Here is a 55485-nt window from a genome sequence, read left to right as displayed (position 1 = left end):
GTTGCCGGTGTCGGTCGGACGACCGCTGCTGGCGTTCCTCGATCACCTCGACGCCACGCCGCTGGGTGAGCTGGAGGCCGCCTATGTCGCGACGTTCGACCATCGCAAGAAGTTCAGCCCTTACCTGACGTACTTCGCCTACGGTGACACGCGAAAGCGCGGGATGGCGTTGCTGCGCTTCAAGCACGCGTACCAAGCAGCCGGCATGGTGCTGGACGACAGCGAGCTGCCCGACCACCTGGCGGTCGTACTGGAGTTCGCGGCGACCGGCGATCCGGCCACCGGTGAACGGCTGTTGCGGGAGCACCGGGCCGGGCTGGAGCTGATGCGGCTCGGACTGCGCGAGGCCGGATCGCCGTGGGCGCACGTACTCGACTCGGTTTCGGCGACGCTCCCACCGCTCGGACGGCTGGACCACGAGAAGGTCGCCCGGCTCGCGGCCGAAGGCCCGCCGGAGGAAGAGGTCGGTCTCGCACCCTTCCCAGCAGCGTCCCAACCGCCGTACGGAGGTCAGCGATGAGCGTGCTGCTGTGGATCGTGGTTCCGTACGTCGCGATCGCGGTGTTCGCGGTCGGGCACTTCTGGCGTTACCGTTACGACAAGTTCGGCTGGACGACGCGTTCGTCCCAGCTGTACGAGAACCGCCTGCTGCGGCTCGGCAGTCCACTGTTCCACTTCGGCATCCTGATCGTCGCGGTCGGACACGTCGGTGGTGTGCTGATTCCGAAGTCGTGGACCGAGGCGCTGGGCGTGAGCGAATCCGCGTACCACGTCGTCGCCGTCGCGCTCGGAACGGTGGCCGGCGTCTGCACGCTCGCAGGTGCGGCGATTCTCGTCTACCGGCGGCGCACGGTCGGGCCGGTGTTCTCCGCGACCACGCGCAACGACAAGGTGATGTACGTCCTGCTGGTCGGCACGATCGTGCTGGGCCTCGGCACGACCGTGCTCGGCAACCTCACCGGGCATCCGCACGACTACCGCGAAACCGTGTCGCCGTGGTTCCGGTCGATCTTCTACCTGCGGCCGGCGCCCGAGCTGATGACGGAGGCACCAATCGGGTTCCGGCTGCACGCGCTGGCGGCGTGGGCGTTGTTCGCGTTCTGGCCGTTCAGCCGCCTGGTGCACGTGTTCTCGGCGCCACTGGGTTACCTCGTCCGGCCGTACGTCGTCTATCGCAGTCGCGACACCGAGCTCGGCGCGCGCAGGCCGCGGCGTGGCTGGGAACGCGTGCGCTGACCGCTCACCTCAGCTCGACCGCCCGGAGGACGCCGGCGTCTCCAACCGTCCAGCCAGCCGAACACCTCGTCCTGCATCTCGCGAACAAAGACATGCCCGAGGCCAGGCCAAAGCTTCGTCTCCAACCGACCGCCGGCGCCCTGCGACCCCCACACCGCACGCAACTTGTCGTACGCCGCCCGCACGCCGGCCACCGGAAACAACGTGTCCGCCTCCCCGTTGAACACCAGCATCGGCTTCGGCGCCGCGATGCTCGCGACATCCGGAATGTCGAGATACCGATAGAGCCCCGGATGCAGCATGAAGTAGGCGCTCTGCCCCCGCAGCGTGTTGTTCCCCGGCACCATCATCTCCTTCAGCGCCGTCATCCAGCACACAGCGACAGCCGACCGCACCCGGTCGGACAACGCAGCCACCTGCCAAGCACGGTAGGCCCCCATCGAGAACCCCACAGCCGCCACCCTCCGGCTGTCGACGACAGGCAGCCCCGCCAGCAGCTCAGCCGCCCGAACATCATCCCGCGCCATCAGCCCGGCCAGCGACGAGCCCACGTTGAGGAAATTACTGGCCAGCGCCTGCTGCCCTTCGTAGTCGAGACCGGACCGATCTCCCCACCCGATCGCGTCGACAGCCAGCACCACATATCCACGCGCCGCCAGCTCGTTACCGCTGAACGTAGCCAGGTCCCGGCTGCTCGTCGTCGATCTCCACGTCGAACGGACTACGGTCGACCGGCTGCCACAGCAGCTCCTCGACCTTCGCTCTCGCCTGCCCGCGCCAGCGCCGGAAGTCGCGTTCCGGCGACGTCCCCCAGGCCAGCGGAAACGTCAGCTCGTCCTTCAGCTGTTCGAAGAAGACCGGCAGGTTGCCCTCGACGACAGCCGGCGACTCGAACGATCCGGCCTCCGCATCCACAGCGATGGGCTCCTCCGGCGCGAGCGCAGCGGCCTCGGATCGAAGCCCTGGCAGACCCGGCTGGAGGAGCAGCGCGGCCGGGAGCGCGGCGAACTGACGTCGCTTCATGCCCCGAGCGTAGTCTCCCGGCGGCGCACATCGGAGCGTTCGGACAGGCCCGGCCGCAGTCGGACGCCCAAGCCCGGCTCGCGATTCGGCGCGATGTGGCCGTCGGCGATCTCGGGCAGTCCTTCGACCAGCGCGCCGTACCACGTGCGGAGAAAGGCGCGCACCGTCTCCTGAATGAGCCCGTTCGGCTGGCTCGAGACCAGCGCCACACACGCGGCGAACGAGATCGGCCCCGTGCAGTCGTGCGGCGCGATCGGCACGCCGAAGGTGTCGGCCAGGCTCGCGACCTTCCGCGCCTCGGTCAGTCCGCCCGACCACTGCGCGTCGACCGTCACGACGTCGACCGCGCCGGCCCGCAGGAGCGGTAGGAATCCCCTACGTCCACAGCAGGTCTCGCCGGTCGCGATCTGCACATCGACAGCAGCCGCGAGCGCGCCCAGCGAGTCCACCGCGTCCGGCCGGATCGGATCCTCGACCCAGTACGGCTGATACGGCACGAGCGCCGCACAGATCCGTTCCGCCGCCCGCCGGTACCACAGCCCGTGCAGCTCGATCATCACCTCCAGGTCCAGGCCCACCTCCGACCGGATGGCGTCGACGACCGCCAGACCCTGGTCGAGCCCGGCCCGCGTGATGTCCGTGCCGCCGGTCTGCTCGGCCGCCAGGTCGAACGGCCAGACCTTCATCCCGCGTACGCCTTCGCCGGCCAGCTCGCGAGCCAGCTCGGCCGGCCGGTGCAGGAACGCGTCGAGATCCTCGTAACGACCGTCGGCCGCCACGCCCCAGTTGGCCGACTCCTGCCGCGAGGTCGTGCTCACATAGCCCGGCCCGGCGCACGTGTTGTAGACCGGGATCCGGTCGCGCACGGCACCGCCCAGCAGGTCGACGACCGGCAGCCCGGCACGCTTCCCGAGCAGGTCCCACAGCGCGAAGTCGACCGCACCGATGGATCGTGTCTCGACGCCACCGCCCTGGAAACCAACGTACGGAGCCAGCGTCCGGGCCGCCCACTCCGGCGTCGGGTCGGTGGCGCCGAGCAGCACGGGCGCAATGGTCTCGTGTACGTACGCCTCGACGGCACCCGAAGTGAAGAACGCCTCGCCAAGGCCGGTCAGGCCCTCGTCGGTGTGCAGGCAGAGGATGAGGAGGTTCGGCTGGATCGCCGGCCTCAGGGTTTCGATCGCGATGATCCGCACGGGCGTTCGCTCCTTCACGGGAGGCAATAGGTGCTTGCCAATTTAGCCAAATCACCACGGACTTCCCGTTGAGATGGCGGCCGCCTCGCTCGCTGTCGTCCTTGTGCTGGTGGTGTTCGTGCTGGGGCAGCGCTACATCCTCGAGGCCATCACGCTCACCGGCATCACGCGCTGAGGGCCCTACGCTGCTTGTCGGTCAGGCGGCCGGCGAGGTCCGGATGGCGTTCGAGCGCTGCCATTGCTTCGCCGGCTCTCTGTTCTGACCAGCCGAGCGCCGCCGCCAGGTCCGGGATGCCGAGCGGCCGTCTGGCGTACGCGAGCGCGGCCATTGCCGTCAGGGCGTCCTCTGCTGCTTCGTTGCCGAGAGCACTGCCCCGCATCTGCCCGCCAAGCCAGCCGAAGAACTCACCCAATTGGCCGAGCCGCCGGCCCGCGGGAGTGCTCGGGCCGAAGAGCTCGACTCCACGGCTCGCAGCGGCTGCGACCTGCTCGTGCACTCCGGTGTCGGTACGCCATGCTCGCAGCCACACCTCGTCGTCGACCAGGTAGCGCTCGCGGCGACTGCCGCCTGGGCCTGGCCGGCGGGCCACCAGATCCATGGTCTCGAGGTAGCCGATCGCCTTCGAGACCGATGCCGGGCTGACCCGGAGCTGCTGTACGAGCTCCGCGGCGGTCCTGCCTCCTGCATCGGCGACCAGGAGGCCGGCGAAGACCCGCGCGGGCATCCGTGGCATGCCCGCGCGTGCCAGCAGACCGGCGAACTCCTCGACGTACCCACGCACCTGCTCGTCTGCCTCGCCGCCGGCCGCGGGTTCGGGCTGCGGTGACGGCCTCCGGCGAGCGCGCCGGCCGGTGATCTGCTGCGCGCGGTCGGCGAGGTAGCCCTTCGGCCCGAGGTTGCGAGCGACCTCCCGGCTGATCGTGGACGTCGGGCGCGAGAGCCGTCTGGCGATCTCGGCGTACCCGAGTCCGCCGGCCAGCCAATCCGCGATCCGGCGGCGGTCGTCGTGTGTCAGCCTGCCCCCGGGCATCGTGCGTTCACCACCATCTCATTGCAACGGCTGTTCTTTTCTGATTGCGTTCAACGGCATTACGGTTGCAACGATACAGCGGATTCTGTTGACGGTGCTGGAAACGCAACGTAGGAATGCCGCTATGACACACATCATCGCCATCTCCGCGATCACTGACGGGCAAGGGTTCGACAGCGCGCTGAAGCAGGCCTATGCCCGGCTGCCCAAGGACGCCCGGTGGACGCTCGCGGTCGCCAGCACCGACGGCACGAGAGCCCTGAACGTGATCGTCCACGAGTCGGTCGAAAGTGTCTCTTCGTTCCTGGAGGAGCACGTCGGCCCGTACGCCACGACGGACTACTACGAGGCCGACACCGCCAACGCCGTCGGGTTCCCGAAGTAGCCATGGACACGACGAAGCTTCGGGCGCGGGTGGCCGAGCTCCTCGCGGAGTACCACATCCCCAGCGCGTCGATCGGAATCCTGCGGGCCGGCGAGGTCACCGACTTCGCCGTCGGTGTCAAGGACGTCCTGACACAGCAGCCGGCGACCCCGGACACGATCTACCAGTGCGGCTCGATGACCAAGACCTGGACCGCGCTGGCGCTCATGCAGTTCGTCGACGAGGGATCGGTCTCCCTCGACGAGCCGGTGCGGAGCTATCTACCTGGCTTCGCGGTCGCCGATCCGTATGTCAGCGCGCACGTCACGCCGCGGCACCTGCTGAACCACACCAACGGCATCGAGGAGGCGTTCGGCGACCCCGGCGAGGGCGCCGATGTGTACGAGCGCATGGTCGGCACCATCGCCGGCGCGCCGCAGGTGTCTCCGTTGGGCCACACCCACGGCTACAGCGCGGCGCTCGGCTACGCGATCCTCGCGCGCATCATGGAAGTCGTCGACGGCAGGCGCTGGGACGACCTGATGCGTTCCCGCCTGCTCGAGCCCTTGGAGTTGACCAGCACGTCGACCTGGCACGAGCAGGCCGACCCCTCCCGCGCGGCGACGGGGCACCTGATCCGTTCGCTCGCCGAAGGCCCGTTCGTCTCGCCGGTCGACCATCTGCCGCGGTTATTCGGGCCCGGCGGCAACCTCTCGTCGACCGCGCGCGAGGTGCTCACGATGGCATCGGTGTTCCTCGACGAGGGCACGGCCCTGAACGGCCGTCGGCTGATCTCGGCTGGGGCCGTTCACGAGATGCTGGGTTCGCGCGTTCCCGTGCCCGATCCGTACCTGTTCGGCCCGGAATGGGCGCTCGGCCTGATCGTCTGCGACTGGGCGGGCGAGACGGTCTACGCGCACGACGGCAGCACGATCGGGCAGAACGCCCGGCTCCGCATCCTGCCGTCCTCCGGCCTTGCCATCACCATGCTGACCAACGGCGGCCCGCGCGAGTCGTTCTACCGTCTCGTCTTCAACGAGATCCTCGGCTCGCTCGGCGCCGTGACCATCCCGGACCTCCCACCGCCCGACCCGACGCTGCGCCTCGACCACTCGGCGTACGTCGGCGTCTACGCCCGCCCCGACGTCCGCTACGAAGTGACGGAGGCCGCCACCACCGGCCGGCTCCAGCTCACGCTCGTCATCGACGCCAAGCAGGCGAGCATCCTCGGCCGGCCCGACCGCCTCACCTACGACCTGCTCCCGATCAGCCCGACCCACTTCCTGATGCCGTCGACCGATCCGCTCGAAGACACCCAAACCGTCGCACTCTACGACTTCGTGGACGGCAGGGCGCAGTACCTCCACACCAACTGCCGAGTCGCCCCGCGACTGCCCGCCTGAGATCGGCGAATAGAACAGGCGCGGTTCGGGAAGACGTCACACCTACTGCCCTTGGCGAAAGGGCGTCAACGACGGCTGCCCCCCGGCAACGGACACTCTTGGCGCGTTCGTCGCTGTGGCTGAACGAGGTCGGGCGAATGACTGCGACAGAAGTGAAAAGCGAGCAAAGGCTGTCGTTCCCGACAATGACCGCGATGGTCGTCGGATCCATGGTCGGTGCCGGTGTGTTCTCGCTGCCGCGCAACTTCGCCCAGGCGACTGGCGTGTTCGGCGCGATCGTCGCCTGGGTCGTCGCCGGGTTCGGGATGTTGATGCTGGCGCTGGTGTTTCAGATGCTGGCGGTCCGCAAGCCGGCCCTTGACGCCGGTGTCTACGCCTACGCCAAGGCCGGGTTCGGCGAGTTCCCCGGGTTCTTCTCCGCGTTCGGCTACTGGGCCAGCGCCTGTGTCGGCAACGTCAGCTACTGGGTGCTGATCAAGTCGACGCTCGGCGCGGTGATCCCGCAGTTCGGCGAGGGCAACACGCTGGTCGCCGTCGCGATCTCGATCGTCGGCGTCTGGGCGTTCCACTACCTCATCCAGCGCGGTGTGAAGGAGGCCGCCGCGATCAACCGGATCGTGACCGTCGCCAAGCTGGTGCCGATCCTCGTCTTCGTCGTCGTGGTCGCGATCGCGCTGCAGGCCGACGTGTTCAGCGCGAACTTCTGGGGCGGCGAGGACACGACCTTCGGCGGTGTGTACGAACAGGTCCGGGCCACCATGCTGGTAACGGTTTTCGTCTTCCTCGGTGTCGAGGGCGCGAGCGTCTACTCCCGTTACGCCAAGAAACGCGAGGACGTCGGCCGTGCGACCGTGCTCGGCTTCCTCAGCGTGCTAGCCCTCTTCTCCTCGGTGACGCTGCTGTCGTACGGCTCGCTGGCCCGCGACGACATGAGCGGCCTGCGGCAACCGTCGATGATGGGCGTCCTCGAGTCCGTCGTGGGGCCGTGGGGAAGCGTCTTCATCGGGCTCGGCCTGATCGTCTCGGTGCTGGGCGCCTATCTGGCCTGGACCCTGATGGCCGCCGAGGTGCTCTTCGTCGCCGCCAAGGACGACGACATGCCGCGTTTCCTCAAGCGCGAGAACCGCCAGGGCGTGCCGATCGCCGCGTTGATCCTGAGCAGCGCACTGATCACCGCCGTGCTCGTCGTCACGTTGTTCTCCAACGACGCGTTCACGTTCGCGCTCAAGCTGTGCAGCTCGCTCTCGCTCATTCCCTATCTCCTCGCGGCCGCCTACGCCCTACGCCTGGGCGCGTCCGGCGAGACCTACGACGACGCCCCGGCAGGCCGGCGCAAGGAACTGGTGTTCGCCACGCTCGCCACCATCTACACCGCGTTCCTGCTCTTCGCGGCCGGCATCGAGTTCCTCCTGCTGTCGTTCATCATCTACGCACCGGGAACGATCCTGTTCATCATCGGACGCAGGGAACGGGGCCGGAAGGTGTTCTCGCCCGGGGAGCTGGTGCTCTTCGTCCTCGCCGTCGTCCTCGCGGTGCTCGGAATCGCCGGCCTTGCCACGCGCCGGATCGTCATCTGACAGACAGAGCTAGGAGGCATGTGAGTCATGACCAACCACCCCGCGAGCGCGTACGGCGTGCACTCGGAGGTCGGCAAGCTGCGCAAGGTGCTCGTCTGCGCGCCCGGCCTGGCGCACATGCGCCTGACGCCGACCAACTGCGACGACTTGCTGTTCGACGACGTGTTGTGGGTGCAGAACGCGAGGCGCGACCACTTCGACTTCATCAACAAACTGCGCGACCGCGGAGTCGATGTCGTCGAGCTGCACAACGCTCTCGCCGAGACGCTCGCGATCCCGGAAGCCAAAGCCTGGTTGCTGGATCGCAAGATCGTGCCGAACGAGGTGGGTGTGGGCCTGGTCGACGACACCAGGGCGTTCCTCGAAGGCCTGGAGGACCGCAGGCTCGCGGAGTTCCTGATCGGCGGGCTCTCGACGTTCGACCTGCCACCGGACTTTCGTTCCGGCTACGTCGCGCTCGCGCGCGAGTCGCTCGGCGTGCCGGAATACCTCATACCGCCGCTGCCGAACACGCTCTACACGCGCGACACGACGTGCTGGATCTACGGCGGCGTCACGCTCAACCCGCTGTACTGGCCGGCCCGGCACGACGAAACCCTGCTGATGAAGGCGATCTACGGCTTCCACCCGGAGTTCGTCGGCGCGAACGTGTGGTGGGGCGACCCTGAACAGGACTGGGGCCTGGCGACGCTCGAGGGCGGTGACGTGATGCCGGCAGGCAACGGTGTCGTGCTCGTCGGGATGAGCGAGCGCAGCTCGCGGCAGGCGATCACGCAACTGGCGGCGGCGTTGTTCGCCAAGGGCGGGGCGGAACGCGTCATCGTGGCGGGCATGCCGAAGCTGCGTTCGGCCATGCACCTCGACACCGTCTTCACCTTCGCCGACCGCGACTGCGTAACGGTGTTCCCGAACATCGTCGACGGCATCCACACGTTCTCGCTGCGTCCGGGCGACCAGGAACCGATCGAAGTCACGCAGGAGAAGCGTACGTTCCTCGAAGTCGTCGCGGAATCCCTCAATCTGAAGGCGCTTCGGATCGTCGAGACCGGCGGCGACGCCTACACCGCCGAGCGCTCGCAGTGGGACAGCGGCAACAACGTGGTCGCGGTGGAGCCGGGCGTGGTCTTCGCGTACGACCGCAACACCCACACCAACTCCCTGCTGCGCAAGGCGGGCGTCGAGGTCATCACGATCGTCGGCGCCGAGCTCGGGCGCGGCCGGGGTGGCGGGCACTGCATGACGTGCCCGCTCGTCCGCGATCCGATCGACTACTAATCGACGTAACAGAGGCTCGGCTGCCATGCGACTCACGACTCCTCACCTGGTGATCGGCGCGGTGCTCCTCGCGTTGCTGGCGGGAACGGCGGGCGGGCTGATCGGCTCGATGGTGGATTCCGGCTCCTCGTCGCCGGCGACGTCGGGCTCGTCGCAGACCGTCGCCGCGTGCGACGTGTCGAAGGTCGCCGCGTCGGTGTTTCCGTCGCTGGTGACCATCTCGGTGCGGGGTGCGTCGGGGGTGGCGGGCAGCGGCTCCGGATCGGTGCTCGACAAGGACGGCAACATCCTCACCAACGACCACGTGATCGAGGCAGCGGCCACCGGCGGCACGATCACGGTCGACTTCGCGCGCGGCGCCGCCCAGGTACGCGCCGACATCGTGGGCCGCGACCCCGCGACCGACCTGGCGGTGATCCGCGCCCGTGGTGGCAGCGGCTCGTACCGGCCGATCTCGCTCGGCGACTCGGCCGCGTTGAACGTCGGCCAGCCGGTGGTGGCTGCGGGGTCGCCGCTCGGCTTGAACGGCACGATCACGTCCGGCATCGTGAGCGCGCTCGGCCGCTACATCAACGTGGGGAAAGGCGATCAGCCGGCCACCCTGATCAACGCCGTCCAGACCGACGCGGCGGTCAACCCCGGCAACAGCGGCGGGCCGCTGACCGACTGCGCGGGCCACCAGATCGGCGTCAACACCGCCGGCGCACAACTGCCCGACGCCGAGGGCGGCAGCATCGGGCTGAACTTCGCGATCCCGATCTCGTTCGCGCACTCCGTGGCCGAGGAACTGATCCGCTCCGGCCGGGCCACGCATCCGGTGATCGGCGTCCTCAGCGTCACCGTGACAGACGAGATCGCCTCGGCGACCGGTCTGCCTCGAGGAGCGCTGATCGAACAGGTCATCCCGGGGCTGGGCGCGGCAGAGGCGGGCCTGCGCGTTGGCGACGTGATCACGCGCGTGGGAGACGAGCCCGTCAACAGCGTCGACCAACTGCTGGTGGCCCTCCGTTCCCACGCACCGGGCGATCGGGTCCAGGTCACCTTCAACCGGGGCAGCGCCAGGCGTACGGCCGACGTCCCCGTCACCGAAGCCGCCTGACGCGGGGCCTCGGGAAGGCCACCGACGTAGATGCTGGCGGCACCCCCTCGACCTCGACCTGCCGCGAATGGCACCCCGGGTCAGTGGCGGGGCGCGCGGAGCGTGCGCACGTAGTCGGAGCGGAGGGGGGCCGTGTGCCAGCGCGCGCTGAACGTACGGTCCGCGAGCGAGCACGTCACTGTCAGGCGGTGTGGCGTCTCGAGGAACGACACGTCGACGGTCAGCGTGTCGGCGTCGTTCCAGCCGCCGGAGACCGCGGTCGGCGGGATCGCGGTGTCGTCGGCCGCGGCGACGGTCCAGCCTGGTCCGCCGAGTCGCAGGTCGAGCCGGCCGGCATCCTCGACCAGGGAGATCGTCCAGTCGCCATCCCCGTCGGGCGCCTGCGTCACCGTGACCGCCGTCAACGTCGGCTGCTCCGCGCACTCGCCGCCGGCCGGCGCGAACGACGCGCCCGGCCAGGCCCCAGCCGACGCCGCAGCCGCCGCCGGAGCCGGGCCCTGCGGCGCCGACGCACCGACCGCCGGCGGGAGCGAGAGCCCGGCCAGCCGCTCGGCCAGCGCCGCGTCCTCCTCCGAATGCCCGTCGAGCGGCTCCGGACCGAACGCCGGCAGCAGATGCTCCCACGCGGCATCGAGTACGGCCTGCATGTTCACGCTCGCCGACGTGATCGCCACCACCGCGTCGTGTTCCGGCAGCACCACGCAGAACTGCCCGTACGCCCCATCCCCGCGGTAGCCGTGCCGGGCCATCCAGAACTGGAAGCCGTACCCCTGCCGCCAGTCCTCGTTGTCCCAGGGAGCCGTCGGGATGTGCGACCGCGTTGCCTCGGCCACCCACGCGGCAGGCAACAGCCGCTTGCCGTCCCAAACGCCGTCCTGCAGATACAGCTGCCCGAGCCGCGCGATCGCGTCGGTCGTCGCGTGCAGGCCGGAGAAGCCCAGGTCGCGGCCCAGCGGGAACTGCTGCCAACCCACGTCACCGATCCCCAACGGCGCGAACAGCCGCGGCCGCAGATAGTCCGTCAGCGACTGCCCCGTCACCTTCTGAACGATCGCGGCCACGGTGTACGTGCACGGCTGGTTGTAGGCGAACACCGTCCCCGGATCGCGCTCGGGCGGCAGCAGCAGGAACCCGCGTACGACCTCCACCGAGTCGATCTCGAGCGCCCGTTCCCACGTCTCTTCCTCGTGCCCGGACGACATCGACGCGATGTGGCGTACGAGTATCGCCCGGCTACGTGGATCGGTGATCTCGTCGGCGAACTCCGGGAAGTACGAGACCACCGGGTCGTCCAGCCCCACGAGCCCTTCCGCCACCGCGAAACCCAACGCCGTCGACGTGAAGCTCTTGCTGAGGGAGTACAGCAGGTGCAGCCGCTCGGCGGAGTACGGCGCCCACCATCCGGAGGCGACGACGTGACCATGGCGCAACAGCATCAAGCTGTGCGGCTCGACATCCGGCGCGGCCTCGATCGCGTCGAGGAACGCCTGGACGCCGCGGGCGTCGACGCCCTGCGCGGCCGGCGGGCTGACGGGCAACGGTTGAGCAGTCATGCAGACGATCCTCCCTCGCGGCCCCCGAACCGTCCACAAGGTTGAACAGAGCTGGCCAACCAGCCCGCGCCACTAGTTCAGCCGGACTCACGGATCCTTCTCCCGGCCAACTGGGGACCGGTCCCATCGCGGTGGCCGTAGAACGTTTCGCGTACGGCCGCGTTCTCTTCTTACCGAGGAAGGCAAGCGATGGACGACATCATCTTCCCGCTGGTAGTCATCCCTGTCCTGATCACCGGGTACATCGTCGCGCCGGTGATCACGGCCCTGAAGGGACGGAGCGAGCTGCTCGTGATCGGCGTCTTCTTCCACCCGGTCTGGTGGGTTGGCGCGTTCCTCCTGGCCAAGCCGAACTCCTGGTGGGCCCGCAAGCTCTACGACGGCGAGAAGCTCGCCCAGTCCCAGCGCCGCTACCCGCAACCGGCGCCGCCCGTGCCGTACTGGCAGGCCAACCACCCGCCGGCCGCACCGGCAGGATCGACCGCGGACCAGGACAGGCCCTCGGATCCCCCTCCGTAACAGTCGAACCGATCTCCGGCCGGGCCGCACGCACGTGTGGCGCGCGCCGTAAGTTGGTTCAATGAACGAATCTATGGCGCTGAACGTCCGTGCCCACGGGACCGGACGCCCTCGCGTCCTCTACGTCCACGGCATCTCGTCGCACGGCGAGACGTGGTGGCACGTGGGCGCCGCGATCGCGGAGGCCGGTCACCCGGGCCTGGCGGTCGATCTGCGCGGCCACGGGGAGAGCCCGCGCGCCGGCGACTACCGCGCCGCCGCGTACGCCGCGGACGTGGCCGCCCTCGAGGGCCAGTGGGACCTGGTGGTCGGGCACAGCCTCGGCGGGCTGATCGTCGCCGCGGCGGCGCCGCTGCTCGACGCTGCCCAGTACCTCCTCGTCGACCCCGTTCTGGAGCTGTCCGACGAGGAGAGCACCCACGTACGCGACGGCGAGCTCGCCACCAAGGCGTCCCCACCCACGTACGAAGAGCTGGCCGCCGCCAACCCCCGCTGGCCGGCGCGAGACGTCGAGGTTTCTCTCGAAGGCGTCGCCATGGTCGACGCCGAAGCACTGCGGCTGACCATGGACCAGAACACGCCCTGGCACCACACCGCCCTGCTGAGCTCGATCACGTCCCCCACCCTCGTCCTCGGCGGCGATCCGGACCACGGCGCCATGACCGCGCCAAGCCTCGCCGCCTCGTCCGGCAACCCCCTGGTCACCTACCAGCAGGTCACGGGTGCGGGACACATCATCCAGCGCGACGATCCGCGGGCTCTCATCCAGGCCGCGCTGAGCCTGCTCGGCTGAGCGACCGGAGCGGCGTCGTAAAAACGCGATGTTATCGATGCTTTCTGTAGCAACGCCAGTATGATTTGTCCCGAGTACGTCGCGAGCCGCGACAGCGGAAGGGACCCCGACATGTCCGAGGCCACCGTGCGCCACCCCAGGCAGCCGAGCATGGCTGACGTGGCCCGGACCGCCGGCGTGTCGGCACAGACGGTCTCCCGTACGCTCCGCGACTCCCCCAACGTCAGCCCGGAGACGCGACGGCGCGTGCTCTCCGCCGTGGAGCAGCTCGGCTACCGGTTCAACAACGCCGCCCGCACTCTCTCCTCGGGCCGCAGTCACACCATCGGGCTCGTGCTGCTGCAGTCGGGCGGCTACTACTCCCGCTCGGCGGTCACGGCCGGCGTCGAGGCGGCCGCGGTGAAGGCCGGTTTCGCGGTGAGCATCGCGACCATCGCCGCGCTCGACACCGGTCTGATGGAGCGGTCGCTGTCCAAGCTCGCCGACCAGGGCGTCGACGGCATCGTGATCGCCGTGCCGCTCATCTCCACCACGCAGAAGATGGACGACATCACCCGCGACATCCCGACGGTCACACTCGACGGCTCACGCACCACCGGCGCCGTCGTCCTCGGGATCGACCAGCAGGAGGCGGGCCGCGTCGCCACGCAGCACCTGCTCGACCTCGGACACCACGAGGTCTGGCACATCTCCGGGCCGGACGAGTGGATCGAGGCGCGCCACCGGCGGCAGGGCTGGCAGGAGTGCCTGGCCGCCGCCGGAGTCGAGGCCCCGCCGCCGCTCGAGGGCGACTGGTCACCCGACTCGGGCTACCGGCAGGGCCAGATCATCGCGAAGATCCCGGACGTCACGGCGGTCTTCGCGGCCAACGACGAGATGGCGTTCGGGGTGATCCGCGCACTTCGCGAGCGCGGCCGATCGGTGCCCGGCGACGTGTCCGTCGTGAGCGTCGACGACATCGATCTGGCCGCCTACTGCAGCCCACCGCTGACCACCGTGCGACAGGACTTCTACCGCTCCGGCGCGGCGGCCGTCACCTGGCTGGTCGAAGGGCCCGGCGCGGTCGACTCCGTCGTTCCGGCGACGCTGTCGGTACGCGCCTCCACCGCGCCGCCGCCTCCACGCTGAGCGACTGAGCCGCTGAGCCGGTGAGCCGGTGAGCCGCTTCCGGACGTTCCGCGGATCGCTCTTGCGCCGCCATGTTATCGGTGCCATCTTGTAACAACACTCGGTTGTGCGCGTCCGCATCCACGGAAGGAGCGCACCCATGAGACGAGCACTCCTGCTCGCCGTGATCGGTACGGCGGTCGCCGCGCTGGTGGCCACCTGGTTCGGGCTCGCCCACCGTACGGACGAGGTCGCGTCCATCGACGGCCACACCGTGACCCGCGACGAGCTGCTCTTCCACATGCGCCGCCTGGCACCGACGGTCCAGAACGAGCTGCGCAACGAGTACGGCCTGCGCGGCGCGACCGACTGGACCACGCGCGTCGGCGACGGGACGGCGCTCGACCGGCTCGCGTCCGCCGCGTTCGACGAGATCTGGCGGGACAAGACCACCCTGCTGCTCGCCCAGGACCACGGGCTGGCCGTCCCGGCGGACCACGACGACTTCCTCGCCGAACTCGCCGACGAGAACGAGCGCCGCGCCGGCGCCCTCGCGAAGGGCGAAGTCGTCTACGGCGTAGGAGAGTTCTCGCCCGAGGAGTACTACTCGCACCGGCTTGCCGAGATCACGACCGGCCTGAAGGAACGGCTCAGCGCCGGCGCGAACGGCCCGCTCTGGGTCGGAGAATCCGACGTCCGGCGCGCGTTCGACGCCGACCGGGCCGCGTGGAGCGCCAACGCGACGACCTTCGGCTACTCCAAGCTCGTCGTCCGCGTGCCCGACGACGCCGCCCCGGACTACTCCGCCGGCCTGCAGCAGCGGGTCGCCGCGGCCGGGCGGCTCGCGACCGTCGCCGCCCGGGAGCCGGGCGCCACGTACACGACGGACACCTACGACGGTGGCGCGGCCGGGCTGAGCGCCAACGACCAGGACCTCCGGACCGTGCTGGGAGCTCTCGATCCCGGCGAGATCTCCGCCCCGGCCATCGGCACCGGCCAGATCACCTATTACCAGCTCGACGACCGCACCGTGGACGAGGACGCGGCGTTCGACGCCTACGCCCAGCGGATCCGGCTGTCGCTCGTCGAGAAGAAGTTCCAGCAGTTGGTCCAGCGCCGCGTGGACGACAGCGACATCCAGATCGACGCCGCGGCCGTAGACGCCATCAACGCAGAGGATGTGCAGCAATGAAGCCTGTCGGAACGACACCCTCCCGCAGCGGCGAGCCGGCGTACGGTCGGCACCCCGTGAGTACGATCCGCGCGGCCCTTGCTGCCTTGCTCATCACGCTGCTCGCCGCGCTCCTCGCCTGGCCGCCGGTATCACCGGCAGCGGCCGCGCAGACCGCCGGTACGAGCACGGCCGCCGAACCGACCCTGCCGGGAAACCAGCCGAACCGGACCGGCGGCACGGACTACTTCCTCGACGCCACGAACGGCAGGGACAGCGCCTCAGGTACCTCGCCCAGGAACGCCTGGCGCAGTCTGGCCAAGGCGAACGCGACGACGTTCCGGCCCGGCGACCGCATCCTGCTCAAGGCCGGCGAGGAGTGGCACGACGGTCAGCTGTGGCCGAAGGGCTCGGGCAGCGCGGGGAGGCCGATCACCATCTCGGCGTACGGCAACGCCAGCGCGGGCAAGCCGTACATCGCGACGAACGGCAACGTGCCGAGTCCGTTCCGCGCCGACGGCACGAAGAACCCCGAGACGGTCGGCCTGACGGGCGCGATCGTGCTCCGCAACCAGCAGTACTGGGAGATCAACAACGTCGAGCTGTCGAACGACGACGACTTCGCCACCGACATCCACACCGAACGAGTCGTTCGTGACGGCATCATGGTGTCGATCAACGCCGACCTGCTTCCGGCAGGTGCGGACAACATCATGGACTACTTCCGGATCTCCAACGTGTACGTCCACAACACCGACGGTCCGGACTTCTGGCAGCAGATGCACTACGGCGGCGTCAACTTCCAGGTCTTCGGCAGCCGCAAGTACACCGAGTACGGCACCGGCGGCTACTACTTCAAGAACGTCCGGATCGAGAACAACAGGTTCGTCAACGTCGAGTTGCACGCCGTCCAGTTCGCGTTCAACTGGTTCAACGACCGTTATCCGGAGGCGGGCCAGTACGACGAGACCGGGAAGTGGCACGAGGGCTGGGAACAGCTGTGGGTGCGCACCCGCGACCTGTACAGCCGGGACGTCTACATCGGCCACAACTACGCCGAGAGCATCGGCCAGGGCGCCATCCAGCTCGCCAACACCAAGAACATGGTCGTCGAGTACAACGAGGTGAACGGGTTCCTCGAGCGGTACGGCTCGGTGTCGGTGGCGCTCTATCTGTGGGCGGGCGCCGATTCCGTCATGCAGTACAACGAGGTCTACGGCGGCCCGCACAACGAGTTCGACGGAACCGCGTGGGATCTGGAGTACACCAACTTCAACGTCACCTACCAGTTCAACTACTCACACGACAACGCGGCGGGCTGGATGTCCTATATGGGCAACAGTTCCAACTCGACCGCCCGCTACAACCTGAGCGTCAACGACAACGGCGTGCTCGTGAAGAACATGCTGTCGACGAACTACTCCCCGACGTACTTCACCAACAACACCTTTGTCTACAACGGATCCGACCTCGACTACTTCCACGACGAGACGTTCCTGAGCAAGGTGTACTTCCTGAACAACATCTTCTACAACACCTCCACGACGGCTACGACGCCGTGGTACCGCCGTACCGGAGCCCTGCGTCAGGCGGTGTTCTCGAACAACGACTTCTACGAGGCGAGCGGTACGCATTCGAGCCAGGAGCCGGCCGATCCTCGCGGGGTGCGGGTCGACCCGCGGTTCGTCGGTGACCCGGCGCAGTACGTCACCGGTGCGGGCGTCGACCAGATCCGCAGAGCCGCGGCCCACTTCAAGCTGCGCGACGACTCCCCACTGATCGACGCCGGCCGCTACAACCCGCACCTCGGCACGAGCGACTTCCTCGGCACCCATATCTACTACGGCGACGCCCCGGACATCGGCATGGCCGAGAGCCGGATCGGCGCCCTGGTCGCCAACCCGGTGGACGACGATCCCGTCGAGAACGATCCGGGCAGCCGGGTCGACCTCGCGCTCGGTAAGCCATGCACCGCGAGCTCGACGCACTCCGGTGCGGGAGGCACACTCACCGCCGACAAGCTGACCGACGGCGACCTCTCCACCCGCTGGGCCGCCGCCGACGACGCGACGTACCCGATCACGCTCGACATCGACTTCGGAGCCGCCACCACCTTCGACGAGGTCTACCTCGACGAGTACACCGACGGCGGCACGAACCCACGCGTACAGGCATTCCAGCTGCAACGCTGGGACGCCGCGACCGGCGCCTGGATCACCTTCGCCAGCCAGAACGACGGCATCGGCCACGACCGCACCGTCACCGGCTTCGGCAGCGTGACCACCTCCAAGCTACGGGTGGCCCTCACCGACCAGATCGCCACCGAGACCTACACCCCGACCATGACGGAGATCGCTGTGTACTCGTCGAGCTGACGACGCGGCTGGCACCTACGTGCCAAGGCGGACACCGTGCGCGGAAGTTCACCTATACCTGGACAGGTGCGCGCTCTCATCGTGTCCTTGGCCATGGTCGCAGCTCTGGGGACGGCTATGCAGGCGGCGTCCGCCGACACCGCGCTCGCCGCCTGCCCGCAGATCTTCGCCCACGGCGGATATCCCACCGGGCCGAACCCCTGGGAACGTGACCAGGTACGGCAACCCAACAATCCGACCGCCCTGCAGGCCGCGAAGGCCGCCGGCAGCTCGGGCGCCGAGGTCGACCTCCAGCTCACGAGGGACGGGACCAAGGGCGTCATGTGGCACAACGACACCACGAACGCCCTGACCGGCTCGAACCTGCCCGTGAACGAGATCTGGTGGGACACCGGCGCCGACAAGCTGAACGGCCGAACCATCGACCGCGGGCCGTACGCGGGCGAGCGGGTGTACACGTTGCGCCAGTTCCTGGACTCGGCGTACAGCAAGAACATGGTGCTCCTGATCGAGCTCAAGAGCGCCGCGAAGCAGTCCCTGCTGAACTCCGACGCGACGATCCGCACTCGCGCCTGGTCGGAGGTGATCGATCCGATCAAGGAACGGACCGCGCGTCAGGAGATCATGGTGTACACGCACGACACCCAGCTCCAACCGGAGCTGACCAGTCGCTTCAACGCCGCGGACCTCGGCGCCGTCATAGCGACGGGCCCGCAACGTCCCGTCTGGCCCGACACGGTTGGCTGGGAAGAGCCGCCGCCGGCTGCCACGGGCAACTTCGCCTCCTGGCAAGCCACCCTTGACAGTGCTCCGCGCCGGATGGCCACCAGCTGGCCGCAGCAGATGCACGACTGGATGGCAGGGCGATGCACCACGTAGCCGGCTGACAGCTGACAGGATGTCGGCCATGGATCGGGACGCGGTCGAGCGATGGGTCGGCGGCTACGAGCGAGCCTGGCGAACGCCGGGCACGGCATCGCTCGCCGAGCTGTTCTCTGCCGACGTGTCCTACCTACCTTCGCCATGGCGGCAGCCGATCTCAGGCCTGGCCCGGCTCCGTCCCTGGTGGGAGGAGGGCCGCTCCGGCGCCGACGAACCCTTCACCATGACGAGCGAGGTCGTCGCCGTCGACGGCAACACAGCCGTCGTCCGGGTCGCGGTGACCTACGAGCACGACGATCCCTCACAGTGGCGAGACCTGTGGGTGCTGCACTTCGACGCCGCCGGCCGCTGCACCACGTTCGAGGAATGGCCGTTCACCCCGGACCAGCCCGACGGGCACTAGCCCCGCGACCGCCAGGCCGGTCTCCCCGCTCTCAGGCGGGTGGGTCGTTCGTTGTTCGTTTCAGCAAGCCGCGGGCGATGAGCTCGAGCACCTGCCCCAGTGCGAAGTCGACCTCGGCCGGCGCAGCGGGCAGCGGGCCGTCGACCAGCAGGCTGGCGAGGCCGTGGACGGCCGACCAGGCAGAGATCGCGGCGCCCGGCCGCCGGCTCGGGTCGATCAGGCCGGCTGCCTGCGCCTGATCGAGAACCTCGTCGAGGATCTCGTCCGGCTCCTCGCCGTCGACCCGGGCTTCGACCGTGTGCGTGGCCGGTGGATCGGGCCTGGCGTCGCCGGCCGTGGGGTGCGAACCGAAGGCCGTACGGAACAACCCGGGCTCGGACATCGCGAACTCGACGTACGCGGTCCCGACGGCGCCGAGCCGGCTGACCGGATCGGCGGCGCGATCGACGCCTCGGCGCATCTGTGCGGCCAGTTCGTTTCGCGCGTGGCGCGAGACCTCCGCGAGTAGCGCCTCACGGTCGGCGAAGTGGCGGTAGGCGGCCGAGTGCGAAACCCCGGCGGCCCGGGCGGCCTCCCGCAGGATCACGCTCTCGGGTCCGCCCTCGCGCGCCAGCGCGATGCCGGCGTCGATCAGGGCCGAGCGTAGCGAGCCGTGGTGATAGGACCTTCGGCGATCTCGAGAAACCTCGCCTGCGCTCATCGGCCAATGATGGCACAAAAGCATGCAGTGTTGACAGCGGTCACATCGAGACGTACTCTCGTCGATGTGACCAGTGGTTACTTCCCTGGTCTTCCCACTGTGAAAGGAAGTACCGATGGCACGCGTGCTCGTAAGCGGGGCAACCGGCAAGATCGGTGGCGCCGTCACCGCTCAACTGCTCGAGAAGGGTGTGCCGACGAGGGCGTTGGTACATCGAGAGGATGAACGCAGCGCTCGGCTGCGGGCCGCCGGCGCGGAGGTCGTCGTGGCCGACCTGTTCGACTATCGCCGGCTCGAGGCGGCGATGGCCGGGGTCGACCGGGTGTTCTTCAACCCTCCGTACCACCCTCACGTCCTGGACAGCGCTGTCGCGTTCGCTGTGGCCGCGCGGCGTTCGGGCGTGGAAGCGGTGGTCGCGTTGGGACAGTGGCTGGCGAGCCCTGAACACCCGTCGTTGCTGACCAGGCAGCATTGGCTTACCGACAAGGTGTTCGGGTTACTGCCGGATACCGCGCATGTCGCCGTCGATCCCGGGTTCTTCGCCGACAACTACCTGAAACTGCTCCCGACCGCCGCGTTGCTCGGGGTGTTCCCGATGCCGGCTGGGATGGGCCGCAACGCGCCGCCGTCCAACGAGGACATCGCCCGCGTCGTGGTCGGTGGACTGCTCGATCCCCACCGGCACGATGGCAAGGCCTACCGGCCGACCGGACCGGCACTGCTGTCGGTGAACGAGATCGCCGACGCGATCGGCGAGGCCGTCGGCCGGCCGGTGCGACACCTCGACGTTCCGCGGTCGATGTTCATGCGGGCCGTACGGCTGGACGCGAAACGCTTGAAAGCCGACCTGTTCTTCGAGTCGAGCCTGCGCCACTACCTTGCCGAGCACGCGTTGGGAACCTGGGAAGTCGGCGGTCCCACGACGCATGTACGCGACGTCGCCGGCGTCGAGCCCGAGGACTTCCTCACCATCGCCCGCCGCTACGCCGCCGACCCCGCCGCACAGCGCAATGCCGGAAACGTGCTCCGCGCGATCGGGCGGTCCCTGCTGATGGCAGTCGTGCCGATGCATCGACTGGACCGGTTCGACCGCGTACAGCAGCATCCGCAACCAGTGCATCCCCGGCTGTCCGGCGAGTCGGCGTTCTGGCGCGGCGAGCATCCCGCGTCCGCCGACCGCGCGCTCGCCGCGGCGTTCGGCCAAGGAGACAGATGAGCAACCCGTTGACTCGTTCGCAGTACTCGGCCGGCGACTCCCGCCGCGACATCGAGAACGCACTGGCCGCCGCGGGCAAGCACCTGGACGACCTTCAACCGGCAGACCTGGCACTGCTCGACGACTTCCACACCATGGGCCGCTTTGCGACCAGCCACCTGGCCGACCTCGCCGGGCTCGCCGGCCTCGGCCCCGACAGCGCGGTACTCGACGCCGGCAGCGGTATCGGCGGCACCGCCCGCTACATCGCCGACCGTTTCGGGTGCCGGGTGACCGCCCTGGACCTCTCCGAGGACTACTGCGCCACAGCCCGCTGGCTCAACCACCTCGTCCGCCTCGACGACCGGATCACCGTTCACCATGGCGACGTCACCGACCTGCCGTTCGCCGATCGTACTTACCAGGTCGTGTTCAGCCAGCACGTCCAGATGAACATCGCGGACAAGCACCGCCTCTACCAAGAAGCCCACCGTGTCCTGGCCGACAGCGGCACCCTCGCGATCTGGGACATCACCGCCGGAACGCTCGACGAACCCGACTACCCCCTCCCCTGGGCCGACGACCCCCGCCTCAGCCACGTGGTCGACTCGGACCACCTGCGCGGCACCATCGAAGCCGCGGGGTTCGAGATCGAACGGTGGAACGATCTCACCGAACAGGCAGCAACCACGATGCAGTTGATAGTGACGATGCCGCCCAACCCGCTGGGCCTGCACGCCTACAACAGCGACTTTCCCGAGAAGCTGAAGAACCTCACCACCGCACTCACCAACGGAACGCTACGCGCCATCCAAGCCATCGCCCGGGCGGCGTAGCGGCGTGACCACTCATGCCGGATACGACGACGGGCTCAGCGCACTGCTCCTCAGGGACTGGGCTCGGATGCCGATCCGCCGCGGTCCATGCCTCGACCGGCGCTCACCGCAGTTGCGCCTCGAGTTGGCCGGTTTCCGGGTTCCAGAGCCGAATGCTGCCGTCGCGGCTGCTGCTGGCCAGAGTGCCGCCGTCGGCGCTGAAGGCAACGGTGGTGACCTGGTTGGTGTGGCCGGTGAGGTCGCGGATGAGTTGTCCGGTCGACCTGTCCCACAGTCGTACGTTGTTCGAGTCGGCGCCGGCGACCATGGTGCCGTCGGGGCTGAACGCAAGGCTCGATATCGATCCAGATGTTCCGGAGAAGGGCTGGGCGGTGAGCTGACCGGTGCTCACGTTCCATTGCAGCGCGTCGCGGTCGGCGTAGCCGGCGACGAGGGTTTTGCTGTCTGTGCTGAACGCCAGGCTCAATGCCGCCGCGGTGCTGCGGTGGTCGGTGAGTGGCTCACCGATGGGTTGTCCTGTCGCGGGCTTCCACAGGCGTACCGTCCCGTCGGTTTCGCCATCGTAGTCGCCACCGGCGTCGTAGCTGCCACCGGCGGCGCTGGCCAGGATCTTGCCGTCCGGGCTGAACGCGATGTCGTTGATCCAGCCGGTGTGACCGGTGAGCTCGCGGATGAGCTGCCCGGTGGAGGTGTCCCACAGCCGGATGGTCTTGTCGAAGCCGCCAGCGGCCAGGACCTTTCCGTCCGGGCTGAAGGCGATGCTCGTCACGCCCCCGACGTCGCCGACGGACTGCTGGTCGAGTGGCCGGCCGATTGGCTTCCACGTCGTCGTGCTCCACAGCCGAACGGTGTCGTCATAGCTGGCGGTGGCGAGTTTTTTGCCGTCCGGGCTGAACTCGACGTCGTTGACCGAACTCTCATGGCCGGTGAGGGGTTGGCCGATCGGCTTGCGTGTCGCGATGTTCCACAGGCGAACACTGCCGTAGTGGCCGTTGTCGTCGTAGCCCCTACCGGAGGCCAGGATCTTGCCGTCCGGGCTGAACGCTATGCCGTACACCTCGGGATAGCTCGGACCGCTTTGATCCCCGGAGCTGTGGTCGCCGTTCACGAGCACCACGGCTGTCACGGTCGCCGCCAGGACCAGCGCCGCCAACCCGATCACGACGGCGACTCGGAACCGCGGGGAGCGAGGCAGCAACCGCGCCAAACGGCGGCGAAGGGACGTGGCAGCCAGATCCTTACCGGGTTCGTCGCCGTCTACGGGCGACTCACGCGACCTGGCCGCGGCCCGGACGAGCGGATCGACCAGATACACCGCTGCGCAGACCACCGGCGCGATCATCAAGCTGCCCGGCACCCCGTAATACGTCATACTTTCCGCGGCGTTCACCATCAGCACTACGCCGGAAACCAGGATGCCGACCGCGAGAACGTCGGCGGCTACCAGCACGGTGCGGCCGCCGCGAGACGTTGACCGGATCCGGTAGACGCCGATACCCACCGCGAGAAGGCAGGCCGCCACCCACAAACCAGGTAGCGGTACCCGGACAAAGAATATCTCCGCGGCCGCGAAGCTGGGAGCCGGTCGCACGGTGGGCAGGAAAGGAGCGAACACTCCCAGCCCGCCGGCGGTCACGAGCAAGACCGGGCGATCCGGGCGCGCCCCACCTGCCCTGGCCAGCTTCACCAGTACCTGGACCAGGTACACCGACGCGCCGGCCAGGACCAGCACAGCAACAGGCCCTGCGCCACCAATTCCCATCACCGCTGCCGTGGCGGCGATCCAGACGACCAGAAGGACCGAAAGCGCCTGCAGGGCGACGCCGAACAGGATCGCGACCGCCAGGGACACGCGGCTGCGAAACCACCGGTACCGGCACAGACCCACTCCGATCGCCGCCAGGCCCGCCGCAAGCTGAATCACGGTGATCGGCTCTGAGAGCCATGAACGCGCGGGCGGAAGGATGGAGAACTGGTACGCCGAAAACGGCGGCAGGAAGAGGGCGAGCAGCCAGAGCGCTCCAGCTGCGGTCAACCAGACCGGCCGATCCACCCGGTCGCCGCCGCTGGCTCCCGCCGGTGCTTGGGAGACCGGCTCGGCCGGAGCAGGCACCTCGATCGGGCTGCCGACCTCGACCGGCCCTACCCGTTCGGTGGACTCGGCCTCGCGTTGCTTGGTCGCCCGCCCAGGGGGCGAGGCAGATCCGACAGCCGGCGACGGCTCGAACGTGAGCGGCACGGACGCGACGCCACCCGCCCAACGCAGCCGAGCCTCCACGGTGCTGGGCGATCCCTCGGCGACCTCGACCGCGAGCTCGTTCCCGATCACCGAAGCGGTGTAGCCGGCAGGGTCGGCCTGGGGAAAGACGTCCAAAGCGATCGGTGGACCGGTCAGCCGTGCCCGGATGGTCAGGCTCCCCGGTTCCGACCGATCGACAGTCACTCCTTGTTGGTCGACGCGTGGTCCGCAAACAGCCAGCGCCGCGGTCGCCGCGGCTCGGACACGGAGGCTGTCGTCCTCGGCGAGTTCGGTCAGTGCCGCGATCGCCGCCCGAGCCAGGTTCAGGTCGGTGTCAGTGGCCCGTTCCTCCAGATCCGAAACCGCGCCCAGCCGGGCCGCAGCCATCGGGCTGGTCATCAGCTCGAGAACTTCAGCCGGCAGCTTCGCTTTCGTCGCTCGCGGACCACGCGGGTTGCGTGTCAACGGCAAGTCGCCACTGGCTCCGAAGGTCCAAAGGTGAGGAGTCTGCGGTTTGCCGAGCCTCCGGATCCGCTGCCCGATGAAATCGAACAGCTCGTTCAACCCGACCCAGCCGTCACCATCCTGGTCGGCGTCGCCGTCGGCGATACCGTCCCGCATCGCCGAGGCGAACACCGACGGCTCGACGTGCGAGTCGGTCAGACGCTCACCTTCGAAGGCGTACTCGATCGCGCTCGAAGCAGTGATCACCGCTCGAGCACGAGCCCCGGCGCCCAGCGACGCGAACGCGTCACCCACATCCGGATCGCCGCCCGCGCGAGCCACCATGCCTCGTGCGAACGCGCCGCCATAGCAGCAGTCCAGAAAGACCACCGCGCCCTCGGCACGGCTCCCATTGAGCAGCGAGCACAGCAGCTGCGCCGAAACCGCGGTCGACTGCAACCGGTGCGGCCGGGTGTCATGTGCGGCGAAGTAGAGGTTGCCCTGGGTGTCCTTCAAGCCATGACCAGACACGTAGAGCACGATCACGTCGCCGGAGGTCGCATCGGCGAACAACTCCTCCAACGCCAACCGCATGTCCTGGGCACTCGGATCCGTCAACGTGGCAACCGAGAACGGGCCGATCCGCGGATCGGCGAACAGGCGCCCCAACTCCAACGCGTCCCGGGCAGCAGACGGCAGTTGCGCAAGCCCGCTGTCGGCATACACCGACGACGAAATGAACAAGGCAGACCGAGCCATCACCCCACCCAACGTCAGCGTTTCTACGCTTGGAAAGGCTCGTCCATGAGCCAACGCCCATCCAGAATCGCCGCCCCAGGAAACGAGCATAGACCTGCAAACGGCCATGGCGGTCCGTTTCGCCGCAAAGCCACGTAGCAGGCACCGCCGCCGGCATCCGGCGCTTACTGAGTTGTGGGCGCGGTTACGATCACTGTCGACGTTCGTCCACCGGGGAGTACGACGTGAATGACACTGACCGTGCGACCGCTGGTTCCGCCTTTCGCGCCGTATCGGTGGTGTCCGGCGCGAGGATCGCGACCGCCCCGGTGTCGAAGCTGTCCGAATCGGAGCTGCACTCGCTGGCCGCCTGGATCGCCGGCCACAACACCGATCGCGCGTCCTACGTCGGATACGTAGGTGTCGAGACAGACCAAGTCCTCGCCGAGCTCGCGGACCTGGAGGCGGGTGCGGTGGTTGCCCATGCCGTGGTCAGCGGCGTTCGCGTCGGGTTGATGATGGCGGAATGGGATCCGACGTCCATCCGCGTCTGGTTGCACGGGCCATGGACGGACGACGAGGCCGTCGTCCTGGGCGAACTCGGGTTCCGCCTCTTCCACGCGATGCGCGCCTACCGCACCGCCGCACCCGACTGCCGGGAGCAGTGTTGCGTGGGAGGGCAGCCGCACCAGCTGGAGTCCACCGGTCCGGCGGCTCTACAGCAGGAGCAGGCCCGCGATTCCCGCGCCGAGGACGACTGACCAAGCGGGTAGTTGCCAGTTGGTCAGCGCGACGAACGCCGCTGCCGCGATCGCCATGGTCGCCGGTGTCGTCATCCCTTGTGTGGAAACCGGTGTATAGAGGGCGGCGGCCAGAATCCCTACGACACTGGCGTTGACTCCCGTCAAGGCACGTTGGGCGAGCGGCACCGCTCGCAGCCGTTCCCAGAAAGGGAGAGCGCCGGCCACGAGCAAGGCGGAGGGCAGGAAGATGGCGATCAACGCCAGCGCTGCCCCCGCGATCCCTGTAGGCGAGGTGTTGACGACTGCGCCGAGATAGGCGGCGAACGTGAACAGAGGGCCCGGCATGGCTTGCGCGGCGCCGTACCCGGCCAGGAAGACATCGTGATCGACCAACCCTGTTTCCACAGTGGACGCTTGCAGCAAGGGCAGCACGACGTGGCCACCGCCGAACACCAGCGCTCCCGCTCGGTAGAACGAGTCGGCAAGTCGTGCCGTGCCGTTGTGAGTGACCGCAGCGAGGGTGGGAAGCACCACCAACAGCGAACCGAACAACGCGAGGCAACCAGCCGCGGCGCCGCGCCTGGCTGGTCGGCCCGGCATGGCCTCCAGCCTCTGGTCGGTGCCGGCCGGAGGGGGCAGCCAGCAAAGCCCAGCGACGGCGGCCAGTGCGATGACCGCGACCTGAACCCACACCGCTGGCACGAGCACTGTCGCGATCGTCGCGGCAAGAGCGATTCCGGCCCGCTTGTGATCGGACGCGAACACCCGGGCCATCGCGATGACCGCCTGTGCGACGACCGCGACCACCGCCGCCTTCAGGCCCTGGAGCCAGCCCGTGTCGGTGCCGAGGCCCGCGGCCTCGACCCCGTAGGCGAAGGCGACCAGGACGATCGCCGACGGCAACGTGAAGCCTGCCCAGGCTGCCAACAGTCCGCGCCACCTGGCCTGCTGCAACCCGATCGCCATGGCTACCTGGCTGGATGCCGGACCGGGAAGAAACTGGCACAACGCGACGAGATCGGTGTAGGCCTGCTCGCTCAGCCATCTCCTCCGGACCACGAACGTCTCGCGGAAGTAGCCCAGGTGCGCCACCGGCCCGCCGAAGGACGTCAGCCCGAGCCGGAGGAAGACGGCGAAAACGCGGCCTGCGTTGACCGCCTGCGGGCCGGCATCGCTGCCGTCTCGCGGGCGCCCTCCGTCAGGCAGCCATCGCATCGGCGATCGCCTTGCCCGCCCGTTCGATCTCCGCCGTATCAGCGGGCGGCAGAACGTCCTCCCACACCGGCAGGGCGTAGCGGGTCGCCTCGAGCATCCCCAACGGGCGCGGGATGAACCAGACGTGGAAGTGCGCCGCGCCGTCGCCCCATCGGTAGACGTGGACCCGGGCGATCTCGCCGAGCGACAGGATGGCCCGCTCGATCCGAGCGACGACACGCCCGTAGTCGGCTGCGAGCGCGTCGGGTAGATCGGCGAACGAGTCGACGTGGATGCGAGAGGCCAGCCAGACCGTCCCCGGGAGGCTGCCCGCGGCGATGTTGTGCAGAACCCAGTTCTCGTCGGACCAAATACCTTCGTTCTGGGTGCAGAGGTGGCATGGCTCGCCGCCTGGTTCACCTCGTCGTGGTGGCTCTGGAATCACACGCGGTCCGGGCTGGACAGTGCTGAGCGGTTGAGCGAACGGGAGTTCCATCATGTCCTCCAGTGACGTGGGATGCAACATGGCAATTTCTATCATGAAACATGACCGTTGCATAGATGCACCGGGCACTTTCCCGATCTGGAAGGGTCGGATAACGTGAGCGCGTGGATGAAGATCTCTACAGCGCGACCGTGGCCGTTCTCCAGGAGGTCGGATGGGAGGGCCTCACCCTGGACCGGGTGGCGGAGCGAGCCGGCCGGGCGAGAGTCACGTTGTGGCGCAACGGGATCACGCGAGACTCCCTCCAGCAGGGCCTGTTATCGAAGCTCGCCGAGGACTACCGGGACGCGATGCTGCCGGTGGTCACCGCCGGCGGAACACCCCGCGAACGGCTCGATCGCACACTGCACGCCCTCTGCGACGTGGTGGACGCCCACGCCGATGTCCTGAGTTTGTCGGACGAGATGTTCCATCGCGCGTACGCGGCGGGCAAGGTCCCCTTGCCGTTCTTGGCGCCCTTCATCGCCGCCCTGCGCGACGCCCGCTCAGCCCATCTTCTGCGTACGGAAGCCACCGACGCAGACCTGGCCGACGTCCTGTTCAACTCGGCCGCGTGGACATATCTACATTTCCGCCTTCGGCACAAGTGGTCGCCCAAGAAGGCGAGAGAACTGCTGTTCAGCGCCCTCCTCGACGGCATCCTGAAGGAGCCCTCGCATTGACCGTCACCTCGTGACCAGTCGTCAACCGTCGCCTGTCACTCCCGTGCGGGGCTGTCACCCTGCGCACGCCGCCGGCGGCGGATCAGCGTAACGTCGTTGGCCCAGCGCTGGCGGCGCCTGGCCCAACGACGCGAGGCGACCTTGCTGTGAAGGCGCTCACACGGTGTCACAGCCGTGCGGGGCATGTCGTCTTAGGGGAGCATGACAGAAGCACAACACACCTCGGTGCTGATCACCGGCGCGAACAAAGGGCTTGGTTTCGAGACGGCCAGGCGGCTCGGCGAACTGGGCTGGACGGTCTTCCTCGGCTCGCGAGACCAGGGCCGAGGCAGGGCAGCCGCCGACAAGCTCGCCGCTGATGGTGTGAACGTTGTCCTGGTTCCGCTGGACGTGACCTCGGACGCGAGCGTCGCTGACGCCGTACGGCTGGTTCGGGAGCACACCGACCGGCTGGACGTCCTCGTCAACAACGCCGGCGGTTCGTTCGGCGTCGTCACCGATCCGGCGCAGGCGGTCTCGAAGCTGCACGAGCTCGCCTACTCCTCGTCGAAAGCCGCGCTGAACATGCTCACCGTCCGGTACGCCCAGGCGCTCCCGAACATCAAGTTCAACGCGATCACGCCCGGGGAGGTCGTCAACCACAAGTTCACGGCCACGGACATGAACAACCACACCGGCCAGCTGACGGTCGCCGAAGGCACGGACCCGATCATCGAGCTCGCGACGATCGGCACCGACGGGCCCACCGGGATCTTCATCGACCGGCTCGGCCCCGTTGCCTGGTAGCCCTCCTCCCTCCATCACATCGTCAGTCACTGTAGAAAGAACGGGAAAGTCATCATGAGCAAGGTCTGGTTCGTCACCGGTTCGTCCCGCGGCTTGGGTCGCGAGTTCGTGGAGGCCGCGCTGTCCCGCGGTGACAAGGTGGCAGCGACTGCCCGGACCACCGGAAGCCTCGACGATCTGGTCGCCACCTATGGCGACGCAGTGCTCCCGCTCGAGATGGACGTGACCGACAAGGCCGCGGTGTTCGCGAGCGTGCAGCGGGCCAAGGAGCACTTCGGCCGGCTCGACGTCATCGTCAACAACGCGGGCTACGCCCAGATCGGTGCGATCGAGGAGCTGACCGAGCAGGAGCTGCGCGACCAGCTCGAGACCAACCTGTTCGGGGCTGTGTGGGTCATCCAAGCCGCGCTCCCCCACCTGCGTGAACAGGGCGCGGGCCACATCATCCAGCTGTCGTCCGCGGCCGGGCTGATCGCGATGCCGCTCGGCGGTGCCTACCACATCTCCAAGTGGGCCGTCGAAGCGTTGAACGAAAGCCTCGCCCAGGAGGTCGCCGGCTTCGGCATCAAGGTGACCGTGATCGAGCCCGCCGGCTTCGCCACCAGGGACGGCAACAACCCGGATCCGCTGGCCAACGGTCACCTGGCCGAAACCAGCCCCGTCTACGACGCTCTCCGTCAACGCCTCGCCGGCCTCGTCGGCAACCAGCCCGCGGGCGACCCGGCGGCCGCGGCGCAGGCCCTCCTGAAGCTCGTCGACTCCGACAACCCACCCTTGCGGGTGCTGTTCGGGCTGGGCTTCTACCCGATGCTCCAGAAGGTCTACGCCGACCGCCTCGAGACCTGGGCGGACTGGCAGGACCTCTCGGCCGAGGCGCAGGGCAATCTCGAACAAGCAGGGCGCTGATGAGGCGGCGGCCGACCGGTCCGGCGTAAGGAGGATCAGGACAGCCGCAGGATCTGGTATCCCGCCTCGGCGAGGAGGTCGGGCAGGTAGGTGACGGCATCGACGTTCTTCTGCCGCGTCGTGTCGGGTACGTCGTCCCAGCCAAGGAGGTCCGGGTGGTACCGGCCCTTCCGCACCGGCCCGTACGTGAATCCCGCCGCCCGCCGCTCGGCACACCAGCGCTCGTGCTCCAGCCTGGCGAGCAGTTCGACCTCACCCGGACCGAACGCGAACGGCTGGCCACCGTCGACAGCCGGAACGATGGCGCAGTCGATACGAGCGAGCTTCGCGCCGATGTCGTCGGCCTGCGCGCGGTTGGACCGCCTGGCCAGCTGTGGCAACCGCGACCAGGGAACGAGACTCGGATTGCTCGCGGTCGTCTCACCCGCCGCTCGACGCGTTGCGACATAGTGCGAGTGGATGGCCCGGCCGAGCTCGTCGAGATGGTCGCGCGGCGCCGCGTCGCAAGCAGCGTCGAGGATGCCGAACACCGAGATCCGGCCACGCGACATCTCGGCGAACCCGTTCTCGGCAAGCGCCCTCTCGTACGCCGTCGCTTCCGGAAGGCACAGCACGATCCGGTCGACGTCGAGATGAGTCAGGTTCAGCGCGGCCCGCAAGGCCAGGTCGAAGTCGTCGACGCACAGATAGACCCGCAGCCGTTTGGCGTCGGCCGGCGGTTGCCACCCGAGCACATCGGCATCAGGTACGGCGACCAGGCCGGAACGCGACTCCTGCTGGTGCGACTGACGTACGACGGCGCCACCGAACGGCGTACTGCCGAGCACCGCCACCGAGAAGTCCGGCTCGCCGGCGCCGACCAGCGACTCGCGTGCCAGCAACGAACGCGCCGCCAGTTCCTCGATGACGAAGAAGTTGAGCCAGATCCGGCCAGACGTGCCACCCGCGAGCCGGGAACGCAGCACCGCGAACATCTCAGCGTCCCGCACCTCGGCCTCGACCGTCGTCGTCTCCAGCGCCAGCTGCCGGACGGTCAACGCCACCGCGACGTTCGTGCCGCTTCGCTCTCCACAGACGTAGACCGTCGCGGCCCGTGGCACGCCCGCCGATCGCAGCGTCGCCTCCTGGGTCGGGTCTCCCGACACGACGAAGACGCCGTGCTGCCTGGCGAAGTCCGGGCCTGCCGTGTCACAGATCAGCACGACCCGCTCACCGTCGCTCGCGAATCGCCGGCTCAGCAGCTGCGCGATCACGTCGTTGCCGATGATCACGATGTGCCCCTTGGCATGCGCGACAGCCCACCTGCGCAGGCGTTCCGACAGCAACGCGCGAACCGTCTCCACCAGTGCGAGCACAGTGCAGGCCGGCGCGAGGAATCGGGCGATCTGCAGGGCCACCGGATACCGGCCGGGCGACACGGGCGGCCCGGACTCGAGGACGAACAGCTGCAGCGCGTAGTAGAAGTCGTCGAGCAGCGTCGCGTTCTCGTACGCGGGCAGGGTCGGCAGGCAGGCCCGGAATCCGAGGACGCCGAGCACGGCCGCACCCGTCGCGGTGATCGCGACGACGACCAGCTTCCAGACGTGGGTCCGGGCCCTCATGCGCGTCCCGCTCCCTTGTCCACGGCCTCGAAGGCGGCCCTCAGCGCGTGCGTGAACCGCCGCACACCCGCCGGATCGACCGCGTAGGCGAGTACGTCCGTGCCGTCCAGCAGCGCCCGCAAACGCTGCACCGCCCATGGTGCGTACCCGCCGTCCGCGCCGAGCAGGGCCGGCAGCTTGTGATGGTGGCAGATGAAGACGCAACGCACGTTGGCCTTCCGCCGCAGCTCCTCGATCTCCCACAGCAGGTTCTCGGTCGGCTCGGACACGTCGACCAGTACGATCCTCGAGGCCGCGACCAGCCGGCCCACCACCGCCCGCCAGACCGCTGTCTCCACGCGCAGGACGATCAGGCGCGGAGCGAGGATTCGCCTGCTCTGCTTGACGATCGCGCGGGCCGTCGGCTCCAGCTCGCGGAGGTTGCGGATCACGCCGGCCTTCGCGTTGTCGGCCGCCCGAACCGAACCGACGACCGAGCTGACGAACATCGCCGGCACGGCGAACGGCAGTGCGGCGAGCTGCAGTAGAGGCAGCAGCGCGAGGCATGCCGTCAACGCGAGCAGGGCTGCCAGCAGTACCACGAGCACCTGGAACAGTCGCACCGCTGTCGATCCCGACGGCTCGATCAGCGCGTCGAGCTCGCCGCTCTGGTGATAGGCGTACGCCGCCGTGCCCAGCGCGCCGACGAACACCAGCCCGGTCAGCCGGCCCAGGCCATGCCGGATCGCCTTCCACGCCTTGGATGTGGAGTCGACGCCACGCGCGATCGCGTTGATCGAGCGGGCGGCTCCGACACCGATCGGCGCGATCTCGGCGTCGTCCAGCGTGACCAGGCGCCAGAACCGCCCGATCGAACGGGCCGCCGCCGTCACGGCCTCCGTGGTCTCGGTGTAGCCGAAACGCCGCAGGAAGAGGACGAGTACGCGCCTTCCGCGCATCAGGTGGATGCCGATGAACGGGCCGAACGCGGCCAGCAGGCCAGTCGAAACCAACAGCACCGTCAACCGTTCGCGGGTGGCGTCCCCGATCCCGCTGAACAGCTCACCGGACGCGACCAGTGAGAAGACCGCGTACAGCACGAGCACGAACGCCGGTACGGAAGCCGCCAGCCCGGCCAGCAGGAACGCACCGCCGAGCAACGAGCCGGCTCCGCGACGCGCCCTGGCAGGCCGGTGCGCGGGCTGCCGGTCCGTGATGACGTGTATGGGCATGGTCCCTGTCCCTGTCAGTTGTCCGCCCCGTAGGCCCGCCAGATCGAGACCGTCGTGGCCGGCCGCGCGTTCGCCGCGGCCGCGAACCGGCCGAGCTTGGAGTTCCAGAGCGCCGTCCGCAGGTTCACCACGGCACCCGGCTCGATGATGTCGCCGAACGCGATCGGTCCGGCCGCGGCGATGAGATCGTCGAAGATCCACCAACCGGCGGGAGGCCGTTCGCAGCTCGAGTAGACGACCGCGACCTTCTCCGCGGATGGCGCGAGCTGGTCGAGGAAACGGCGCCTGCGGTCGCGGCGCAGCTCGCCGGCACCGGACGCCCTCGGCAGAACGACGATCAGCGCCTCGAGCGTCTCCAGCCGGGCGGCGAGCTGACGAACGACCACATCCTCGCCGAGCGGCGGGTCCTCGACGTAGATGAACTGTCTCGCCCGCGCGATCGCGTAGAGCAGGAACGCCGTTCGTTCCGTGTCGTCGCGAAACACCCTTGTGCGTTGGAGGAACGCGCCTCCGCGACCGGCCGGAGCCGAAGGCAGCTCGGTCCCCTGCCGGGCGTCGGCGTAGAGGCACTCGGCCGCGGGGCCGGATAGCTCGAACTGGCCTTCCGTACCGCAGAAGGCCCGCAGCCGCGCGCCGTCGTACGCCCATCGCAGGTCCAGCCGCCACGCGCGCTCGCCTGGTACCGGAAACCCGGCGGGAACCAGAGCGGTGTCGGCCACGAAGCTGCCGTCCCCCGTGCAGGCGGTCACGGCGTCGCGGAACGCCGAGCGGGCGTGCTCGGCGGTGGCGTGCGCGTGCACGTCACCGATCGTCACGCGTGGCGGCCGGCCACCGACCGGGATCGTCAGCCAATCGTCCAGTTCGCTGATCCGAGCGGCCTCGTCGACCGACAGCTCGAACGCCCGCTGCACCCGGTCCAGCTCATGGATCGCACGCGCGTCGACCTCGCCGCCGAACGAGATCGGTGTCATCTCGACGGCCTCGGCCATGAACCGGCTTACGGCGGCGGCGGTTTCGGCGCCGTACATGCCGTCCGCCCCGTACGCGGGCAAGCAGCCAGGGTCCCAACGCAGCAGGACTGTCTGGACGCGGCCGACGGCCGAGTCGTGTGCGTGGCGGCGCCACGAAAGCCGGTCGCGGCCCGCTGCCACGGCTTGCAGCAGCGGATCGCGAGCGAACAGGCGCGAAGCGAGCCGGCTCATTTCGCCTGGCCATCGTCGTTCTTCTCCTGGCCGTAGCCGGCGAGCGCTGGAACGACGCACTCCTCCTCGCCGTAGCGGTCTGCCGAGAGGAAGTTCTTCTCCTCGCCGTAGTGGTTGAAGGTCCGGACTCCGAGCGGCTTCCAGCTGATCGTGTAGTGCTGCTGGATCTTGGTGATGACGCCGGCATGCCCCTCGAGAACGTTGTCGAGCAGCATCCAGAACTCGGTTCCGTCCGAAGTCGTGTCCCCGCGGATGAGCAGAATCGAACTCACGTCGCCGCCTGCGAGGAGGTGCTCCAGCTCGGACCTGACGAAGCCCTCCAAGTCGGACGGATCCGCACCCTGGAGGCGCAGGCCCCAGAGCGTGCCCTTGCCTGTGTACTGGAGATACATGGGTTTGTCTCCCTGGTCATAGGTGTCAGTGGTCGGTCTCCAAGGAGTTTGCGGCCGTCCAGTGGCCGCTTGACAGAAGCTGACAGAGCCGAACAGAAAACGGCTGCGCGCGCTCCCGGTTCGAGCGAGAATGTCCGACAGGGGAGGTTTTCGATGAGCGCGCTGCCCAAACCCGACGTACCCAGCGGGCCGATCGGCGTTCTCTTCGACCAGCTGCACGCGCTCCATCACCGCGCGGGCTGGCCCAGCCTCCGCGACATGGCGCGCCAGGTCGGCTGCAGCCACACGACGATCTCAGCCGCGTTCTCCGAGCCCAGGGTGCCGCGCTGGGGTCTGCTCGAGTTGATCGTCGAGGCTCTGGGCGGCGACACCGAGCAGTTCCATCAGCTGTGGCTGCGGGCAAGTGGTACGCCCGCCGAAGCTGCCTCGGCGGGGGCAGCACCCGGAACCGGCCCGGCTCGCCGGCCGGACGCGATGCCCCCACCACGCGACCTGCCGGCCGACGTCGCGGCGTTCACCGGGCGCGATCACCAGCTCGAGAGCCTGGACCGGTTGCTCGCGAGCAGTGCGAAGTCCACCGCGGTCCTGATCGCGGTGCTGTCGGGAACCGCCGGCGTGGGCAAGACCGCGCTCGCCGTGCACTGGGCGCACCGGGTGGCCGCCCTGTTCCCCGACGGCCACCTCTACGTCAACCTCCGGGGCTACGACATCGACGAGCCCATGCAGCCGGAGGAGGCGCTGGCCACGTTCCTGCGTGAGCTGGGTGTCGAAGGCACCGCGATCCCGCCAGGGCTGGCCGAGCGGGCCGCCCGCTATCGCACGTTGCTGGCGGACCGGCGCGTCCTGCTCGTGCTCGACAACGCCCATTCCGTCGAGCAGATCCGCGAGCTCCTGCCCGGTTCGTCGTCCTGCTTCGTCGTCGTCACGAGCCGCGACGCGCTGCCCGCGCTGGTTGCTCGGCATGGCGCGGTTCGCGTCAACCTCGATCTCCTGCCGACCGCCGACTCGCTCGAGCTCCTTCGTACGCTGATCGGTGAACGGGTCGACGCCGAGCCCCAGCCCGCCGCCACGCTGGCCCGGCAGTGTGCGGGACTGCCGCTGGCGTTGCGAATCGCGGCGGAGTTCGCCGCGACCCGGCCCCGGATCTCGCTCGCCGAGCTGACCGCCGAACTCCACGACGAGGGCGAACGCCTCGATCTGCTGACCGCGGGCGAGGACGAGCACACCGCCGTCCGGGCCGTCTTCTCCTGGTCCGTACGGCACCTGAGCCCGGCTGCCCGCGACATGTTCCGCTGGCTGGGTCTCCACCCCGGACTCGAGATCGACCGCGGGGCGGCTGCCGCGCTGACCGGTGTCAGCGTTCCGGACGCCCGGAAACGACTCGACGAGCTCGTCCGCGCCCATCTCGTCGAGGAAGCCGGCATCGGTCGTTACGGCATGCACGACCTGCTCCGCGCCTACGCCCGCGAGCAGCTCGACGACGTCTCCGGCTCCGCGATCGATCAAGCGATGACCCGGATGTACGACCACTACGTCGACACCGCCGAGACCGCCTCGGCCGCTTACGAGAAGGGCGACGACCTGGCGCGCCGCCGGCTCGACACCGAACGCGAAAACCTCCTCGCGATCGCGCGGGCGGCGGCCGACCTGCCCGCGTACACCGTCCGGCTCTCGGCCGCGATGGCGCGCTACCTCAACGCGCGCAGCCACTACACCGAGGCGCTCGGCCTGCACGAGCTCGCTCTCGCAGCCGCCCGCCGCGACGGCGACCGGATTGGAGAAGCGGCTGCCCAGGACGCCCTCGGCGCGGTGCAGCGGCGGCTGGGGCGTTACGTCGACGCACTCGAACACCATCGGGCGGCTGCCGGCCTCTACTCCGAGTTCGGAGACCTGCGCAGCCAGAGCACGGCGTTGCGCGGCATGGGCGGCATCTGCTGGCGGCTCGGCCGGTACGCCGAGGCGCGTGAGCACCTCGACCTGGCGCTGGAGATCTGCCGGAGCATCGGCGACCGTACGGGCGAAGGCAACGTGCTCCACAACCTGGGCGTCGTCTTTCGGCGGACCGGCCAGTACGCCAAGGCGATCGAGTCGTGCGAGCGGGCCATCGCCGCCCATCGCGAGTCCGGTGACCTGGCCGGTGAGGGCCGGGCGATGAACAACCTCGGCATCAGCTACCTCCGGCTCGGCCGCTACGACTCCGCGTTGGAGAACTACGTACGCACGCTCGCTCTCCGGCGCGAAACCGGCGACCGCGCCGGCGAGGCCACGGCGCTGACCAACCTCGGCTCGACCTACGAAGGGCTCGGCCGCTTCGAGGAAGCGCTGGCCCACCACCAGGAAGCGCTCGACATCTCCCGCGAAGTCGGCTACCGCGTCGGCCAGGGCGACGCGCTGCGCGGGCTCGGCACGACACACACCTGGCTCGGGCTCCTCGACCAGGCGATCGCCGACCTGCGTTCGGCCCTGGCCGTCGCCCGCGACATCGGCGAGGTCGACCTGGAGACCAGCGGCCTCAACGACCTGGGCGGCGCGCTTCGAGCAGCCGGCGACCGGGACGCGGCGGCCGAGGCGCACGGGCGGGCACTCACGCTCGCGCGTACCTCCGGCGACCGCTACGAGGAAGCCCGCGCCCACCACGGCCTCGGCAACCTCCCCACCGCTGCGGCGATCTACGCCCAGCTCGGCGTTCCAGCACCCGCCGACCCGACGCCCAGCCTGTGACGCCAGGCCGCCGAGATCGGTCGATGGCGAGTAGCCGCGACCTCGCGTGACGCCATCCGCGCTATCCGTTCCGAGGCACCTGGAGTGGTCGCATTCGGACAACGCCAGGTGCTGCCACGGAGTCGAATCCCCGCTAGTGTCAACCTGAGGGTGCAAGAAATCGATTTCTGTCACGAGGAAGTGAGCACGGCCATGCCAGTGTCGAAGCCATCGTCTGATCGTTCGCGTTCGAGTATTTCGCGGCGCCTTCTACTCGGGGGTACCGCCGGTGCGATCGGTACCGGGATCGCCACAGGCTTCGGGACACCGGCCGTCGCCGACTCACTGGAGTATCCGCCGGTCTATGCGGACGGCATCAAGATCACCAAGGTGAAGAACCTCACCGGCCCCGACATCACGGGGCGGTTCGGCCTGGACTGGGTCGACCTTGGCTGCGTGACTCGTTGCCCCGACGGCCGGTCGCTGTATGTCTTCGGTGACAGCTTCGGCGGCGAGAACTGGGGAGACAACTGGCGCTCCCCCACGGCCCTGTGGTCGAAAACCCGTGTACTCGAGCGCGGGGTGACCTTCTCCGGTGCGGTGGGTGGGGTTCCGGCCGCGCAGCTCATCCCGTACGAGCACGGCGATGAGATCTCCACGATCATCCCGTCGGATGTGATCACGCTCGGCGACACGATCTACCTCCACGCCGTGGTCAACCAGGGCTTCGGCAACGTGATCTGGAGCGGCATCTGGACCTCGGCCGACAACGGGGCGACCTGGCACGACTCCGGCGCCCGATTCCCCGGTGACGCGTACGACAAGATGTGGAACCTGTGCACGTGGGAACTCGGCGACGACGGCTGGGTGTACATCTACACCGCCGAATTCCTGCGCGAGAGCCCGATGATCCTGCATCGTGTACGACCGCACGAGCTCACCAACCCCGACGCGTGGGAGCCGTGGGGGCGTGACGGCGACACCTGGCGATGGGGTGCCGGCCCGGACACCGTGATCGACGACATCATCGGCGAGATGTCGCTGCGCAAGCTCGGCAAGCGGTGGGTGTTCACCTGGTTCGACAGAACGAACTACAGGATCTCGGCGATGGTGCTCGACCACCCCACCCAGGACCTGCGGCAGACGGAGCGGGTGACCCTGCTGCACGGGACGAGTTGGAACAACCAGGACGCCAATCACGTCGCGCAGTTGTACGGCAGCTACGTGATCCCCGGGTCGACGCTGAACGACCTGCACCTCACCGTCAGCCAATGGAACACCAGCGACAACAGCATTTATCGGGTCATGCAGTACCGATTCCAGGACCTGGGCCGCAGGTTGTAGCCGACGACCCGGGACCGACCACGATCCGCGGCGACTGGGCCGCCGACGCGGCATCACTCCATCGACTCCAGGATGCGGTCGAGTGTCCGGCGTCCCATCCTGCTCATCGCCGGATTGCTGTCGACGTAGTACCAGACAACACCCATCGCTTGTTGGAACGCCCATGCCTTGCCGCGCTCCCACTCCAGATCGTCGCAGGCCAGTGCCCGCCGGAGTACGTCCCGCGGGCCTGGCCGCAACAGGTGCCAGGCACCGACCAGATCCAGCGCAGGGTCGGCCGGGCCGAAGCCGCCGGTGTCGAGTACGCCGCAGAGCCGGTCTCCCGCGACCAGGACATTGCCGGGAATCAGGTCACCGTGGCTCATCACGTCGGCACCCATACGTGGCAACTCCCGAAAATGGCTCCACACCTGGCGCAGCCGCGGCACGTCGAGCAGGCCCTCACTCTCCTCGAAGCACTTCGCCATCCAGTCGTCGTGGTGAGCGAGAACACCGCCACGACCCTCGCCGCTGAACAGCCGCCCCCGCGTCTCGGCGTCCCGCAGGGCAGCGATGAAGGCCGCCAGGTCCTCGGCGAAGGCGTCCGACCCACTCGGGTCGGCGTCAGAGGCGATCGTTCCCGGCAGCCAGGTCTGGACCGACCACGGCATGGGGTAACCTGCACCAGGCTTTCCCAAGGCGACAGGCTCCGGGGCCGGGAACCGGGACACCTGTGCCAGCTCCGCGCTCGCCTGGGCTTCCTGTTCCAGAACCGCCAGCGCCTCGGCAGCATCGGACAGACGCAGTGGGAAACGCGCAGACAGGTCGTCCCCGATGCGGAAGATGGCGTTGACCGTCCCTGTGGACGACATGGGCCGGATCGCCTTGCCGCTCCACTGAGGAAACTGTTCCTGGATCAGGGTCGCAACGATTCCGGTGGTCACGTCCACCTGGTCGTCGTGCATGGTCATTCTCGCAGGGCCCTTCCACTGGTCCACTTGCGAAACGCGTAAGCAGACCGGATCAACTCAAGACGACAGCCAGTATTCATGCGCCAGGGCCCATGTCAACCGAGATTTTCGGTCCTGGTTCAGGATGCCGGGCTGCGTGGTTAGCTGCGGCGTGGCGCTGTAGCGGAGCGGGCTTGGCCTGCGTTTTGGTTCGGGCCTGGTTAGCGCTTCTTGCGCAGCTTACGGGTGTCGCGGAGTGGAGCGTAGGGCTCCTCGTCCGGTGGGTGTCCTGCTCTGATCGCACGACTGCGCTGGAGTTCGGCGTCGAGTTCGAGCCCGAGGAGGACGGCGATGTTGGTGATCCAGAGCCAGATCAGGAAGATGACGATACCGGCGAGCGTGCCGTAGGTCTTGTTGTAGGAGCTGAAGTTGGCGACGTAGACGGCGAAGGCAGCGGAGGCCGCGAGCCAGACCAGGACGGCGACGGCGCTGCCGGGTGTGACCCAGCGGAAGCCACGTGGCCGGATGTTGGGCGCGGCCCAGTACAGCAGCGCGAGCATCAGGATGACCAGCACGACCAGGACGGGCCATTTGGCGATACCCCACACGGTGATCGCGGTGTCTCCAAGGCCAAGCAGGTCGCCGGCACGCTGGGCAAGTGTTCCGGTGAAGACCACGACGACGGCACCAAGGGTGAAGAGGATGAGCAATGCGACGGTGAGGCCGACCCGGATCGGCAGTGTCTTCCAGAACGGTCGCCCTTCCGGCGCGTCGTACACCGTGTTGGACGATCGCATGAACGCCGCGATGTAGCCCGACGCCGACCACACAGCCAGGGCGGTGCCGCCGATGGCCGCCAGGCCAGCCAGCCCGGGTGCGTGGAGGTTCTGCAGGGCGGTGGTGAGGATGTCCCGGGCCGGGCCTGGCACGAAACCCGTCAGGTTGCTGGTGATGGTCTGCACGGCTGACTGGCCCAGCAGCCCCAGCAACGACAGCAGTGCGAGCAGGGCCGGGAAGAGCGACAGCACCGCATAGTAGGTGAGTGCGGCGGCCTGGTCAGCCAGATTGTCCGCCTTGAACTCGACGACGGTTCGTTTGGTCGCCGCCCACCAGCCGCCAGCCGGCAGATCGGTCGGGGATTCCACCGTTTCGTTGCCGGTGTCGCGGTCCTTGGCCGGTGGCACGTTCTGCCGGCTGTCGTCCACCTCATCGTCTCGGTCGTCGTTTCGCTCCCGCTTGTCCACCACTCACCTCCAGCCGCCTACGCGCCGATAGAGCCTGGGGTCGTACCACGGCTGCCTCCTCGCACGTCACGATCCGGACCCCGCATCGCTACCCCCACCCCGGAGTGCAAACCCCAACCAGCCAACGGTCAATGCTCCGCCGGCGCGGTTTACGGCGGCTCTTCCAGGTATCTCCCAAAAGGGGCACATTCGCACGGCGGTCAGCACGAGGTGGTGCCAGGCTCCGTCGTTGTACGCCGACCTGGACCAAGCAAGCGCGGCGCGGCACAGACAATCTGTGGTCCGCGCAAGGTCAGCTTGACGTCAGTCCGGAATGCTGCGCATACAGCCTGGTCAGGACGGCGACCACCCGGGTCCACTCCACGTGGTGGGCCGGGTGATCGCCTTCTCGATGTCGCTCGCCCGGCGGACCGGAGCCCTACGCCTTAACGTAGCCGCGCGCCTCGACGATCCTGCCGTCGCGGATCCGGATGAGGTTGACGCCACGGACACGGTCCTGTTCGCCGTCGCCCCACTGCAGTAACCATGGTTGGACCGCGAGGTCGCCGTGGATCTCTGCCGCTTCTGGCGTGAACCTCAGCGCACGATTCGCCGCGAGCTCGGACCACCGCGTCAGGCACGCTTGACCGCCTTCACGGCGTGCGCCGTCCGGGGCCGGGCTCGTGTCCTCGATGACGCAATCGTCTGCGATGAGATCGTTCAGAAGGCCTGGATCGTGCAGACGGAAAGCATCGTTGTACAGGTCAAGGACCTCGCGAGTGGTGCGTACTTTCATCGTGCCACCCGCGCCGCTTGTTGTGGACATGGCCATCCTCGTCTTGGATAGTGGTTGGCGAAGGGGCTGAAGCTCCCTCGACTTCGATGGTGGTATTCAGCTGTCGGTACTTTCCATGCCGGCAAGCGGAACCTCGCCGCCGGTTTTGCTGTACGCGAGGGCTTCCAGAATCTGGCCGTCGCGGACCCGTATCAGGGTCACGCCTCGCACCGAACCCGCAGGAGTGCCTCCGAAGCGGAAGCGCCAGCGGATCGTCGCATGTTCGGACGAGACCACGATCTCTTCCGGCTCGAACTGTGTGCTGTGATCCTCGGCCAGCGCCGTCCAGAAGGCCAGGTTCGCCGCGCGGCCTTCATAGCGGGCGCCGTCAGGCGCTGGCTGGATCGCCTCCATGACACAGTCCTCGGCGACCAGATCGTTCAGTGCGGTGGGGTCGTGGTGGACGAATGCGTGGTTGAAGCGGTCAATGACCTCTGCCGTGGTGCGCTGAGCCATGTGTCTACTCCTGGACAGGGCAGTTGGTGGACAGATGTTCCGTATGGACCCAGGGCGGGTCGAAAACTCATCGGTTCTGGCGGACGTGTCCCGCTCCTACAAGATCGCCCAACTCGGATAGCCGAACCAGCGACCAAACACCACAGCCACAAACGATCCGCTGACGCCTGACCCGAACGAGGCTCTCGATGGCGTTGGTGAAGTAGATGAGGCCACCCGCGATCCGCTCGCTGCTGTCGAACGGGTGGAGAGGGCTGGGCCATCCGGCACCCGCCGCGGACCTGCCAGGACCGACGATTGGCACTCGTACAGAGCGCTCGGCCGCCGGCGTCGTGATCTTCCGGCTTGACGGAGCGATCGACACCGAGACCCGTCCCCGTAGCGACTGCGCTAGCGCGTGAGCGCCGGGAGTACGAGCCGGTCGACGATGGAGGTGAGCTGCGCTTCGGTCATGGGCGTGTCGTAGACGAGGTTGTGCATGATGATCAACGACGGCCCGGCGGCGCAGATCTCCGGCGTGATGGCCTCGGCCGAGATCTCGCCGCGTGCGGCGGCGCGGCGGAGCAAATCGGTGGTCGAGCTGAGCCGGACGCGCAGGAACCGGTCGCGGATGGCGGCGACGAGTTCCGGGTGCTGCTTCTGTTCGGCGATCCCGGCGACGATCGCCTTGGTGAGCGTCCCGGCCTGCGCCACGCGCCGGAAGTGTGTGAGGAGGTCCTGGCGCAGGTCTCCGGTTTCGGCGACGTTCTCGGGAACGGCCAGCGCGTGCGCGAAGGCCGCTAGCACCAGGTCGGTCGAGCTGCTCCATCGCCGATACAGAGGGGTACGGCTGGTTCCGGCGCGTTCGGCGATGCCTTCCATCGTCAGCCCGCTGAAGCCGACGTCCGCGAGCTCCGCGATCACCGCGTCGTAGATCGCCGCGAGCAGGTCCTGGCCGCGACGACGTGACTTCTTCGGAGGCCGTTCCGCCTGTTCCCGTTCCGCCACGACGTCTCCACGCTGGTCAGGTCCGTTGCTCGGACAACCGTAAGGCATCGGCCGCGCGGGCAACTTAAGGTTCGTTGGTGTACCTTAATCGCCATGACTCACGGCGTGACTGCCAACGAGCGGCTCACCGCCGCTGCCGGAGGCGTGCTGCTCGTTCTGGCGCTGGCCGAGACCTTCACCGTGCCGATGTTGCCGAGCCTGCTGTTGCCTCACTTCTTCATCGGTGTCCTGCTGGCCGGTCCGGTGGCACTGAAGACAGCCAGCACCGGGTGGCGATTCCTCCGCTACTACGCCGGTCACCCCGCGTACCGGCGCAAGGGCCCGCCCGGCCGGAACCTGCGGATACTGGCCCCGATGCTGCTCGCCGCGACCATGGGACTGCTCGGCACCGGGGTCGCGCTGGCGGCAACCGGCCCCGCGCCGGCGATGCTGATCCGGATCCACCTGATCTGCTTCCTGGCGTGGCTGACGGCTCTCGTCATCCATGTCTACGCGCACCTCCCCCGCCTGCTCCGGCTGATCGCGGACGACTGGCGCCGTCCCACGCCGTACGGACGGTGGAGCCGGTTGTTCGCGGTCGCCGCCGCCGTGGCCGCCGGGACGATCGCGGCGGTGAAGCTGGCACCGACGGTCGAACCGTGGGCGGCCCGGCCGGACGGCGGGCACGCCCGGATCCTGCTGCTCTACACCCTCGTGGCGGCGATCGTCATCGTCGCCGGCCTGCGTCGCCGCCGGGTGAACGCATGAGCGCCCTGAACCTGCTGACCGCCAGGTCGTTGTCGCTCGCCGACGCGATCGGCGGCTGGCGGACGATCGCCGAGGCGATCGGCTCTCGCGTGCTGTTCCTCGTCGTCTACCTGCTCACCGGCCGGGTGCTGGCGTCGGCACTGGTCGCCGTCGGCGCGGTGCTGGTGCTCGCGCTGGTCCGCCTCCGTACACAGCGAACGAACTGGTGGCAAACGGCCATCCCACTGGGCATCGTGGGCCTGTCCGCGTTGCTGGCGGGCGGCACCGGCAACGCCGTCGACTTCTACCTTCCCGAGATGCTGCCCGACCTGATCCTCGGGCCGATCTTCCTGCTGTCGATGCTGATCCGGCTTCCGGTCATCGGGCTGATCGTCGGCGGCGCTCGCGGTGAACGGCTCACCTGGCGGCATGACCGCGCCCGGCGCCGGCGCTACCAGCAGTGCACCGCGGTCTTCGCGGCCAAGTTCGTGATCGCCGCGGTCGTACTGCTGTCCCTGTACGCCGCCGGCAATGTCGCCGCGCTCGGCGTGGCCAGCGTCGTACTCGCCTCGCCGGCGCTGGGCGGTTGCGTCTATCTCTGCTGGCGGCTGCTGCGGCGCGCCGGACAGTCCGGGGCGGCCACCGATGAGGAGAGGACGGCACAGTGCGGGTGATCGTGATCGGCGCCGGCATCGGCGGGCTGACCCTGGCGCATGCGTTGCGTGAGGCGCGAATCGACGTCGTGGTGTACGAACGCGACACAGCACGAGGCAGGCCGCAAGGGGTGAGCCTGCACCTCGACGAGCGGGGAACAGCCGCCCTGAGTTCCTGCCTGCCGCCCGGCCATGTCGCCATGATCGAGGCCACGATGGGCGGCCCACGCGAGCAGAAGCTGGTCGTGTCCGACGTGGACGGAACGCTCGCGGTGACCCAGGTACAGCCGTTGGCCAGTGTCCTCGGACGTACCCGGATCGGCCGGCAGGTCAGCCGGCGGCTGTTGCGAGCGGTCATGCTGGCCGGGCTGGGTGACACGGTGCGGTTCGAGAAGGAGTTCACCCACTTCGAGCAGCAGGCCGACGGCCGCGTACGCGCGTGGTTCGCCGACGGCAGCACGGACACCGCCGATGTGCTGGTCGGGGCGGACGGGATCGGTTCTCCTGTACGCCGGCAGTACCTGCCGCAGGTGCAGGTTGCCGACACCGGGAAGCGCATGGTCTTCGGTGAGACGCCACTGCGTGCCGTCGCGCGGACCGGCCTGCCCGAGCTCATCGGCGGCAGCCCGACCGAGGTGCAGGTTCACGGCGTGAAGCTGATCCTGGCGGCGCTGCGCTTCACCCAGCAACCGCCGCGGGCGCGCGACCAGTGGCTGCCCGAGTTGGACGCCCGGCACGTCGCGGGCCTCGAGGACTTCGTGATGTGGGCGCTGCCCACCACCGCGGATCGACTCGGTGCCGTGGAGCCGGGCGCCGCGACCTGCCGCTGGGCTCGCGAGACGGTCGTGGAGCTGCACCCTGCGTTGCGGCTGGTTGTCGAGGAAACCTTGCCGGGCACCGCCGTCGGCCTTCGGATCGGGCTGGTGGAGCAGGCGGCACCACGGCCGGCGAGCACCATCACGCTGCTCGGCGACGCCGTTCACGCGTCGCCGGGTTTCGGTGCCAGCCAGGCGATGCGAGACGCCCAACTCCTCCGCGACGCACTGCTTCGTGCGCACCGCGGCGAGCAACACCTGCTCGCGGCGATCCACGACTACGAGGATTCGCTACGTGTGACCCCGTAGGGCAGTACGCCGCGGCGCGTATCGACCGGCAGGCCGGGTGCGCACGACGGCGCACCCGCACCCGCTCTCAGGCCGACGCCGATCCACCCGAGTTCCGGCGCTGTGTTTGGCAGCGGCGGAGGTGTTGCAGGAGTCCTTCGGTGTTGTTGATCATGTCGGTGATCTGCGGCAACCCGAGGCCGTCGATCCGAACCAGCTCAGCGGCGGATCCGATAGCGGATATGGGTGGCCTCCGGGGTGTCGATCACCCGAACTATCTCCAGTTCGATCCGCGCCGGCAGGATGTCGAACTGCCGGCGGCCTGCCCCGAACAACACCGGGATCTGGTGGATCTGAATCTCGTCCAGCACCCCGGCCTCGAGCGCCCGCTGCGCCGTGTACGCGCCGTGCACCATCACGTCCCGATCCCCGGCGGCGGCCTTGGCCTGCGCCATCGCGCTCTCGATGCCATCGGTCACGTACGTCACCAACGGATAGTTCGCCACCGACGGATCCGGCGGCCGGTGGCTGGCCACGAAGATCGGCACACCGTGATGATCACCTTTCCAGTGATCGACCTGCTCCACCAGACGCCGCCCCGCCAGCACCGCACCGGTCGCGTTCCACTCATCCATCAGCTCACCGGCCGGGCCGGACGGCCGGAAGAACTCGCCGTCAGGAGTAACGAACCACTCGTGCAGCCGCATGAAGCCGTCGCCGCCCGGATTGCCCGGTTCGTCGTTCGGCCCCGCGATGTACCCGTCGAGGGACATCGACATGTAGAGCACCGATGAGGACATGAGCCTGCTCCTAATCTTCGACCGCGCAACTGACCAGCCGCGCCTCCTGACCCAACGTTTCGTAGCGCTAGACCACCCCGATGCCAGAAACTCATCGGCCACTCCACATTCGGAGAAGAGACGCCAAGCGACCCACGACGCGCGGCGAGCGCCTCAAGCGTGGAACCAGTTCCGATCGCCGCAGGCGATCTCCGCGGCGACAGGAAGACCTCGCCACCGCGTTCGGCACCGACTGAACCCAGGTTGCCCCGAGAACGAAGACCTCAGAGTGCTGCGCCACACGCAGGACCCCTTGCATACAAGCGATGTCACGAGATCACCATGGACCGGTCGTGACCGGTTCGTCGTCGACGCCAACGGCTACACCAGGTCGAGCCCGCCGTCGACGCTGAGTACCTGACCGGTGAGCCAGGTCGCCGCGGGAACCGCGAGCCGGAGAATCCACGCCGCCACCTCATGCGGTTCGCCACGGCGTCCGAGTGGGATGCGATCAGCTTCGTCCCGCTTGATCGTGTCGATGAGATCGTTGGGCAGGCCGGCAGCGGTCAGCGCCTCGCTCTCGGTCGGCCCGGGTGCGACCGCGTTGACACGCACACGATCCGGGGCGAGCTCCAACGCCCAGCTTCGGGTCAGTTGTTCCAGCGCCGCCTTGGACGCCGCGTAGTGCGCGGCACCGGCGATCGGCCGGTGGCCGTAGGTGCTGGAGACGTTGACGATCGAGCCATGCGACTGACGCAGCCACGGCAACGCCGCACGAGCCAGCAGGCTGGGGGCGGTCACGTTGAGAGCGAACAGCGCCCCGATCGCGGACGCGGTCGCATCGGCCAGCGCCATCACCGCGGTCGCGCCCGCGTTGTTCACCAGCACGTCGAGCCGTCCCCACCGCTGCGTTGCCGAGGCTACGACCGCCTCCGGCGCGCCATCCGCACAGACATCGACGGGAAACGTCGCGATGTTCGGATCTGCCTCCGCCGTGGCCTTCAAAGCATCGGTTCGCCGGCCTACGCCCAGGACAGCCGCCCCTGCTCGAGCGAACGCGTGCGCCGTCGCCCGCCCGATGCCCGAACCCGCGCCGGTCACGATCACGACCTGGCCCGCGAACCGGTCTCCACTCGTCGGCTCGGTCAAGGCTCACACCTCCATTGTTCGACGTTCGTAGAACATCGAACAAGCTAGCATGGCCTCATGCGACAGGCACGACATCCAGCCATCGAGGAGATGGCGTTGACCACTGTGCTGGCCGCTCTCAGCGACCCGGTCCGAATCGAACTGGTGCGCTACCTGTCCGACGACGAGGAACGCGGCTGGGGAGAACTACCCGCGCCGGTTGCCAAGTCCACCCTCAGCCACCACCTACGCGTCCTCCGAGACGCCGGCATCACGCGCACCCGCCAAGAGGGCACCAGATGCTTCGTCGCCCTCCGCCGCGACGATCTCAGCACCCGATTCCCGGGCCTCCTCGAGGCCGTACTCGCAGCCGCGGAGGATCCTCTGTAGGCAGTCACGCATGCGCCCTCAGCGGGAGACTCCGAACGCTGATCGCATGAAGAGCCTGAGCCCCCTTCATACGAGTCACCTCGTGATGCGAAGGTAGTGAACGCATGACGGCCGGGCTGGACAGGCAGCAGCGTCGTCAGCTCGCCACGCTGCTCCACCACTGCGTGACGGCCTTGGAGGCATCACCCGACGCGTGACCAGTCAGGCACGCCCCGGGTGGCACCGGTCAGCGGCCTCGGGTGAGTTCGCCGCTGAGCTTGCGGTGGATTCGTGCGCTGTGCTGGTTGAGGCCGACGATGGTGACGGTCTTGTCGCGGCTTTCGTACTTGGTGGTGATCGCGTCCAGCGCCGCGACGGAGGAGGCGTCCCAGATGTGCGCGTCGCTGAGGTCGATGACGATGGTGCCGGGGTCGCCAGCGTAGTCGAACTGGTAGACCAGATCGTTGCTGGGGGCGAAGAACAGTTCGCCGGTCACGGAGTAGACCACCTGGCTGCCGTCGGGATCGATGACCGAGGTGACGTTGACACCAGCGGCGCCGGGATGACCTTCGTGAGCTTCGGGAAGAGCACGATCAGAGTCAACCCGCCGGCGACCAGTGGATAGACGGCCCAGGGCACGTCACGCAGCTCGGGAACCTGGGCCAGGAAGATCAGGATGGCCAGGGCGTTGACGAAGCTGACCAACACGCTGCGCGGTACGAACCGCATCAACCTGGCAACCCCAAGGCAGCCAAGCACGACCTGGATGATCCCGGCCAGGATGACCGCCGCGACGAGATACCCGAGGCCGTGTTCCCTGACGTCATGGCACGAAACGCAAGGTTGCGCCGAACCCCGGATTTCGCCAGCGTTACGAACGTTGGCTCAATGGTCGACTTCGCAACGCCTCGATGCCCCGAAGCGTGAGCTGCGCCTGTCCCCACGGCCCTTGGACGACGAGGCCGGCGACGTGGAGACGGATCAGCTGGTCCGTGAACATCGGCGCGAGCTGGCCACAACCTGTCGGACGGAACGAGGACGGCACGCCGTCCGTCCCGACAACGATCGTCACCCTGCCCTCGGCGACCAAAAGCAACAGCACGCGGTCGGTGTCAGTGAGGGTGAGATCCACTCCACCATCATCTGCGCCCGGGACGACTACCGGAGAGGCCGTTGGTCGCTCGTCGACGGACCAAAGTCCATCTCCTCGTCGGATCGGGTCGATGCGTCCTGGCCACAAGGCACTTCCCGCCTGGCGGGCGACGGATGCGCATCCCCGAACAACCACGCCGACACGAACCACCCAGCACGTCTGGCAAGAGCGACTGACGGGCGAAGGCCGGGGTATGTCCTCCGATGCCAACGACATGCGCACTGTACGCATGTGCACGGCCAGGGAGGGTCATGGAGACCGACGCCAGGAAGGATCGTCACGGCAAGACTGAGGCAGAACTGCCACCGGCTGCGGCAGAGCTCTGGGGATGGCTGGCACAGCGGCGCCCTGAGCGACACGCCGTGATCTGGCCCGAACCCAGGAGCAAGCAAGAGCAAGCGACAGACGGACAAGACTGAGCGCGACATCGAAGGACCGTCGACACCTCGCCACCGACCAGACGAGGCGCACCATGCGCGGTCGAACTGCGCGGCGTTCTGATGCGTCAAGAGGCCAACCGCCCTGCCAAGGCTCGGGCGGACCGCAGGTAAGTGTCAGCTCCCGGAAAGCTGCCGTGGTTGGAGCTGGTTGCTGACGTCGACGACACCGGGTGTGTCCCAGGCGTCGTCACCGGCCGCGCGTTTGGCCAGCCAGGTCGACACTTCACCGCCCAGGATGACCACGGATTGCTTGACGTCGACCCTGATGTCGTCGTCCTTGGTGTGGGGATTCTCCTTCAGCCGTTTGACCACCGTCGACTTGATCTCACCGTCGGACGGCGGGGCGGGCGGTTGCTCGCTCAACCAGCTGTAGTAGTAACGGTCCTCCGGATATGTCCAGGCCGGCGGCCAGAAGCCGGCTCCACCTGTCACTGCCACGAGACTCACTCCTTCCGGTCTCGCACGTACGTCTACCGCCGTACCCCGGATCCCGGCGCGGATGCGCACGGATGGCCGACTTGAACCCGCCCACTGGGCACGAAGCAGGCACCGATCAACCCGATGAACAGCAGGCCCGTTCCCGCCAACCGAGCTCACCAGCACCTGCTGGCTCCCACCGTCCACCCAGCGAGTCGATAAGGTGGGCGGCGGAGTGCCGGGAAGTCTGGTCGGCGACGTCGTTGTCCTATGTCGGCTGTCGTTGGTCAGGAGCTGGTTTCCATGCGCGCTCGCGATCTTGTTCGCCCTTTCCCGTCCGCGTGGATGGACACGGCCGCCCTCGATGCGGCGAAGCTGATGGCACGAACCCGCAGCCCGCTGGCCGCGGTCGTGGATCCCGCCGAAGGCATGCAGGGCGCGATCACGCTTGACGGGATGCTGGACGAGGTGCTTCCGGGATGAGTGGTCTGGCGTGGATATCCGTGGCGGTCTTCGTTGTCGCCTATGTGTTGATCGCCACCGAGAAGGTGCACCGGGTCGCCGCCGCGTGTGGCGGTGCGGCCATCATGCTGGTCATCGGAGCAACCGACGCCGAACACGCGTTCTTCTCCGAAGAGTCCGGCATCGACTGGAACGTCGTCTTCCTGCTGCTGGGCATGATGCTGATCGTCTCGGTGCTACGGCGAACCGGCATCTTCGAGTACGTGGCGGTTTGGGCGGTCAAACGCGCCCGGGGCAAGCCTTTCCGCGTGATGGTGATCCTCGTCGCGGTGACCGCGGTGGCCTCGGCGGCGCTGGACAACGTCACCACGGTGCTGCTGATCGCGCCGGTCACGTTCCTGGTCTGCGACCGGCTGGCCGTACCTGTCGCGCCGTTCCTGATCGCCGAGGTGATGGCCTCCAACATCGGCGGCGCCGCCACGCTGGTGGGCGATCCGCCCAACATCATCATCGCCAGCCGCGCCGGCCTGTCGTTCAACGACTTCCTGGTCCACATGGCGCCGCTGGTGATCGTGCTGATGGTCGTGTTCGTCGGGTTGTGCCGGATCCTGTTCCGCAAGGCGTTCGTCTACGACGCCGAACGGGCGGCGGAGGTGATGGAACTCCAGGAACGCGACGCCATCGACAACCCGCGCTTGCTCGTCGTCTCGCTCACCGTGCTGGGTGTCGTGCTGGCCGCGTTCGTCCTCCACACGGCGTTGCATCTGGAACCCTCAATCGTCGCGCTGGTGGGCGGCCTGACCCTGCTCGCACTCTCCCGGCTCGACGCCGGCGAGGTCGCCCGCGACGTCGAATGGCCCACGCTGGCCTTCTTCGCCGGCCTGTTCGTCATGGTCGGGTCACTCGTCAACACCGGCGTCATCGACACGATCGCCGGCGCCGCCGCCGGAGCCGTCGAAGGCAAACTCCTCCTGGCCACCAACGTGCTGCTGTGGGCATCGGCCGGGCTGTCGGCCATCGTCGACAACATTCCATACGTGGCGACCATGAGCCCGGTCGTCGCCGAACTCGTCCAAGCCAGCGGCGGCGGATCCGGCCCCCACGTGCTGTGGTGGGCCCTGGCCTTCGGCGCCGACCTCGGCGGCAACGCCACCGCCATCGGCGCCTCCGCCAACGTCGTCGCCCTCGGCATCGCCGAACGAGCCGGCCGCCGGATCTCCTTCTGGGAGTTCACCAAGTACGGCCTCGTTGTCACCGTCGTGACAATCGCGCTCACGACGCCGTACCTGTGGCTCCGCTATTTCGTGCTCGCATGAATCGGATGCCGGCCCGTCGGCTTGGATCCGGAGCATCGCTCTCTGCCCTGACCTGATGGTGCTAGTGTTGATATCACCATGTTGCTGAAATTGGACCTCCAGGATCCGAGGCCACTGCACGAACAGGTGGTCGAGGCGATCCGGCGATCCGTCATCGCCGGGGAGGTCCGCGCGGGAGAACGGCTGCCGCCCGCGCGCGATCTGGCCGCGGGCCTGGGCATCAACAGCAACACAGTGCTTCGAGCGCTTCGCACGTTGCGGGACGAGGGCGTGCTGGAGTTCCGACGTGGCCGCGGCATCACGGTCTCGAGCCGGCCGGATCCGCGAGAGCTGTTGCGCGAGCGCGTGCAGAACCTGCTTACCGAGGCGGAGCGGTACGGCTACCAGCCCGATGACGTGATCGAGCTGGTTCGAGAGTCGTCCTGACGGATTGGATGTGGTGACACCGATGAGCTTCCGAGTCCGGTTCATTGCGGTCGCCGGGGCCTGGATCGCCGGACTTACAGGGCTGCTCACCGCCGTCCTGCTGGTCTACAGGTCCCGCCTGCCAGAACCGCTGGCCAGCCACTGGGGAGCCTCCGGCAGGCCCGACGACTCGATGCCGTTCCTCGGCTTGGCGGCCGTCGTCCTGCTGTTGTGGCTCGCCGTGGCCGGGATCGCCGCGGGCGCCGGCCTGACCGGCGGACGGCTCACGCGGCGTCCGGTACGAGCATGGCTGGGCGCCGAACTGGCGGCTGGCGGAAGCTTCGTCCTGGGTTTGCTGGCGGTAACCGTCTGGGCCAACCTCGACGCCGTCCACTGGCGGCAAGCCAAACCGGTCGGCTGGCAGGTCATCCTGGTCATCGCCATTGCCGCGGCAGCCGGCTGGCTGGGCTGGGTGGTCGCTCGGCACGGGCCGGACGCACCACCGCAAACAGTCCGCACCGAGCAGGTGCGACGACTCGACCTTCGCCCAGGAGAACACGCCGTGTGGGTGTCGGCCACGGCCAACACGTGGCTACTCGGCCTCGGGGGCGTGCTCCTGGCACTGGCCGGCGCGGTCGCGATCGGTGCGGCGTACGCGCTGCCGTCGTGGATGCTGCTCGTCTCCGCCGCACTCGCTGCGGTCACCGTCGCCTGTCTCGCGGTGTCGTCGATCCGTGTCGAGGTGAACGAAGGCGGACTCACCATCGCCTACGGCGCCTGGCGCTGGCCACGCCGGCGTACACCGCTGCGCCAGATCGACAGCGCCTGGACCGAGCATCGTCGGCCATCCGAGGTTGGCGGCTGGGGCTACCGCGGGCTCCCCGGCTCGGCGACCATCATGATCCGCGGCGGCGAGTGCCTGGTCATCCGCTACCGGTCAGGCGGTCAGCTCCGGATCAGTGTCGATGACGCCGAGAATGGTGCCGCACTTCTGAATGCGCTTGTCCAGTCTCCATAGAGCCGCTGCCGCGCATGATCGGCCATCGTGCGTGAGATCCCATACAAGACCGTCGGCGACAGGACGCTGCTCCTTCATGTGTCGCCACCGCACGAGCCGATGGGCTCGCCGGTTCCGACGGCGGTCTTCTACCACGGCGGCGGGTGGGTGAAAGGTACGTGGAGGCAGTTCCTGCCGCAGGCCGCCCGTCTCAACCTCCTGGGCGTGCTCGCCGTCCTGGTCGAATACCGTGCGGAGGGCCCGGTCGCGGCCACCGCTGATGCCGTGGCCGCCATGAACGCCGTCGTCGAGGGGTCTCGCGACATCGGCTGCGACACGATGCACCACGTCAGCGAGAAGACACCGCCGACACTGATCATGCATGGCACGCGCGGTGCGCGTGCTCAGCACCGCCACGGCCGGTGTCGCCGCGGCCGACAGCTACGGCGGCTTCCTGGTCGAGGGCGCGCTGGCGGCGGGCTCCGGACCTGGAGTCAAGGGTGGTATCGACGTGGTGGCGGTGAACGACTCCGGCTCGGCTGCCACCAACCTGCTGTGCTCGACCAACTCCGTCAACGAGATCGTCGCCTTCCAGGCCAGCGTCGCCGGGCTCGTTCCACCAACGGACAACGCGCGTGACATCGGCAGCGAGCGTGCACGCATCCGGACCGTGTTCACCCGCGCCACCCGGTTGCACCCGTACACGGTCGCGACGCTGCCCGCGGCCGCGGGCGCACCGGGTGCGTTGATCCACGTCGGCGACGGTGACGACGGCAGGCCATGCCTGGCGATGTCGGACGGTACGTCGTGGCGCCGGGTGCCCCTCGGCGCCGCAATCAGGTAGCGCCGGCTGGGCTCCGGACACCTGGTGCGCCTCGGGTGCGGGAGCTGTCGGCGGCTTCCGTACCCGGGCCAGGGCCACCACGGGATCTCAGCCGCAGACCGTCCAGATGCCACGAGGAACCGAGGGAACGATGAGTGACCAGCCACTGGCCCGCGCGCAGCCGAACATCGTCCTGGTGGTCATGGACGACCTCGGCTACGGCGACCTGAGCTGCATGGGGAACACGATCCTGCGTACACCGCGGATCGACTCCGTCGCCGCCGACGGCATCACCCTGCGGAACATGTACGCCGCCTCGGCGGTGTGCACGCCTTCGCGCGTCGTGGAGAGCCTGGACCAGCACATCGGCCGCGTACTCGACCGCCTCGACCTCGGCCTGGCCGACACCCACCCTGGTCATGGTGACCAGCGACAACGGGCCGTGGTTCGAGGGCAGCACCGGCGGGCTCCGCGGAAACAAGCTCCACCTCGACCGCTTCCCACACGACCCGAACCGCGCACACGGCAAGGAACTGCCGCAGCTGTTCAACCTCGAGCTCGGCCCCGCGGAGACATACGACCTGCGGCACGGCCATCCCGACGTCCTCGAACACCTCACCAGCCTGGCAGCGCACTTCGAGGACGCGATCGCCGGACAGCGTCTGGCCGCCGAAGCCCGCGCAGCCGGTCGAGCGACACCGCCCTCGCCGGTGTGACCAGCGGTTCCGTGTCGGCAGACCGGCAGTTGACGCCTCGTTCGAATGACCTGCGGTCAGACCGATTCCTTTCGCGGGCGTGGGCGGTCTGTATTACGAGGCGTTCTCGGTGCTGGGGATCTGGGTGGTGTTCGGACCGGGAGGTCCAGCGATCGATCAAGTCGCCAGGGCTTTTGTGGGAGGCGATGATGTCGAGTGAACAGGTCGGGGTGGTCAGTAGATGCGGGTGAGGACATGGTGAGGACGCAGCGGTCAGAGGAATTCGTACAGCAGACCGAGCCGTTTCGGCGGGAGCTGCTGGCGCACTGCTACCGCATGATCGGCTCGGTGGAGGAGGCCGCGGACTTGGTGCAGGAGACCTACCTGCGGGCATGGCGGTCCTACGACAGTTTCGAGGGCCGCTCCTCGCTGCGTACCTGGCTCCACCGCATCGCCACCAACGCCTGCCTGTCCGCCCTGCAACAACGCGGCAGGCGGGTGCTGCCCTGTGGCCTGGGCGGTCCGGCCGAGGATCCCGATGCCCCGCCGGGCCCGGCAGAACCCTCGGTGGCCTGGCTGGGGCCGGTTCCAGACGCCTTGGTGACCCCCGAAACCCACGACCCTGCCACGCTTCTGGCCGAACGTGACAGCGTGCGGCTGGCACTCGTGGCGGCCCTGCAGTACCTGCCCGCCCGGCAACGAGCCGTACTCCTGCTGCGGGAGGTGCTGGGGTTCAGCGCCGGCGAAGTCGCGGCCATGCTCGGTGTCTCGACCCCCGCGGTCAAGAGCGCGCTGCAACGAGCCCGCGCCCGCCTCGATGAGGTCGCACCCTCCCCCGACAACCTCACCGAACCGACCCAACCGCACGCCCGGCAACTGCTACGCCACTACATCGCCGGATTCGAGAACGCCGACCTGACAGCCCTGGAGAAGGCGCTGCGCACCGACGCCGCCATCGAACTGGTGGGCACGCCGACCTGGTTCTCCGGCAAGGTGACCTGCCTGCGCTACCTGGCACACGTGATCGGATCTCCTGGCCACTGGCTGATGACCCAGACCCACGCCAACAGCCAACCTGCCGCAGCCACCTACCACCGCACCGCCGACCAAACCCATCAAGCCCTCGGGGTCGCCGTCCTCGACGCCACCCCCACCGGAATCGCCCGCATCACCGTCTTCCCCGG

Annotated in this window: 58 protein-coding genes and 1 pseudogene (1 of these 59 only partly in view); 34 read left to right on the top strand and 25 right to left on the bottom strand. The window is 68.4% G+C overall.

The genetic code is table 11. From position 1 onward, the window contains the following. Both narJ and narI read left to right on the top strand, forming a co-directional pair. Positions 1 to 520: the 3' portion of a nitrate reductase molybdenum cofactor assembly chaperone gene (gene narJ, locus ACYVF6_RS38290; protein WP_460529000.1), read on the top strand. Its footprint begins 107 nt before the window's first position; 520 of the gene's 627 nt are visible here — the last part of the coding sequence; its start codon lies beyond the left edge, outside the window; its stop codon occupies positions 518 to 520. Continuing rightward, a complete protein-coding gene (gene narI / locus ACYVF6_RS38285) occupies positions 517 to 1236 on the top strand; it encodes a respiratory nitrate reductase subunit gamma (protein WP_460528998.1) in 720 nt (239 codons plus the stop codon). The genes narJ and narI overlap by 4 nt, the downstream gene beginning before the upstream one ends. On the opposite strand, the gene ACYVF6_RS38280 is transcribed toward narI, so the two are convergent. The 4 genes from ACYVF6_RS38280 to ACYVF6_RS38265 all read right to left on the bottom strand — a co-directional run bounded on the left by ACYVF6_RS38280 (position 1170) and on the right by ACYVF6_RS38265 (position 4486). Next, positions 1170 to 1895, bottom strand: coding sequence for an alpha/beta hydrolase family protein (locus ACYVF6_RS38280; protein WP_460529036.1), 726 nt, complete (start codon positions 1893 to 1895; stop codon positions 1170 to 1172). The two genes, narI and ACYVF6_RS38280, sit on opposite strands and share 67 nt — an antisense overlap. Before the next feature lie 4 nt (positions 1896 to 1899). Beyond that, positions 1900 to 2259 (bottom strand): hypothetical protein, encoded by a 360-nt coding sequence (locus ACYVF6_RS38275; protein ID WP_460528996.1) that lies wholly within the window; start codon positions 2257 to 2259, stop codon positions 1900 to 1902. Next, positions 2256 to 3455: a mandelate racemase/muconate lactonizing enzyme family protein gene (locus ACYVF6_RS38270; RefSeq protein WP_460528994.1), complete on the bottom strand. Its 1200-nt coding sequence runs from the start codon at positions 3453 to 3455 to the stop codon at positions 2256 to 2258. Before ACYVF6_RS38270 ends, ACYVF6_RS38275 begins: the two co-directional genes overlap by 4 nt. Positions 3456 to 3619: 164 nt before the next feature. After that, complete coding sequence (locus tag ACYVF6_RS38265; RefSeq protein ID WP_460528992.1) at positions 3620 to 4486, bottom strand: GbsR/MarR family transcriptional regulator; 867 nt, start codon at positions 4484 to 4486, stop codon at positions 3620 to 3622. 124 nt (positions 4487 to 4610) lie between these two features. On the opposite strand from ACYVF6_RS38265, the gene ACYVF6_RS38260 reads away from it, so the two are divergent. The 5 genes from ACYVF6_RS38260 (at position 4611) to ACYVF6_RS38240 (ending at position 10204) form a co-directional block, all read left to right on the top strand. Then, positions 4611 to 4871, top strand: a complete 261-nt coding sequence (locus ACYVF6_RS38260) for a hypothetical protein (protein ID WP_460528990.1) — start codon at positions 4611 to 4613, stop codon at positions 4869 to 4871. A gap of 2 nt (positions 4872 to 4873) precedes the next feature. Beyond that, the gene (locus ACYVF6_RS38255) at positions 4874 to 6253 is read left to right on the top strand and encodes a serine hydrolase domain-containing protein (protein WP_460528988.1); all 1380 of its coding nucleotides are present in this window, start codon (positions 4874 to 4876) and stop codon (positions 6251 to 6253) included. 137 nt (positions 6254 to 6390) lie between these two features. After that, on the top strand, positions 6391 to 7830 hold the full coding sequence (locus tag ACYVF6_RS38250; RefSeq protein WP_460528986.1) for a basic amino acid/polyamine antiporter: 1440 nt from the start codon (positions 6391 to 6393) through the stop codon (positions 7828 to 7830). 27 nt (positions 7831 to 7857) lie between these two features. Further along, entirely contained in the window at positions 7858 to 9105 is a 1248-nt protein-coding gene (locus tag ACYVF6_RS38245; protein ID WP_460528984.1) for an arginine deiminase, read from the top strand. Between the two features lie 25 nt (positions 9106 to 9130). Next, a complete protein-coding gene (locus ACYVF6_RS38240) occupies positions 9131 to 10204 on the top strand; it encodes a S1C family serine protease (protein WP_460528982.1) in 1074 nt (357 codons plus the stop codon). Positions 10205 to 10284: 80 nt separating this feature from the next. Here ACYVF6_RS38240 and ACYVF6_RS38235 read toward each other — a convergent pair whose 3' ends face one another. Next, positions 10285 to 11757 carry a serine hydrolase domain-containing protein gene (locus ACYVF6_RS38235; protein ID WP_460528980.1) on the bottom strand — a complete coding sequence of 491 codons (1473 nt, stop codon included), beginning with the start codon at positions 11755 to 11757 and terminating at the stop codon, positions 10285 to 10287. 189 nt (positions 11758 to 11946) lie between these two features. Here ACYVF6_RS38235 and ACYVF6_RS38230 point away from each other — a divergent pair, with 189 nt between their 5' ends. The 7 genes from ACYVF6_RS38230 to ACYVF6_RS38200 all read left to right on the top strand — a co-directional run bounded on the left by ACYVF6_RS38230 (position 11947) and on the right by ACYVF6_RS38200 (position 19007). After that, positions 11947 to 12276: a hypothetical protein gene (locus tag ACYVF6_RS38230; RefSeq protein WP_460528978.1), complete on the top strand. Its 330-nt coding sequence runs from the start codon at positions 11947 to 11949 to the stop codon at positions 12274 to 12276. A gap of 61 nt (positions 12277 to 12337) precedes the next feature. Continuing rightward, positions 12338 to 13069 (top strand): alpha/beta fold hydrolase, encoded by a 732-nt coding sequence (locus ACYVF6_RS38225; RefSeq protein ID WP_460528976.1) that lies wholly within the window; start codon positions 12338 to 12340, stop codon positions 13067 to 13069. A gap of 111 nt (positions 13070 to 13180) precedes the next feature. Continuing rightward, the gene (locus ACYVF6_RS38220; RefSeq protein WP_460528974.1) at positions 13181 to 14197 is read left to right on the top strand and encodes a LacI family DNA-binding transcriptional regulator; all 1017 of its coding nucleotides are present in this window, start codon (positions 13181 to 13183) and stop codon (positions 14195 to 14197) included. 139 nt (positions 14198 to 14336) lie between these two features. Beyond that, positions 14337 to 15368 (top strand): hypothetical protein, encoded by a 1032-nt coding sequence (locus tag ACYVF6_RS38215; protein ID WP_460528972.1) that lies wholly within the window; start codon positions 14337 to 14339, stop codon positions 15366 to 15368. Between the two features lie 56 nt (positions 15369 to 15424). Next, on the top strand, positions 15425 to 17722 hold the full coding sequence (locus ACYVF6_RS38210) for a discoidin domain-containing protein (RefSeq protein WP_460528970.1): 2298 nt from the start codon (positions 15425 to 15427) through the stop codon (positions 17720 to 17722). Positions 17723 to 17815: 93 nt separating this feature from the next. After that, positions 17816 to 18601 (top strand): glycerophosphodiester phosphodiesterase family protein, encoded by a 786-nt coding sequence (locus tag ACYVF6_RS38205; RefSeq protein WP_460528968.1) that lies wholly within the window; start codon positions 17816 to 17818, stop codon positions 18599 to 18601. Positions 18602 to 18629: 28 nt separating this feature from the next. Beyond that, on the top strand, positions 18630 to 19007 hold the full coding sequence (locus ACYVF6_RS38200; protein WP_460528966.1) for a nuclear transport factor 2 family protein: 378 nt from the start codon (positions 18630 to 18632) through the stop codon (positions 19005 to 19007). A gap of 31 nt (positions 19008 to 19038) precedes the next feature. Here ACYVF6_RS38200 and ACYVF6_RS38195 read toward each other — a convergent pair whose 3' ends face one another. Further along, positions 19039 to 19707 (bottom strand): TetR/AcrR family transcriptional regulator, encoded by a 669-nt coding sequence (locus ACYVF6_RS38195; RefSeq protein ID WP_460528964.1) that lies wholly within the window; start codon positions 19705 to 19707, stop codon positions 19039 to 19041. Between the two features lie 115 nt (positions 19708 to 19822). Here ACYVF6_RS38195 and ACYVF6_RS38190 point away from each other — a divergent pair, with 115 nt between their 5' ends. Together ACYVF6_RS38190 and ACYVF6_RS38185 are read left to right on the top strand one after the other, a co-directional pair. Further along, positions 19823 to 20923 (top strand): Rossmann-fold NAD(P)-binding domain-containing protein, encoded by a 1101-nt coding sequence (locus ACYVF6_RS38190; RefSeq protein WP_460528962.1) that lies wholly within the window; start codon positions 19823 to 19825, stop codon positions 20921 to 20923. Further along, entirely contained in the window at positions 20920 to 21738 is an 819-nt protein-coding gene (locus ACYVF6_RS38185; RefSeq protein ID WP_460528960.1) for a class I SAM-dependent methyltransferase, read from the top strand. Before ACYVF6_RS38190 ends, ACYVF6_RS38185 begins: the two co-directional genes overlap by 4 nt. Before the next feature lie 103 nt (positions 21739 to 21841). Here the strand turns inward: ACYVF6_RS38185 and ACYVF6_RS38180 are convergent, their stop codons facing one another. Further along, on the bottom strand, positions 21842 to 25180 hold the full coding sequence (locus ACYVF6_RS38180; RefSeq protein WP_460528958.1) for a WD40 domain-containing protein: 3339 nt from the start codon (positions 25178 to 25180) through the stop codon (positions 21842 to 21844). 224 nt (positions 25181 to 25404) lie between these two features. On the opposite strand from ACYVF6_RS38180, the gene ACYVF6_RS38175 reads away from it, so the two are divergent. Further along, positions 25405 to 25920, top strand: a complete 516-nt coding sequence (locus ACYVF6_RS38175) for a hypothetical protein (RefSeq protein ID WP_460528956.1) — start codon at positions 25405 to 25407, stop codon at positions 25918 to 25920. Here the strand turns inward: ACYVF6_RS38175 and chrA are convergent. Next, on the bottom strand, positions 25876 to 27117 hold the full coding sequence (gene chrA / locus ACYVF6_RS38170; protein WP_460528954.1) for a chromate transporter: 1242 nt from the start codon (positions 27115 to 27117) through the stop codon (positions 25876 to 25878). The genes ACYVF6_RS38175 and chrA overlap by 45 nt on opposite strands. Then, positions 27101 to 27637, bottom strand: a complete 537-nt coding sequence (locus ACYVF6_RS38165) for an HIT family protein (protein ID WP_460528952.1) — start codon at positions 27635 to 27637, stop codon at positions 27101 to 27103. The genes chrA and ACYVF6_RS38165 overlap by 17 nt, the downstream gene beginning before the upstream one ends. A gap of 68 nt (positions 27638 to 27705) precedes the next feature. On the opposite strand from ACYVF6_RS38165, the gene ACYVF6_RS38160 reads away from it, so the two are divergent. From ACYVF6_RS38160 to ACYVF6_RS38150, 3 genes are all read left to right on the top strand, one after another. Next, positions 27706 to 28263, top strand: a complete 558-nt coding sequence (locus tag ACYVF6_RS38160) for a TetR/AcrR family transcriptional regulator (protein WP_460528950.1) — start codon at positions 27706 to 27708, stop codon at positions 28261 to 28263. A 201-nt stretch (positions 28264 to 28464) separates the two neighbouring features. Then, positions 28465 to 29049: a Rossmann-fold NAD(P)-binding domain-containing protein gene (locus tag ACYVF6_RS38155; RefSeq protein ID WP_460528948.1), complete on the top strand. Its 585-nt coding sequence runs from the start codon at positions 28465 to 28467 to the stop codon at positions 29047 to 29049. A gap of 54 nt (positions 29050 to 29103) precedes the next feature. After that, a complete protein-coding gene (locus ACYVF6_RS38150) occupies positions 29104 to 29955 on the top strand; it encodes an SDR family NAD(P)-dependent oxidoreductase (RefSeq protein WP_460528946.1) in 852 nt (283 codons plus the stop codon). 35 nt (positions 29956 to 29990) lie between these two features. Here ACYVF6_RS38150 and ACYVF6_RS38145 read toward each other — a convergent pair whose 3' ends face one another. The 4 genes from ACYVF6_RS38145 to ACYVF6_RS38130 all read right to left on the bottom strand — a co-directional run bounded on the left by ACYVF6_RS38145 (position 29991) and on the right by ACYVF6_RS38130 (position 34361). Continuing rightward, on the bottom strand, positions 29991 to 31556 hold the full coding sequence (locus ACYVF6_RS38145) for an NAD-binding protein (protein WP_460528944.1): 1566 nt from the start codon (positions 31554 to 31556) through the stop codon (positions 29991 to 29993). Next, positions 31553 to 32767 (bottom strand): hypothetical protein, encoded by a 1215-nt coding sequence (locus ACYVF6_RS38140; RefSeq protein ID WP_460528942.1) that lies wholly within the window; start codon positions 32765 to 32767, stop codon positions 31553 to 31555. Before ACYVF6_RS38140 ends, ACYVF6_RS38145 begins: the two co-directional genes overlap by 4 nt. 14 nt (positions 32768 to 32781) lie before the next feature. Continuing rightward, complete coding sequence (locus ACYVF6_RS38135; RefSeq protein WP_460528940.1) at positions 32782 to 33819, bottom strand: phospholipase D-like domain-containing protein; 1038 nt, start codon at positions 33817 to 33819, stop codon at positions 32782 to 32784. Positions 33820 to 33965: 146 nt separating this feature from the next. Beyond that, a complete protein-coding gene (locus ACYVF6_RS38130) occupies positions 33966 to 34361 on the bottom strand; it encodes a hypothetical protein (protein WP_460528938.1) in 396 nt (131 codons plus the stop codon). Positions 34362 to 34514: 153 nt separating this feature from the next. On the opposite strand from ACYVF6_RS38130, the gene ACYVF6_RS38125 reads away from it, so the two are divergent. After that, complete coding sequence (locus ACYVF6_RS38125) at positions 34515 to 37082, top strand: ATP-binding protein (RefSeq protein ID WP_460528936.1); 2568 nt, start codon at positions 34515 to 34517, stop codon at positions 37080 to 37082. Positions 37083 to 37274: 192 nt separating this feature from the next. Further along, a complete protein-coding gene (locus ACYVF6_RS38120) occupies positions 37275 to 38405 on the top strand; it encodes a DUF4185 domain-containing protein (RefSeq protein ID WP_460528934.1) in 1131 nt (376 codons plus the stop codon). 53 nt (positions 38406 to 38458) lie between these two features. On the opposite strand, the gene ACYVF6_RS38115 is transcribed toward ACYVF6_RS38120, so the two are convergent. The 5 genes from ACYVF6_RS38115 to ACYVF6_RS38095 form a co-directional block, all read right to left on the bottom strand. Further along, positions 38459 to 39349, bottom strand: coding sequence for an aminoglycoside phosphotransferase family protein (locus ACYVF6_RS38115; protein ID WP_460528932.1), 891 nt, complete (start codon positions 39347 to 39349; stop codon positions 38459 to 38461). A gap of 206 nt (positions 39350 to 39555) precedes the next feature. Then, positions 39556 to 40578 carry a YihY/virulence factor BrkB family protein gene (locus ACYVF6_RS38110; protein ID WP_460528930.1) on the bottom strand — a complete coding sequence of 341 codons (1023 nt, stop codon included), beginning with the start codon at positions 40576 to 40578 and terminating at the stop codon, positions 39556 to 39558. A gap of 418 nt (positions 40579 to 40996) precedes the next feature. After that, positions 40997 to 41353, bottom strand: a complete 357-nt coding sequence (locus ACYVF6_RS38105) for a nuclear transport factor 2 family protein (RefSeq protein ID WP_460528928.1) — start codon at positions 41351 to 41353, stop codon at positions 40997 to 40999. Positions 41354 to 41449: 96 nt separating this feature from the next. Next, the gene (locus ACYVF6_RS38100; protein WP_460528926.1) at positions 41450 to 41848 is read right to left on the bottom strand and encodes a nuclear transport factor 2 family protein; all 399 of its coding nucleotides are present in this window, start codon (positions 41846 to 41848) and stop codon (positions 41450 to 41452) included. Between the two features lie 390 nt (positions 41849 to 42238). Next, complete coding sequence (locus ACYVF6_RS38095) at positions 42239 to 42835, bottom strand: TetR/AcrR family transcriptional regulator (protein ID WP_460528924.1); 597 nt, start codon at positions 42833 to 42835, stop codon at positions 42239 to 42241. Positions 42836 to 42928: 93 nt separating this feature from the next. Here ACYVF6_RS38095 and ACYVF6_RS38090 point away from each other — a divergent pair, with 93 nt between their 5' ends. From ACYVF6_RS38090 to ACYVF6_RS38080, 3 genes are read left to right on the top strand one after another with little or no spacing between them, the layout of a single operon-like run. Further along, entirely contained in the window at positions 42929 to 43582 is a 654-nt protein-coding gene (locus ACYVF6_RS38090; RefSeq protein ID WP_460528922.1) for a hypothetical protein, read from the top strand. Continuing rightward, complete coding sequence (locus ACYVF6_RS38085; protein WP_460528920.1) at positions 43579 to 44235, top strand: DUF3159 domain-containing protein; 657 nt, start codon at positions 43579 to 43581, stop codon at positions 44233 to 44235. The genes ACYVF6_RS38090 and ACYVF6_RS38085 overlap by 4 nt, the downstream gene beginning before the upstream one ends. Beyond that, positions 44226 to 45338: an FAD-dependent oxidoreductase gene (locus tag ACYVF6_RS38080; protein ID WP_460528918.1), complete on the top strand. Its 1113-nt coding sequence runs from the start codon at positions 44226 to 44228 to the stop codon at positions 45336 to 45338. Before ACYVF6_RS38085 ends, ACYVF6_RS38080 begins: the two co-directional genes overlap by 10 nt. A gap of 197 nt (positions 45339 to 45535) precedes the next feature. Here ACYVF6_RS38080 and ACYVF6_RS38075 read toward each other — a convergent pair whose 3' ends face one another. Next, positions 45536 to 46117 (bottom strand): dihydrofolate reductase family protein, encoded by a 582-nt coding sequence (locus ACYVF6_RS38075; protein ID WP_460528916.1) that lies wholly within the window; start codon positions 46115 to 46117, stop codon positions 45536 to 45538. A gap of 360 nt (positions 46118 to 46477) precedes the next feature. Beyond that, positions 46478 to 47245 carry an SDR family NAD(P)-dependent oxidoreductase gene (locus ACYVF6_RS38070; RefSeq protein WP_460528914.1) on the bottom strand — a complete coding sequence of 256 codons (768 nt, stop codon included), beginning with the start codon at positions 47243 to 47245 and terminating at the stop codon, positions 46478 to 46480. 57 nt (positions 47246 to 47302) lie between these two features. On the opposite strand from ACYVF6_RS38070, the gene ACYVF6_RS38065 reads away from it, so the two are divergent. Then, the gene (locus ACYVF6_RS38065; protein ID WP_460528912.1) at positions 47303 to 47614 is read left to right on the top strand and encodes an ArsR/SmtB family transcription factor; all 312 of its coding nucleotides are present in this window, start codon (positions 47303 to 47305) and stop codon (positions 47612 to 47614) included. Positions 47615 to 47840: 226 nt separating this feature from the next. Here the strand turns inward: ACYVF6_RS38065 and ACYVF6_RS38060 are convergent, their stop codons facing one another. The 4 genes from ACYVF6_RS38060 to ACYVF6_RS38045 form a co-directional block, all read right to left on the bottom strand. Then, the gene (locus ACYVF6_RS38060; protein ID WP_460528910.1) at positions 47841 to 48089 is read right to left on the bottom strand and encodes an STAS domain-containing protein; all 249 of its coding nucleotides are present in this window, start codon (positions 48087 to 48089) and stop codon (positions 47841 to 47843) included. Further along, positions 48086 to 48352, bottom strand: a complete 267-nt coding sequence (locus tag ACYVF6_RS38055) for a hypothetical protein (RefSeq protein WP_460528908.1) — start codon at positions 48350 to 48352, stop codon at positions 48086 to 48088. The genes ACYVF6_RS38060 and ACYVF6_RS38055 overlap by 4 nt, the downstream gene beginning before the upstream one ends. Before the next feature lie 112 nt (positions 48353 to 48464). Next, on the bottom strand, positions 48465 to 48725 hold the full coding sequence (locus ACYVF6_RS38050; RefSeq protein WP_460528906.1) for a hypothetical protein: 261 nt from the start codon (positions 48723 to 48725) through the stop codon (positions 48465 to 48467). A gap of 575 nt (positions 48726 to 49300) precedes the next feature. Further along, complete coding sequence (locus ACYVF6_RS38045; protein WP_460528904.1) at positions 49301 to 49624, bottom strand: BON domain-containing protein; 324 nt, start codon at positions 49622 to 49624, stop codon at positions 49301 to 49303. A gap of 324 nt (positions 49625 to 49948) precedes the next feature. Here ACYVF6_RS38045 and ACYVF6_RS38040 point away from each other — a divergent pair, with 324 nt between their 5' ends. From ACYVF6_RS38040 to ACYVF6_RS38015, 6 genes and pseudogenes are all read left to right on the top strand, one after another. Continuing rightward, a complete protein-coding gene (locus tag ACYVF6_RS38040; RefSeq protein WP_460528902.1) occupies positions 49949 to 50086 on the top strand; it encodes a hypothetical protein in 138 nt (45 codons plus the stop codon). After that, complete coding sequence (locus ACYVF6_RS38035) at positions 50083 to 51381, top strand: ArsB/NhaD family transporter (RefSeq protein WP_460528900.1); 1299 nt, start codon at positions 50083 to 50085, stop codon at positions 51379 to 51381. Before ACYVF6_RS38040 ends, ACYVF6_RS38035 begins: the two co-directional genes overlap by 4 nt. A gap of 78 nt (positions 51382 to 51459) precedes the next feature. Then, positions 51460 to 51807: a GntR family transcriptional regulator gene (locus ACYVF6_RS38030; protein WP_460528898.1), complete on the top strand. Its 348-nt coding sequence runs from the start codon at positions 51460 to 51462 to the stop codon at positions 51805 to 51807. 22 nt (positions 51808 to 51829) lie between these two features. Further along, positions 51830 to 52804: a DUF1648 domain-containing protein gene (locus ACYVF6_RS38025; RefSeq protein ID WP_460528896.1), complete on the top strand. Its 975-nt coding sequence runs from the start codon at positions 51830 to 51832 to the stop codon at positions 52802 to 52804. Positions 52805 to 53165: 361 nt separating this feature from the next. Continuing rightward, entirely contained in the window at positions 53166 to 53627 is a 462-nt protein-coding gene (locus tag ACYVF6_RS38020; RefSeq protein ID WP_460528894.1) for a hypothetical protein, read from the top strand. A 106-nt stretch (positions 53628 to 53733) separates the two neighbouring features. Further along, positions 53734 to 53886 (top strand): annotated as a pseudogene (locus ACYVF6_RS38015) (hypothetical protein); the annotation flags it as partial. Here the strand turns inward: ACYVF6_RS38015 and ACYVF6_RS38010 are convergent. Further along, positions 53823 to 53972 carry a hypothetical protein gene (locus ACYVF6_RS38010; RefSeq protein WP_460529040.1) on the bottom strand — a complete coding sequence of 50 codons (150 nt, stop codon included), beginning with the start codon at positions 53970 to 53972 and terminating at the stop codon, positions 53823 to 53825. The pseudogene ACYVF6_RS38015 and the gene ACYVF6_RS38010 sit on opposite strands and share 64 nt — an antisense overlap. A 53-nt stretch (positions 53973 to 54025) precedes the next feature. Between ACYVF6_RS38010 and ACYVF6_RS38005 the strand changes: the two genes are divergently transcribed. Further along, positions 54026 to 54322, top strand: a complete 297-nt coding sequence (locus tag ACYVF6_RS38005; RefSeq protein ID WP_460529038.1) for a hypothetical protein — start codon at positions 54026 to 54028, stop codon at positions 54320 to 54322. A 234-nt stretch (positions 54323 to 54556) separates the two neighbouring features. Next, positions 54557 to 55485: RNA polymerase subunit sigma-70 (locus ACYVF6_RS38000; RefSeq protein WP_460528892.1), on the top strand; the 929-nt coding region annotated here is incomplete at its 3' end.

The sequence above is a fragment of the Flindersiella endophytica genome (assembly GCF_054779015.1).
The sequence above is the reverse complement of the archived record's forward strand: the minus strand, read 5'-3'. Positions and strand labels throughout refer to the sequence as shown.

Excerpts from the sequence above, each read along its gene's own strand:
- ACYVF6_RS38245 (WP_460528984.1), top strand. The coding sequence starts at position 7,858 with ATGACCAACCACCCCGCGAGCGCGTACGGCGTGCACTCGGAGGTCGGC.
- ACYVF6_RS38260 (WP_460528990.1), top strand. The coding sequence starts at position 4,611 with ATGACACACATCATCGCCATCTCCGCGATCACTGACGGGCAAGGGTTC.
- ACYVF6_RS38030 (WP_460528898.1), top strand. The coding sequence starts at position 51,460 with ATGTTGCTGAAATTGGACCTCCAGGATCCGAGGCCACTGCACGAACAG.
- ACYVF6_RS38225 (WP_460528976.1), top strand. The coding sequence starts at position 12,338 with ATGAACGAATCTATGGCGCTGAACGTCCGTGCCCACGGGACCGGACGC.
- ACYVF6_RS38250 (WP_460528986.1), top strand. The coding sequence starts at position 6,391 with ATGACTGCGACAGAAGTGAAAAGCGAGCAAAGGCTGTCGTTCCCGACA.
- ACYVF6_RS38265 (WP_460528992.1), bottom strand. The coding sequence starts at position 4,486 with ATGCCCGGGGGCAGGCTGACACACGACGACCGCCGCCGGATCGCGGAT.
- ACYVF6_RS38085 (WP_460528920.1), top strand. The coding sequence starts at position 43,579 with ATGAGCGCCCTGAACCTGCTGACCGCCAGGTCGTTGTCGCTCGCCGAC.
- ACYVF6_RS38190 (WP_460528962.1), top strand. The coding sequence starts at position 19,823 with ATGGCACGCGTGCTCGTAAGCGGGGCAACCGGCAAGATCGGTGGCGCC.
- ACYVF6_RS38205 (WP_460528968.1), top strand. The coding sequence starts at position 17,816 with ATGGTCGCAGCTCTGGGGACGGCTATGCAGGCGGCGTCCGCCGACACC.
- ACYVF6_RS38200 (WP_460528966.1), top strand. The coding sequence starts at position 18,630 with ATGGATCGGGACGCGGTCGAGCGATGGGTCGGCGGCTACGAGCGAGCC.
- ACYVF6_RS38100 (WP_460528926.1), bottom strand. The coding sequence starts at position 41,848 with ATGGCTCAGCGCACCACGGCAGAGGTCATTGACCGCTTCAACCACGCA.
- ACYVF6_RS38240 (WP_460528982.1), top strand. The coding sequence starts at position 9,131 with ATGCGACTCACGACTCCTCACCTGGTGATCGGCGCGGTGCTCCTCGCG.
- ACYVF6_RS38120 (WP_460528934.1), top strand. The coding sequence starts at position 37,275 with ATGCCAGTGTCGAAGCCATCGTCTGATCGTTCGCGTTCGAGTATTTCG.
- ACYVF6_RS38035 (WP_460528900.1), top strand. The coding sequence starts at position 50,083 with ATGAGTGGTCTGGCGTGGATATCCGTGGCGGTCTTCGTTGTCGCCTAT.
- ACYVF6_RS38185 (WP_460528960.1), top strand. The coding sequence starts at position 20,920 with ATGAGCAACCCGTTGACTCGTTCGCAGTACTCGGCCGGCGACTCCCGC.
- ACYVF6_RS38220 (WP_460528974.1), top strand. The coding sequence starts at position 13,181 with ATGTCCGAGGCCACCGTGCGCCACCCCAGGCAGCCGAGCATGGCTGAC.
- chrA (WP_460528954.1), bottom strand. The coding sequence starts at position 27,117 with ATGCGATGGCTGCCTGACGGAGGGCGCCCGCGAGACGGCAGCGATGCC.
- ACYVF6_RS38165 (WP_460528952.1), bottom strand. The coding sequence starts at position 27,637 with ATGATAGAAATTGCCATGTTGCATCCCACGTCACTGGAGGACATGATG.
- narI (WP_460528998.1), top strand. The coding sequence starts at position 517 with ATGAGCGTGCTGCTGTGGATCGTGGTTCCGTACGTCGCGATCGCGGTG.
- ACYVF6_RS38105 (WP_460528928.1), bottom strand. The coding sequence starts at position 41,353 with ATGAAAGTACGCACCACTCGCGAGGTCCTTGACCTGTACAACGATGCT.
- ACYVF6_RS38090 (WP_460528922.1), top strand. The coding sequence starts at position 42,929 with ATGACTCACGGCGTGACTGCCAACGAGCGGCTCACCGCCGCTGCCGGA.
- ACYVF6_RS38230 (WP_460528978.1), top strand. The coding sequence starts at position 11,947 with ATGGACGACATCATCTTCCCGCTGGTAGTCATCCCTGTCCTGATCACC.
- ACYVF6_RS38275 (WP_460528996.1), bottom strand. The coding sequence starts at position 2,259 with ATGAAGCGACGTCAGTTCGCCGCGCTCCCGGCCGCGCTGCTCCTCCAG.
- ACYVF6_RS38180 (WP_460528958.1), bottom strand. The coding sequence starts at position 25,180 with ATGGCTCGGTCTGCCTTGTTCATTTCGTCGTCGGTGTATGCCGACAGC.
- ACYVF6_RS38140 (WP_460528942.1), bottom strand. The coding sequence starts at position 32,767 with ATGCCCATACACGTCATCACGGACCGGCAGCCCGCGCACCGGCCTGCC.
- ACYVF6_RS38145 (WP_460528944.1), bottom strand. The coding sequence starts at position 31,556 with ATGAGGGCCCGGACCCACGTCTGGAAGCTGGTCGTCGTCGCGATCACC.
- ACYVF6_RS38025 (WP_460528896.1), top strand. The coding sequence starts at position 51,830 with ATGAGCTTCCGAGTCCGGTTCATTGCGGTCGCCGGGGCCTGGATCGCC.
- ACYVF6_RS38020 (WP_460528894.1), top strand. The coding sequence starts at position 53,166 with ATGGCACGCGCGGTGCGCGTGCTCAGCACCGCCACGGCCGGTGTCGCC.
- ACYVF6_RS38215 (WP_460528972.1), top strand. The coding sequence starts at position 14,337 with ATGAGACGAGCACTCCTGCTCGCCGTGATCGGTACGGCGGTCGCCGCG.
- ACYVF6_RS38075 (WP_460528916.1), bottom strand. The coding sequence starts at position 46,117 with ATGTCCTCATCGGTGCTCTACATGTCGATGTCCCTCGACGGGTACATC.
- ACYVF6_RS38115 (WP_460528932.1), bottom strand. The coding sequence starts at position 39,349 with ATGCACGACGACCAGGTGGACGTGACCACCGGAATCGTTGCGACCCTG.
- ACYVF6_RS38235 (WP_460528980.1), bottom strand. The coding sequence starts at position 11,757 with ATGACTGCTCAACCGTTGCCCGTCAGCCCGCCGGCCGCGCAGGGCGTC.
- ACYVF6_RS38010 (WP_460529040.1), bottom strand. The coding sequence starts at position 53,972 with ATGTGCTGGTCCAGGCTCTCCACGACGCGCGAAGGCGTGCACACCGCC.
- ACYVF6_RS38125 (WP_460528936.1), top strand. The coding sequence starts at position 34,515 with ATGAGCGCGCTGCCCAAACCCGACGTACCCAGCGGGCCGATCGGCGTT.
- ACYVF6_RS38255 (WP_460528988.1), top strand. The coding sequence starts at position 4,874 with ATGGACACGACGAAGCTTCGGGCGCGGGTGGCCGAGCTCCTCGCGGAG.
- ACYVF6_RS38195 (WP_460528964.1), bottom strand. The coding sequence starts at position 19,707 with ATGAGCGCAGGCGAGGTTTCTCGAGATCGCCGAAGGTCCTATCACCAC.
- ACYVF6_RS38155 (WP_460528948.1), top strand. The coding sequence starts at position 28,465 with ATGACAGAAGCACAACACACCTCGGTGCTGATCACCGGCGCGAACAAA.
- ACYVF6_RS38040 (WP_460528902.1), top strand. The coding sequence starts at position 49,949 with ATGGACACGGCCGCCCTCGATGCGGCGAAGCTGATGGCACGAACCCGC.
- ACYVF6_RS38005 (WP_460529038.1), top strand. The coding sequence starts at position 54,026 with ATGGTGACCAGCGACAACGGGCCGTGGTTCGAGGGCAGCACCGGCGGG.
- ACYVF6_RS38065 (WP_460528912.1), top strand. The coding sequence starts at position 47,303 with ATGCGACAGGCACGACATCCAGCCATCGAGGAGATGGCGTTGACCACT.
- ACYVF6_RS38130 (WP_460528938.1), bottom strand. The coding sequence starts at position 34,361 with ATGTATCTCCAGTACACAGGCAAGGGCACGCTCTGGGGCCTGCGCCTC.
- ACYVF6_RS38150 (WP_460528946.1), top strand. The coding sequence starts at position 29,104 with ATGAGCAAGGTCTGGTTCGTCACCGGTTCGTCCCGCGGCTTGGGTCGC.